Annotated in this window: 33 protein-coding genes and 1 pseudogene; 18 read left to right on the top strand and 16 right to left on the bottom strand. The window is 73.4% G+C overall.

All coding sequences use genetic code 11. The features are described from left to right. Positions 1-238 precede the first annotated feature (238 nt). Positions 239-1,525 carry an MFS transporter gene (locus ACRWND_RS18810; RefSeq protein WP_431950795.1) on the bottom strand — a complete coding sequence of 429 codons (1,287 nt, stop codon included), beginning with the start codon at positions 1,523-1,525 and terminating at the stop codon, positions 239-241. Positions 1,526-1,713: 188 nt separating this feature from the next. On the opposite strand from ACRWND_RS18810, the gene ACRWND_RS18805 reads away from it, so the two are divergent. Then, positions 1,714-2,472 (top strand): hypothetical protein, encoded by a 759-nt coding sequence (locus ACRWND_RS18805; protein ID WP_431950793.1) that lies wholly within the window; start codon positions 1,714-1,716, stop codon positions 2,470-2,472. 150 nt (positions 2,473-2,622) lie between these two features. On the opposite strand, the gene ACRWND_RS18800 is transcribed toward ACRWND_RS18805, so the two are convergent. Further along, a complete protein-coding gene (locus ACRWND_RS18800; protein ID WP_431950791.1) occupies positions 2,623-3,456 on the bottom strand; it encodes a class II fructose-bisphosphate aldolase in 834 nt (277 codons plus the stop codon). Positions 3,457-3,896: 440 nt separating this feature from the next. Here ACRWND_RS18800 and ACRWND_RS18795 point away from each other — a divergent pair, with 440 nt between their 5' ends. Then, positions 3,897-4,838, top strand: coding sequence for an SIS domain-containing protein (locus tag ACRWND_RS18795; protein WP_431950789.1), 942 nt, complete (start codon positions 3,897-3,899; stop codon positions 4,836-4,838). Positions 4,839-4,921: 83 nt separating this feature from the next. Here the strand turns inward: ACRWND_RS18795 and ACRWND_RS18790 are convergent, their stop codons facing one another. Then, on the bottom strand, positions 4,922-5,995 hold the full coding sequence (locus ACRWND_RS18790) for a ricin-type beta-trefoil lectin domain protein (RefSeq protein WP_431950787.1): 1,074 nt from the start codon (positions 5,993-5,995) through the stop codon (positions 4,922-4,924). 170 nt (positions 5,996-6,165) lie between these two features. Between ACRWND_RS18790 and ACRWND_RS18785 the strand changes: the two genes are divergently transcribed. The 3 genes from ACRWND_RS18785 to ACRWND_RS18775 are packed head-to-tail and all read left to right on the top strand — an operon-like array spanning position 6,166 to position 12,408. After that, entirely contained in the window at positions 6,166-6,759 is a 594-nt protein-coding gene (locus ACRWND_RS18785; RefSeq protein WP_431950785.1) for a sigma-70 family RNA polymerase sigma factor, read from the top strand. Further along, complete coding sequence (locus ACRWND_RS18780; protein ID WP_431950783.1) at positions 6,756-7,892, top strand: hypothetical protein; 1,137 nt, start codon at positions 6,756-6,758, stop codon at positions 7,890-7,892. Before ACRWND_RS18785 ends, ACRWND_RS18780 begins: the two co-directional genes overlap by 4 nt. Positions 7,893-7,911: 19 nt before the next feature. Beyond that, entirely contained in the window at positions 7,912-12,408 is a 4,497-nt protein-coding gene (locus tag ACRWND_RS18775) for an FtsK/SpoIIIE domain-containing protein (protein ID WP_431950781.1), read from the top strand. Positions 12,409-12,517: 109 nt separating this feature from the next. Here ACRWND_RS18775 and ACRWND_RS18770 read toward each other — a convergent pair whose 3' ends face one another. Then, positions 12,518-12,817, bottom strand: coding sequence for a WXG100 family type VII secretion target (locus tag ACRWND_RS18770; RefSeq protein ID WP_431950779.1), 300 nt, complete (start codon positions 12,815-12,817; stop codon positions 12,518-12,520). 48 nt (positions 12,818-12,865) lie between these two features. Further along, on the bottom strand, positions 12,866-13,738 hold the full coding sequence (locus ACRWND_RS18765; protein WP_431950777.1) for a hypothetical protein: 873 nt from the start codon (positions 13,736-13,738) through the stop codon (positions 12,866-12,868). A gap of 182 nt (positions 13,739-13,920) precedes the next feature. On the opposite strand from ACRWND_RS18765, the gene ACRWND_RS18760 reads away from it, so the two are divergent. Both ACRWND_RS18760 and ACRWND_RS18755 read left to right on the top strand, forming a co-directional pair. Then, complete coding sequence (locus tag ACRWND_RS18760) at positions 13,921-25,587, top strand: hypothetical protein (RefSeq protein WP_431950775.1); 11,667 nt, start codon at positions 13,921-13,923, stop codon at positions 25,585-25,587. Positions 25,588-25,599: 12 nt separating this feature from the next. Next, a complete protein-coding gene (locus tag ACRWND_RS18755; protein ID WP_431950773.1) occupies positions 25,600-28,131 on the top strand; it encodes a right-handed parallel beta-helix repeat-containing protein in 2,532 nt (843 codons plus the stop codon). 19 nt (positions 28,132-28,150) lie between these two features. Here the strand turns inward: ACRWND_RS18755 and ACRWND_RS18750 are convergent, their stop codons facing one another. Further along, on the bottom strand, positions 28,151-29,923 hold the full coding sequence (locus ACRWND_RS18750; RefSeq protein ID WP_431950771.1) for an MOSC domain-containing protein: 1,773 nt from the start codon (positions 29,921-29,923) through the stop codon (positions 28,151-28,153). A 205-nt stretch (positions 29,924-30,128) separates the two neighbouring features. On the opposite strand from ACRWND_RS18750, the pseudogene ACRWND_RS18745 reads away from it, so the two are divergent. Beyond that, positions 30,129-30,869, top strand: a pseudogene (locus ACRWND_RS18745) (GNAT family N-acetyltransferase); the annotation flags it as partial. A gap of 249 nt (positions 30,870-31,118) precedes the next feature. Here ACRWND_RS18745 and ACRWND_RS18740 read toward each other — a convergent pair. The 5 genes from ACRWND_RS18740 to ACRWND_RS18720 form a co-directional block, all read right to left on the bottom strand. Continuing rightward, complete coding sequence (locus ACRWND_RS18740; RefSeq protein WP_431950801.1) at positions 31,119-32,171, bottom strand: sulfite oxidase; 1,053 nt, start codon at positions 32,169-32,171, stop codon at positions 31,119-31,121. 131 nt (positions 32,172-32,302) lie between these two features. Next, positions 32,303-32,731, bottom strand: coding sequence for a hypothetical protein (locus tag ACRWND_RS18735; RefSeq protein WP_431950769.1), 429 nt, complete (start codon positions 32,729-32,731; stop codon positions 32,303-32,305). 98 nt (positions 32,732-32,829) lie between these two features. Beyond that, positions 32,830-33,327 (bottom strand): GAF domain-containing protein, encoded by a 498-nt coding sequence (locus ACRWND_RS18730; protein ID WP_431950767.1) that lies wholly within the window; start codon positions 33,325-33,327, stop codon positions 32,830-32,832. 125 nt (positions 33,328-33,452) lie between these two features. Then, positions 33,453-33,704 carry a DUF5133 domain-containing protein gene (locus ACRWND_RS18725; protein WP_431950765.1) on the bottom strand — a complete coding sequence of 84 codons (252 nt, stop codon included), beginning with the start codon at positions 33,702-33,704 and terminating at the stop codon, positions 33,453-33,455. A gap of 66 nt (positions 33,705-33,770) precedes the next feature. After that, the gene (locus tag ACRWND_RS18720) at positions 33,771-34,484 is read right to left on the bottom strand and encodes an STAS domain-containing protein (protein WP_431950763.1); all 714 of its coding nucleotides are present in this window, start codon (positions 34,482-34,484) and stop codon (positions 33,771-33,773) included. Between the two features lie 554 nt (positions 34,485-35,038). On the opposite strand from ACRWND_RS18720, the gene ACRWND_RS18715 reads away from it, so the two are divergent. Continuing rightward, entirely contained in the window at positions 35,039-35,446 is a 408-nt protein-coding gene (locus tag ACRWND_RS18715) for a hypothetical protein (protein ID WP_431950761.1), read from the top strand. A 318-nt stretch (positions 35,447-35,764) separates the two neighbouring features. Continuing rightward, positions 35,765-37,132 carry an MFS transporter gene (locus tag ACRWND_RS18710; protein ID WP_431950799.1) on the top strand — a complete coding sequence of 456 codons (1,368 nt, stop codon included), beginning with the start codon at positions 35,765-35,767 and terminating at the stop codon, positions 37,130-37,132. 46 nt (positions 37,133-37,178) lie between these two features. On the opposite strand, the gene ACRWND_RS18705 is transcribed toward ACRWND_RS18710, so the two are convergent. Continuing rightward, positions 37,179-38,180 carry a helix-turn-helix domain-containing protein gene (locus ACRWND_RS18705; protein WP_431950759.1) on the bottom strand — a complete coding sequence of 334 codons (1,002 nt, stop codon included), beginning with the start codon at positions 38,178-38,180 and terminating at the stop codon, positions 37,179-37,181. A gap of 497 nt (positions 38,181-38,677) precedes the next feature. Between ACRWND_RS18705 and alr the strand changes: the two genes are divergently transcribed. From alr to ACRWND_RS18675, 6 genes are all read left to right on the top strand, one after another. Beyond that, positions 38,678-39,856: an alanine racemase gene (gene alr / locus ACRWND_RS18700; protein WP_431950758.1), complete on the top strand. Its 1,179-nt coding sequence runs from the start codon at positions 38,678-38,680 to the stop codon at positions 39,854-39,856. After that, positions 39,853-40,866, top strand: coding sequence for a D-alanine--D-alanine ligase family protein (locus tag ACRWND_RS18695; protein ID WP_431950756.1), 1,014 nt, complete (start codon positions 39,853-39,855; stop codon positions 40,864-40,866). The genes alr and ACRWND_RS18695 overlap by 4 nt, the downstream gene beginning before the upstream one ends. Then, positions 40,863-41,138 carry a hypothetical protein gene (locus tag ACRWND_RS18690; RefSeq protein WP_431950754.1) on the top strand — a complete coding sequence of 92 codons (276 nt, stop codon included), beginning with the start codon at positions 40,863-40,865 and terminating at the stop codon, positions 41,136-41,138. The genes ACRWND_RS18695 and ACRWND_RS18690 overlap by 4 nt, the downstream gene beginning before the upstream one ends. Beyond that, on the top strand, positions 41,135-42,373 hold the full coding sequence (locus ACRWND_RS18685; RefSeq protein WP_431950752.1) for a sensor histidine kinase: 1,239 nt from the start codon (positions 41,135-41,137) through the stop codon (positions 42,371-42,373). Before ACRWND_RS18690 ends, ACRWND_RS18685 begins: the two co-directional genes overlap by 4 nt. Further along, positions 42,370-43,017: a response regulator gene (locus tag ACRWND_RS18680; protein WP_431950750.1), complete on the top strand. Its 648-nt coding sequence runs from the start codon at positions 42,370-42,372 to the stop codon at positions 43,015-43,017. Before ACRWND_RS18685 ends, ACRWND_RS18680 begins: the two co-directional genes overlap by 4 nt. A 237-nt stretch (positions 43,018-43,254) precedes the next feature. Beyond that, on the top strand, positions 43,255-43,434 hold the full coding sequence (locus ACRWND_RS18675; RefSeq protein WP_431950748.1) for a hypothetical protein: 180 nt from the start codon (positions 43,255-43,257) through the stop codon (positions 43,432-43,434). Between the two features lie 194 nt (positions 43,435-43,628). On the opposite strand, the gene ACRWND_RS18670 is transcribed toward ACRWND_RS18675, so the two are convergent. Together ACRWND_RS18670 and ACRWND_RS18665 are read right to left on the bottom strand one after the other, a co-directional pair. Further along, positions 43,629-44,915 carry an MFS transporter gene (locus ACRWND_RS18670; RefSeq protein ID WP_431950746.1) on the bottom strand — a complete coding sequence of 429 codons (1,287 nt, stop codon included), beginning with the start codon at positions 44,913-44,915 and terminating at the stop codon, positions 43,629-43,631. Next, on the bottom strand, positions 44,912-45,451 hold the full coding sequence (locus ACRWND_RS18665; protein ID WP_431950744.1) for an ArsR/SmtB family transcription factor: 540 nt from the start codon (positions 45,449-45,451) through the stop codon (positions 44,912-44,914). Before ACRWND_RS18665 ends, ACRWND_RS18670 begins: the two co-directional genes overlap by 4 nt. 777 nt (positions 45,452-46,228) lie before the next feature. Here ACRWND_RS18665 and ACRWND_RS18660 point away from each other — a divergent pair. Continuing rightward, the gene (locus tag ACRWND_RS18660) at positions 46,229-47,053 is read left to right on the top strand and encodes a serine hydrolase (RefSeq protein WP_431950742.1); all 825 of its coding nucleotides are present in this window, start codon (positions 46,229-46,231) and stop codon (positions 47,051-47,053) included. A gap of 77 nt (positions 47,054-47,130) precedes the next feature. Here the strand turns inward: ACRWND_RS18660 and ACRWND_RS18655 are convergent, their stop codons facing one another. Beyond that, complete coding sequence (locus ACRWND_RS18655; protein WP_431950740.1) at positions 47,131-48,720, bottom strand: glycerol-3-phosphate dehydrogenase/oxidase; 1,590 nt, start codon at positions 48,718-48,720, stop codon at positions 47,131-47,133. A 23-nt stretch (positions 48,721-48,743) separates the two neighbouring features. Continuing rightward, positions 48,744-49,343: a TetR/AcrR family transcriptional regulator gene (locus tag ACRWND_RS18650; protein ID WP_431950738.1), complete on the bottom strand. Its 600-nt coding sequence runs from the start codon at positions 49,341-49,343 to the stop codon at positions 48,744-48,746. A 76-nt stretch (positions 49,344-49,419) separates the two neighbouring features. Here ACRWND_RS18650 and ACRWND_RS18645 point away from each other — a divergent pair. Then, the coding region (locus tag ACRWND_RS18645) for an FAD-binding protein (protein WP_431950797.1) at positions 49,420-49,831 on the top strand (412 nt) is incomplete at its 3' end.

The raw sequence follows: 49,831 nt of genomic DNA, 5'->3' as shown, positions 1-49,831 counted from the left end.
GTCAGTCAGAGCAGTTCTGAGATGCGATTCACCCCCGGCCTGAAGGCCGGGGCACTCTCGCAAGATCAGCGGTAGACGCCCGGGAGAGGCCCGTGACGTCGTCGAGGCCGTCCGCTGCGTCGAGGTGCTGCCGTTCGCCCACCGGAGCGGTGCCGCGGTCGACGGCGGGCGGGTCGCGGGCCGATCCTGCCCGCGACCCGGGGCGGGCCCACGGCCTTGTCCGACGGCGCCGCAGGGCTCAGGAAGAGGGGGAGGTGGTGCTCGGCTCCCGGCTCCCAGCGGCGTCCGGCGCAGCCGCCGGTTCCGTCGTCCCCGGGAGCGGGAAGGCCGAGCGTACTGCGGGAAGGGTCAGGACCACGGCCACCGCCGCGAGCTGCCAGACCGCGCCGAAGCCCAGCACCCCCGCGGTGCCGACCAGGACGGCCGACGGGCCGGCCGCGGCGAGGCCCACCGGCCCCAGCGCGAAGGCCCCGAAGGTGCCGTACGCGCTGACGCGGGCGAGCGCGCCGACCGGCACCTGCGACTGCGTGACCGTCGCGTAGAGAGTGCCGCACACGGCCGAGCCGACGCCGGCCGCCAGCGCGGCGGCGCAGATCCATGGCAGCGGCAGCCCGGCGGCGAGCGCGGCCGAAGGCATGGCCCAGCCCGAGGTGGCGGCCGTGCCCAGGAGCAGTGGACGGCGGGGCCGGCGCCCCAGCATCACCGTGCCGCCCACCACGGCTCCGGCCCCGTACAGGGCCATGACCAGGCCCCACGAGGACGGCCCGCCGAGGTCCCGTTGGACGACCAACGGCCCGAGGACGAGGAACGGCGCCCATACGAGGAGGTTGAACAGGCCGACGTGGACGGAGGTGATCCACAGCCAGGTCCGGGAGCGGAACTCCGTCCAGCCCTCCCGCAGCTCCCGGACGAAGGACGAGGCGGATCCGGCGGTCCTGACGGTCCGCGGCAGCAGGAGCAGCGCGACGACGCTCACCCCGTAACTGAGGGCGTCCACGGTGAGGACGGCGGAGGCGCCCGCGGTCGCCGTGAGGACACCGGCGAGCGCGGGTCCGGCGATCGACGCCGCAGACCGGGCCATGCCGAGCAGCGCGTTGCCGTCGGCGAGCTTGTCGTCCGGCACGATGCGCGGGACGAGCGCGTCGAGAGCCGGGGTGAACAGGGCCTCGGCCGCGCCCCAGACCACGACCAGCGCTATCAGCGTCGCCATATGCGCAGCGCCGCCGATCAGGGCGAGGGCGAGGCCGGCCTGGGTGAGGCAGCGCGTGACGTCGGCGGCGAGCATCGTGCTGCGGCTGCCCCAGCGGTCGGTGAGGACGCCGCCCGCGAGCAGCACCAGCACCAGCGGCAGGATGCGGGCCGCCAGGACCAGGCCGAGTTCGGTGCCGCCGCCGCCCGTCTCCAGGACCGCGAAGGCGAGTGCCACGGACGCCATCGACGATCCGAGGAGCGAGGTGCTGTAGCCGAGGAAGAAGCGGCGGAAGTCGCGTTCGCGCAGGACCGCGGCGCGGGGAATGAGTGCCATGGGCGCAGCGTGCAAGAGGCGCGTGGCGACACGCCAGGCCGGCGGGCGAAATTATTGAGTCTGGTCGAGTCAACTTATGATGGCGAGTGCGCACAGGGAAATGACATTTACTGCGGTCGATCTCGGCGGGCCCGGTGGTGAGCCGGGTCGCCCGGCCGACGGACCGACAGGGGAGGAGCGGGCACCGTATGACCCATCCGGTGGAGTACGCCGTGGCCGTCGACCGCTTCCTCGCCGCCTCCAAGCTGGGCGAGGGATCCCGGCGGGTCTACCGGATCGCACTGGTCACCTGGGCCTGGGGCCTCGTCGACCGGCCCCCGCCCGTCGGCGGCGGCCGTCGAGGCGCCGAGCCGCCGGCGGTGCCGCTGGCCGTGCTGGACGCGCCGGGTACCGCGGGACGGCTGCGTGAGGCCTTCGCGCTGCGGTCCGCGGCGGTCGGCGCCCGTACCGCCAACCGTGAACTGTCCGTCCTCAGCAGCGCCGTGACGTGGTGGCGTGCGGAAGGCTGGCTGAACGGCGACCCCACGACGGGCCTGCGGGCCCTGCCCGTGCCGAGGGCGCGCCGTGCCGAGCCGGGACTCGGCGCCGACCAGGTGCGCCAGGTCCTGCGCCTGGCGGCGCCGCTACGGGAGCAGGCCTTCTGGCATCTGCTCCACGAGACGGGGGCGTCTATCGAACGGCTTCTCGCGCTCGACGTCGACGACCTCGATCTGCCCGGCCGCCGCACCCGCGAGCGCTCGGGGCCGCCGTTGCGCTGGGGGGACGGATCGGCCCGGCTGCTGCCGCTGCTCGTGCTCGGACGCGTCGAGGGCCCGCTGTTCCGCACCGGGCGGGGGCGTTTGTCGTACCGGCGTGCGGCAGAGGTGTTCACTGACGCGACCCGTCCGCTGGATCCTCTGGGACGTGGCTGGACGTTGCGGCGGCTCCAGGCGGCGGGTCGGCGTTGACCGGGCCGCCGCGCGGTGATCTGTGCCGACGACGGGGCGGTGGCGCCGGGCGCGGTACGGGCGTCGGCTCACCGGGGGGCGTTGGCGCACCGGCGTGCGGCGGAGGTGCTTCAGGCGGCGGGTCGGCGCTGAGGGGGTGCCGCGCGTGAGTCAGCCGAGGACGCGCAGGGCGTTCTCCACGGCCGCGGCCATCCGCGTGCGCGCGCGGGACAGATAACGGCGCGGGTCGACCGCGGTGGAGTCCGCTGCCAGGGCGTCACGAACCGCGCCCGTGAAGGCGATGTTCAGCGCGGTACCGATATTGATCTTGACCATGCCGGCGGCGACAGCCAGGCGCAGTTCGTCGTCCGGTACGCCGGTGGAACCGTGCAGCACCAGCGGGACGGGTACCGCACGGCGGAGACGGGCGATCAGGCCGTGGTCAAGCCGTGCCGTGCGGGTGGTCATGGCGTGCGAGCTGCCCACCGCCACGGCGAGAGCGTCGATCCGGGTGGCGCCCACGAAGGCGGCTGCCTCGGCGGGGTCGGTGCGGGCGCCCGGGGCGTGCACGCCGTCCTTCCCGCCTATCGCCCCGAGTTCGGCCTCCAGCCACAGACCGCGGGCGTGCGCCCAGTCCGCGGCGGCCCGGGTGGCGGAGACGTTGCGGGCGTGCGGCAGGACCGACGCGTCGTACATCACGGAGCCGAAGCCGCAGTCCGGCGCGCTGCGCAGTAGGTTCTCGTCGGTGACATGGTCGAGGTGGAGGCCCACGGGGACCGCGGCGGACTCGGCGACCGCGGCGGTCGCGCGTGCGATCGGCGCGAGTGAACCACCGTGGAAACGGACCGCGTTCTCGCTGATCTGGCAGACCACGGGCCGCCCGGCGGCCTCGGCGCCGGCGACGATCGCCTCGGCGTGCTCCAGGGAGACGACGTTGAAGGCGCCGATCCCGCGCCCGGTGGTGTGCGCCGCGCGGACGAGTTCGGCGGTGGGGACCAGCGGCATGACGCCTTGACCTCCCGAAGTCGGGGTGCGGGAAGGTGACGGCCGATGACGTCACGCACGGCGCGGCGGCCCGGCACGAGGGGGGCTCGTGTGAACCAGGCGCTCGCCGGGCGCGCCGCACGGGCCGTGGTGGTCGCCGACGTGTCCGAGCCGGGGAAGCGTGCCTTCGCGCGGACCCGCCCGGTGACGGACATCGACGTCCTGGTGATGGACGGGAGCACCCCCGGCCGTGCTGATCGAGCCCTTCACGGCGGCCGGTTCGGAGGGCGCCGACACGCGACCTGCACTCGCACGAGCCACCCCCTCGCCGTCCCAGGCCGTTCCGCGCAACAGCATGCAACGTCCTGCGGGAGAAGCGCTAGAGTCGGGCAGATCCACACATGATGCTCGACCGGGCGTGCTCGGCACGACGGGCCGCCGGACAGGGACGGAGGCCGTCGATGAGCCGGAGTGGAGCGGGGAACACGAGCCGGAGCAGGACCGAGACCGAGACGGCGACCCAGCCGGACTGCTGGCGCCGTGCTGTCGTGCTCGCGGGCGACGGCACGGCGCCCTGGCGGGCCGCGTTGCCCAGGGCCGGCGAGCGGGTGGCGGTCGTGGGGTGCGGCACCTCGTGGTTCATGGCGCACGCCTACGCGGTACTGCGAGAGAACGCCGGCCAGGGTGAGACGGACGCCTTCGCGGCCTCGGAGATTCCGGCCGGCCGGGTCTACGACAGGGTCGTCGCCCTCACCCGTTCCGGCACCACGACCGAGGTCCTCGAGGTGCTGGCCCGGTTGCGCGGCGGCACCCCCACGGTGGCCGTCACCGCCGATCCCGCCACCCCTGTCACGGAACTGGCCGACGCGGCGGTGGTGCTGGACTTCGCCGACGAGGTCTCGGTCGTGCAGACCCGCTTCGCGACGACCCAACTCGTGCTGCTGCGCGCCTTGTTGGGGGAGGAAGTCGCCCATCTGCCCGTGCAGGCGGAGGCCGCGCTGGCCGCGCCGCTGCCCGAGGGGCTGCTGGAGACGGAGCAGTTCACCTTCCTCGGCCGCGGCTGGGCCTACGGCGTGGCGCAGGAGGCGGCGCTCAAGATGCGGGAGGCGGCTGGCGCCTGGACGGAGGCGTACCCCGTCATGGAGTACCGGCACGGCCCGATCAGCGTCGCCGGTCCGGGGCGGGTGGTGTGGTGGTTCGGTGACGCGGCGGACCTCCCGGCGGGGATGGCGGGGGAGGTCGCGCGCACTGGTGGTCGCCTGGTCGCTCTGGGGCGCGACCCGCTTGCCGACCTGGTCGTCGTCCAGCGGCTGGCCGCGGCGCTCGGCGCGGCGCGGGGGCTCGACCCGGACGCGCCGCGGCACCTGACGCGTTCGGTGGTCCTCTCCGACGGCGCGGGGTGACGACGGGGAGCCGGCCGCTGTATGCGGTGACGGCACGCCGTCCCCGCCCTGCGGAGGGCGGGGACGGCCTCATGTGAGCGCGGTCAGTTCTTCGACCACTTCTGGTTCGTCGTTCCGTAGCACGTCCACAGCTGGAGCGGGGTGCCGGAGGTCGTGCCCTTGTCGACGACGTCGACGCACTTGTTCTTGACCGTGAGGTCGTGGGACGAGTTGAGCCTGAACTGCTGGGCCCACCCGCCGTTGCAGCGGGCCAGCTGGATGACCGCACCATCGGAGAAGTTCGCGCCGGCCAGGTCCATGCACATGCCGAAGGCGCGTATGGTGCCGTCGGAGCGGAAGTCCCACTTCTGCCAGGCGCCGTCGTCGCAGGTCTGGATCTGCAGCCGGGCGCCGTCGCGGCCGGGGCTGGTCCTGGCGCCGCTGACCGCGATGCACCGACCGCTCTGCGAGCTGCGGATCCGCACGCCGGGCACGGTGGTCGTCTGCTCCGACGTGGACGGTGTCGTGCCGCCGGACGAGCCGGAACCGGAGCCCGACGAGCCGCCGGAGCCCGACGAGCCGCCGGAGGTCGAGGAGTCGCCGGAGGTCGAGGAGTCGCCGGAGGTCGAGGAGTCGCCGGAGGTCGAGGAGTCGCCGGAGACCGACGAGCCGCCGGAACTCCCGGAGCCGCCGGTGGCCGAACCGCCGCTGCCGCCGCTGCCGCCGCTGCCGCCGGTCCCGTCGCCGCTGCCGGGGGCGCCGCCCACCGGCGGCAGGCCTCCGTTGGTGGAGCCGCTGCCGCGCACGGAACCGCCGGCGTCGGCCCGTCCCTGGGATCCGCCGGCCGCGGCGACCTTTCCTCCCCCGGCGGGGGAGTTCTTGGCGCCGCTGCCGGGCGACGCCGGCAGGACGCCGCTCTGCGAGGCACTGGGGGCGCCGGCCGCCACCGAGTCGCCCTTGCCGCCCCCGTCGGGCAGGACATTGATGGTCGCCATCAGGGGTACGACGAGGATCGCGCAGCCGATGACGGCCGACGTCGTCGCCAGCACGCTCCACGCCCGCCGGTCCGGCAGGAACCGCCGGTGGGGCAGGGAAGGGCGTCGGGCGAAGGTGTCCGCGAAACGGGGCCTGGCCCCGTCGAGAACGTCGGGTTCCCGTGGATCGGGATGGGGAGGCACGTGGTCTCCTGTCGGATCGGGAATCTGGCGGAACTGTGCGGCGCGCGTCCGCCCCACGGTTTCCGCATGGTGAACTTTTGATTACGCATTCGTCAGCGCACCGGCGAATGATCAGATATGCGCCGACCCCGTGGTCGGAGCATGTCGATCAGCACTCTAATCTCTACGCCATGTGTGTGAACGAGTCCGACTGCCGCAGGGACGGGGCGGAGATCCTCACCGACGACGGCACCGGCGGCGACGACGAGTACAGTGCTGTCGCCAGCCTGATCATCGCGGAGCGGGACAGCCTGCGGCGCTTCGTCACCGGCCTCATGGGCCGGGACGTGCACGCCGCGGAGGACGTGCTGCAGGAGACCCTGCTGCGCGCCCTGCAGCGGGTCGGGAGGCTGGATGTGCACGAGCGTCCGGTCCGCATGTGGCTCTTCCGGGTGGCCCGCAACCTCGTCGTCGACCACCGCCGCCGCGACCGAGCGGTTCCCGTCGGTATCAGTGCCGCGGACTTCGCGGGCACCGCGCTCGAGTACTCCGGCGACCACGCCGGCCTCGTCGCGGACCGCTCCGTGCTGCTCGCCGCGCTGGACGCCCTCCCACCCGCACACCGTGAAGCCGTGGTGCGCGTGCACGTCATGGACCAGACGGGAGCCGACGCCGCCGCCGACATGGGTGTGCCGCGGGGCACCGTCAAGTCCCGCACTCACCACGGAGTGCGGGCCCTGAGGGCAGAACTCGCCCGTCGCGGCGTGAACGGAGTGGCAGCGTGAACGTCCCCGCCGGCTGGAACCGGCTGATCGGACTCGTCGGAGTGCTGATCCTGGCCGTCGTCCTGGCGCACTGGATCGTCCGCCGTGCGGGCGGCTGGGGCGCGCTGCGCCGCCGCGTCGTGCGCGAGGTGACGACGGCCGCCCGCGCCTTCGCCACACCTGTCCGCACAGAGCTGCGGCACCGCCGCGGCCTGCGGGTGCTCGGCCGCCTGCTCCGCGACGCCGCCGGCTGGGCGGACGCCGAGACCGCACTGCGCCGCGCCGCCGCCGAACGCCCCGGCACCCGCCCCTACGCGGCACTCCTCGGCACCGACGTCGTCGGCGTCTACGTCGCCCATAGCCACGGTGAGGGAGCGCTGCCCCGGCCGTGGGCCCGCGACGCGGCTGAGCCGCGCCTGTGGTGGATCCGCCGGGCCGACCTCGACCGCGGGGCGGAGACCGGGCGAGGTAGGGCGCCTGTGCTCGTCTGCCTGGGCAGGGCCGACGCCGACGCGGTGCTCCTCGATCTGACGGCCGTTCCCCCGGCCGTCTCCTTCATCGGGGAGCGGCGCACCGCTCGCGCCGTCCTCCAGGCCGTCGCCGCCCAGCTCGACGTCCGCCTCCCCGTGGGGGACGTCGTGGTCGGCGCCGGGGTGCACCCCCGGCACGCCGGTCCCGCCGACGTCTTCGACCGGCCCGGCGCCCGCTACGCCGTCAGCGCCGAGGCGCCGGAACGCAGCCGGCCGGCCGGAGTGCGCCTGCTGTCCCTGGGTGTCGCCCACCACAGCACCCTGATTCTGGAGGCGGACCGCGACGGCAACCTGCGCCTGCACGGCGGCCCGCCCGCCCTCACGATCGACGCGCTGCCCCTGGCCCGCGTCGTCGCCCGGCTGCTGCGCTCCCTGCCGCCAGTCCCCGGTGACGACGACGGCCCCGGTCCCGACCGACCGTCGTTCCACTCCGCCCTCGACGACGACCTCGTCGAGGAGGGGTTCTCGTCGGCCTCCATGGCCCTGTCCGCCACCGCCCGCCGTCCCGACCCCGGCTCGGCCCCCGCCGCCGCGGAACACGCCGCCGACGACGACCTCGCCGAGCCGACCGCCCTCGGACCGGCGGGCGTCTCCGCCGCCACCGCACGCTCCTCGTCCTCGTGACGCCCGAACTGGGAAGACCGTGAACCTCACCATCACCACCGTCGACGGCGCGGACGGTGCGCGCCGCGACCACCTCGTAGGGCTGCCGGCGCGCTCCACCGTCGCAGACCTCTCGCAAGCCGTGGACGGCGCGCTGACCCGCGACGTCTATCTGGACGGCCGCCGGCTCGAACCCGACCTGCCCGTCGCCGAGGCCGGACTGCGCGAAGGCGGCATCCTCAGCCTGGGCGCCCCCGGTACGGATCCCGACCGGGTTCGTGTCGGCGACGCGACCGACGCGGGACCGGTGCTCGCCGAAGTCCACATCGTCTCCGGACGGCAGGCCGGACGCACCTGGCGACTCGGGTTCGGCAGCCACGAGATCGGCTCCGGACCGCTCTGCGCGATCCGCCTCGAGGGCGACAGCGTCCCCGAGGGGGGCCTGTGGGTGACCGTCGGCGCCGACGGCTCCGCCCACTGGCATCGCACCCGCACCGGGCCCGGCGACGACGTGCGCGGCCGGGTCGCCGCGCCCCCGCCGGACGACGCCGTCACCGCGCTGCGCCGTACCCGCCCGGAGCAGGTCGCCACCGAGCGCATCGCCGCCGCGGGACGGCCGGTGCCGTGGCCGCCCGGCGAGGACCTGACCGTGGGCTCCGTCCTGCTGCGGATGAGCACGCCGGTCGAGGCGGACGCCGCCGTGACGGAGTCCGCGGACGGCTTCGGCATCGACTACAACCGCCCGCCGCGGATCGCCCCGCACCTGGACGGCGAGCGGGTCCGGCTGCCCTCCCCGCCCAGGCCCCCGGGCAAGCGGCCGTTCCCCGCCGCCATGATGATCGCCCCGGTGATCATGGGCTTCCTCATGGTCGCCATCTTCAAGTCGTACTACTTCATCGCCTTCATCGCGCTCGGCCCGATGATGATGCTCTCCAACTGGGTCACCGGCCGCCGCACCGCCCGCAAGGAGTACGAGGAGGCGGAGCGGCAGTACCAGCGGACCCGCGCCGCGGTCGAGGACGGCGTCCGCGAGGCCGTCGCCCGGGAGCGCCAGATACGCCACGTCACCGGGCCGGACCCCGCCGCCGTCGCCCTGATGGCCACCGGCCCGGGCAGCCGGCTGTGGGAACGGCGCCGCCACGACCCCGACCACCTCGTCCTGCGGCTCGGCACCGCCGACCAGCCCTCGCTGCGTGAACTCGAGGACCCCGCGCGCGATGAGAACCACCGCACCATCCGCTGGAACATCCCCGACGCACCGATCGGCGTGGACCTCAGCGGGCACGGCGTGGTGGGTGTGGCCGGCCCCGCGGCCGAAGTGCAGCCGCTGGCCCGCTGGATGACCGTGCAGGCGGCCGTGCTGCACAGCCCCCGCGACCTGCGGATCGTGCTCCTCACCGACGCCGAGCGCGCCGACGACTGGGGATGGGTCCGCTGGCTGCCGCACGTGCGGCCCACCGCGCCCGGCGGCCCGCTCGTCCTGATCGGCAACGACCCGGAGTCGACCACGGCCCGCGTGTCGGAACTGGTCGCCCGGATCCAGTCGCGCAAGCGGAGCACCAAGAACGACCGCAGCGCCGCCGTCGTCGGCCCCGACATCCTGGTGATCGCCGACGGCGCGCGCCGGCTGCGCGACGTGCCCGGCATGGTGCAGGTCCTCACCGAGGGTCCGGCCGTCCGGGTCTTCAGCGTCTGCCTCGACGAACAGGAGCGGCTGCTGCCCGAGGAGAGCACCGGAGTGGTGCTCGCCGAGTCCGGCCGGCTGACCGTCAAGCGCCCCGGCACGCCCGACATCCCGGGCGTCCGTGCCGACCAGGTCACGCCCGAGTGGTGCGAGCAGGTCGCCCGCGCCGTGGCGCCGGTCCGCGACGTCAGCCCCGAGCACGACGCCGGACTGCCGCAGCGCGTGAAGCTGCTGGACCTGCTGAACCAGGAACCGCCCAACGCCGACGAAATCCTGGAGGGCTGGCGCTCGCGGCCCGCCGCCACCTCCTTCGTGCTCGGCAGCGGCTTCGAGGGCCCGTTCTCCCTCGACCTCGTCCAGGACGGACCGCACGGACTGGTCGCCGGCACCACCGGCTCCGGCAAGTCCGAGCTGCTGCAGACCTTCGTGGCCTCCCTCGCCGCCGCGAACCGGCCCGACGAACTGACCTTCGTCCTCGTCGACTACAAGGGCGGCAGCGCGTTCAAGGAGTGCGCGAATCTGCCGCACACCCTCGGCATGGTCACCGACCTCGACGCCCACCTGGTCGAACGCGCCCTGGAGTCGCTCGGCGCCGAGCTGATGCGCCGTGAGCACGTCCTCGCCGCCGCAGGCGCCAAGGACCTCCCCGACTACCAGGCCAAACGCGCCGCCGACCCCACGCTCGCGCCGCTTCCCCGGCTCCTGCTGGTCATCGACGAGTTCGCCACCCTGGTGCGCGAGGTTCCGGACTTCGTGCCCGGACTCATCAGCATCGCCCAGCGCGGACGGTCCCTCGGCATCCACCTCGTCCTCGCCACCCAGCGCCCCGCCGGTGTGGTGACCGCCGACATCCGCGCCAACACCAACCTGCGGATCGCGCTGCGGGTCACCGACCCGTCCGAGAGCCAGGACGTCATCGACGTCAACGACGCCGCGGAGATCTCGCCGGCCACCCCCGGCCGCGCCCTCGTGCGGCGCGGCCCCAAGTCGGCCGAGCCCTTCCAGACCGCGTGGGTGGGCGCCGAGCGGCCGCGCCCGAAGACCGCCGAGGACACGGAGCCGGACAGCGGACCCCGCAAGCCCGTCGCGGCGTCGGCACTGTCCTGGGACGCCCTCGGGCGGCCAGCGGCACTGTCCCCCGCCGAGGCCGTCGTCACCCAGGCCCCCCAGGCGCCCGCCCCCACCGACCTGCAGGTCCTGGTGGAGGAGATCCGCACGGCCGTGGACCGGCTGGAGGACCACACCCCGCAGCCCAGCCCCTGGCTGCCCGCGCTGGAGCGGCACGTGCTGCTCGACGACCTCGACGCGATGAACCCCGTCCGCGAGGGACGCCTGCTCATCCCGTACGCCCTGGAGGACGTGCCGCAGCTGCAGCGGCGCCACGTTGCCGCGGCCGACCTGAGCAACTTCGGCCACCTCTACGTCATCGGCGCGCCCCGGTCCGGCCGCACCCAGGTGCTGCGCACCCTGGCCGGCTCCGCCGCCCGCTACCTGAGCACCGCCGACGTGCACGTCTACGGCATCGACGCGGCCGGCGGCGGCCTCGCCGCGCTCACCACGCTCCCGCACTGCGGCGCCGTCGTCGCCCGGCACGACACCGAGCGGCTGGAGCGGCTGCTGCGCCGCCTCAACCAGGAACTCGTCAACCGCCAGGAGCTGGCGCAGCAGCACAACGCCACCGGCATCGGAGAGCTGCGCAAGGTGCTGCCGAAGGCGGAACGCCCGGCGCACATCCTGCTGCTGGTCGACGGCTGGGACGCCCTGTCGTCGATGCTCGACGAGCACGAGTACAGCCATCTCTACCAGGACATGGTCCGCCTGGTGCGCGAAGGAGCCGCCGCCGGCATCCACTTCGTCGGCACCTCTGAGCGCGCCCTGCTGGGCGGCCGTATGGCGGCCCACAACGACCACCGGCTGATCCTGCGGCCCGGTGACCGCTCCGACGTGCAGGCCGTCGGCATGAAGCCGAGCAAGCTGCCGGCGGACATCCCGCCCGGCCGGGGCTGGCACATCCTGACCGGTACCGAGACCCAGGTCGCCCTGCTCGCCTCGGGCGGCGGCACCGAACAGGTCGAAGCGCTCCGGAAGATCGGCGCCGCCGCGCTCAAGCGCGACGCGAGGGTGCCCCAGGCGCGGCGCCCGTTCACGGTGGCCTCGCTCCCGCGCTCGGCGGAGTTCGCCGCGGTCTACGACAAGGTGCCCGACGAGCGGAAGCGGCCCCTGTGGGCCCTGCTGGGCGTCGGCGGCGACGCGGGCGAGCCGGTCGGCGTGGACCTCGCGGGCGCGTCCTCGGTGTTCGGCGTCATCGGCCCCACCGGCTCCGGCCGTAGCAACGCGCTCGCCTCGCTGGCGGTCTCGCTGCTCGCCGGCGGCACCTCACTGGTCGTCCTTACCCCGCGTGAGTCCCCGTTGCGGGCGCTCAGCCGGCACGGCACGGTCCGGGTCGTCACCGACACCGAGCCGACCGAGGAGACGCTGCGCTCCGCGCTCGCCGCGCTGCCCGGACCGCGGGTGGTGATGGTCGACGACGCCGACCTGCTGGGGATGTCCGGCGCCGACATAGTCCTCAAGGAGATCACGGTCTCCGGCCGCGACCAGGGACTCGGTCTCGTCTACGCCGCGACCGCCGACGGCGTCCAGGGCGGCATGGGCGGCTGGATGGCCGGTGCCCGCAAGGCCAGGCGCGGCCTGCTGCTGGGGCCGAAGAGCATCAACGAGGGCGAGTTGATCGGCGTACGGCTGCCGCACGCCATCACCCGGGTGGCACCCCATGTGGGCCGCGGCTGGACCGCGGGACCGGGCAACGAGGTGATGGCGCTGCAGGTGCCGCTGACCTCGCTCCGCACGGAGTGACCCCTGAGCCCGTGGCCCGCACCGCCGAGTGCGGGCGACGGGCGTACCGGGCACGACGAAGGGGCCGGGCGGGAGAGGACTCCCGCCCGGCCCCTTCGTCCGCTGCGGACTACTTCTTGTTGAAGTTGGCCGCGATCTGGGAGTCGAAGTCCTCGGCGCCCTTGGCGATCGAGGTGAACGCCTCACCGAAGTTCTCCAGGCCGTGGATGGCCTGGGTGAGGCTGGTGGTGAACTGCTGGTAGGCGTCGCGGATGGCGGGGCTGGCCTGAGGCAGCACCAGCTCGTCGTTGAGCATGTTCTCGACCTCGTTCTTCAGGCCCGTGAGCCGGGTCATCCACTCGGAGCAGGTGTTGGCGTGAGACTGGGCCCGCTGCCGGACCTCTTCGGGAACGATGTGGATCGCAGGCATTGCGTCGCCTTTCTGTTCTGCTGACTGGCCTGGGGGTGGTGTCCCCGATCAGGCGATCTTCGGGTTGGTGCCGCCGTGGGTACCCGGGTTCTGCGGATGGGTGTCCGGGTCGTACGGGGTGTGGTTCGGGTTCTTGGGGCCGTCGCCCGGCTTGTCGCCGTCGGAGTACTGCCAATCCGGCGCCTTGCCGTCGGCGCCCTTGGGCCCACGGGTGTACTCGGTGTGGCTGCCGTCGCTGCCGGTGACGGTCATGGTGCCGCTGCCGTCGCTGTTGATGTTCGCCACGGTGTGCGCCGTGCTGCCGTCGGGATACGTGGTGTCCGTCGTGTAGCTCGGGCCGTTGTACGTGGTGGTGGAGGTGTAGGTGTTGCCGTCGTACTTGACGGTGGTCACCTCCTTGGTGACGTTGCCGTCCTTGTCGACCTCCACGTGCGAGTCGATCGAACCGCCGTTGGGCGTGTCGACGTGGAAGTCGGGCGGCGTGTCACCGGGGTTGGTGGCCTTGCAGAAGTCCGGCAGCTCGCCCGGCCCCTCGCAGTCCTTCAGGTGACTCTGCTTGTAGTCCCACAGGTCCTTCTGCTGCCGCCAGTTCTGCACGTGCAGATTGGCGCTCATCACACCGATCTCGGCGCCCAGCTCGGAGTCGAACTCGCGGAAGGCCTCGCCCACCCCGCCGAAGGCGGCGGCCAGCTCCTTGAGGCCCTTGTCCGCGCGTTTCATGGTGCCGCTGGCGTTGGAGTGGAAGCGCGACATCGCGCCGGCGATGCCCTCGTGGCCGAGGATCGCCTCCGCCTCACCGCTGCCCGAGCCGAGGCGGCCGAAGACGCCCTTGCTGACGAGCGGGTCGATCTCGCCCGCCAGAGCCTCCAGGTCGCGTTTGGCGGCGTTGAGGACGTCGTAGTCGATTTTGATCTCGGGCACAGGGGACCTCCGTACGGCCCGTGGAGAATCCGGTCAGCACGACCACGCACCACGCCCCCCGGTGGTTCACCGCCGCGCGCGAGTTTGACCCACGTCACATGAACCGCGCGCGCCCCCCGCGCGTGGTCCACGCGGAGAGCTCCGCCGTGCTCCTCCGCTCCGAGCTGGGAGGGATCCCTGACATGCCTCGCCCGAGTGACTGGAACGTTCTCGGTCTCCACGGGGACCCGACCCCCGGAGACCCGGTCCAGATCCGTCAGCTGGTCGACGACCTGGTCAAGATCGGTTCGCAGGCGAAGGCGATCGCGCAGGCCATCGACAAGGTGATGGACACGGCGGACAGCAGCGTCTTCGCCGGAAAGACCGCGGACGCGCTCCGGGGCAAGGTCGACGACCGGCTGCGCAACCACATCAACGACGTGGCGAACTCCTTCTGGGAGGTGTCCCAGAACCTCGGCGGCTGGGCGAACCACATCGAGGAGGCCCAGCGGAAGGCGGACGGCGCTCTGTCGGCCGGACGCGGCCTGGCCAAGGACGACCCGCAGCTGGAGGCCCTCCGGCAGACAGCCGAGAGCGCGGGGGCGGAACTCGACGCGGTGGGCAGCACCATCGCGAACGCGATCCACAGCGCCTCGGACATCCGGCTGCCGATCTCGGACTGCCAGGTCTTCTGGGAGATGTTCCAGATCCTGGCGATCATCCTCATCGTCCCGGCGCTGATCTTCGGCGGTCCGGTGGCCCTGCTCGCCCTCGGCGTCAACATGACGTTGTTCATCAAGGCGGCCATCGACTTCGCCCACGGCGACATCGGCTTCCTCGACCTGTTCCTCGCCGGGCTCGGCATCATCGCCCCCACCACCAAGGCGCTGCCGATCTTCGCCATCGGCGGCCTCCTCAAGAACGGCTTCAAGGCCGTCCTCCAGTTCGGGCGCAACAGCCTGATCTCCTTGAAGGACATCGCCAGCGGGTTCCGGTTCGCCACCGTCCTGACCGGCCTGCGGGACGTCGCGCGGATGAGCATGACCTGGGTGCGCCAGGGCGGACTGTGGGTCATGCAGAACTTCCACACCGTGCCCGCGCTCGGCGGCACGGTGTTCGTCAAGGGCGGGCTCGTCGTCGTGCAGGGCATCCGCTCCATCCCCGTGGTGGTGCGCGGCTGGGGATCGGCCATACGGGCCGGGACCCCCGTGGCGTGGAGGAACTTCCAGGTCTTCACCCGGGAGACCTGGAGCAGCCAGATGGGCGGCGCCAAGTGGACGCGCCTGCTCCTCCCCGTGACGCACACCGACATCGCGGAGTTCGGGCTGAAGGGCGCCCTGCGCATGGGCTTCTGGGACCGCGGCGTCTTGGGCCGCGGTGTCTGGGACATACCGGTGGGCGGCACGGTCGCGCACACCGTGAGTGCCGTGCCGATGGGCCCGCACGGGGCGACCTCGCACCTCGACCTCGGGCACGCCAACATCAACATGGCGCGGATGGACCTGGAGAACGTGCGCTTCGGCAACTTCTCCGACACCCGCACCTCCATCCGCCCGTCCTCCTTCTCCGTGGAGCCGGTCAGCACCGTCGACCTGGCGGGGCTGCGCGTCGGCACGGTCAACCCGGTCGCGGTGCACGGGGCGAGCTCCGTGATGGACAACTCGATGGCCGGTTTCCGCGCGGTGCGGCACATGGACGACGTGGTCGACATCGCCGGCACCCAGATGAACCGGATGAAGATCGACGCCTTCGACGCGGCGCCCGGCCAGATGGGTGGAGGACTCGGGGTGAGCGCGGCGGCCCCGGACGGCCTCGCGACGCACTCCTCCGGCCTGTATGTGCCCGGCTCCGCCAGCGCCCCGGCGGTACACGAGGGCGTGGACGTCTCCGCGCTCGTCGCCAAGGGCTACGGGGGCAACCTGCTGGCCCAGGGCCCGGCCGGCCTGCTGACAGCACCGCCCGGCGGAACCGGGGCGCTGCACACCGCTCTGACCGGGGTGCCCGCGCCGACGCCCGGCAGCACGGCGATCCATGACGTGCTGACCGCTCCCGGCACCCCTGGCGCGGGTGCCGCGCACACCACCCTGACCGGCGTCCAGGCCCCGCCGAACGGTGCGGCGGTCCACGACCTGCTGGCGTCCCCGGGCGGAACGGCCGGCACCCATGGACCGCTGAGCGGCGTCCCCGGGCACCAGAGCGGCGCCGGAGCCGGCGGATCGGCGTTCGACCTGCTGACCGGCGGCTCCAAGGTGGCGCCGAACAACCCGGTGCCCACGCACATCGGGTCATCCCTCAGCGACAACACCGCCGGCGCGGCCCGCGCCAACCAGGCCCACCTGGCCCTCGACGACATCGTGGGCCCCGCCGGCAGCGGCCGCCCCGGCTCCGTGGTCACCGACGCCGTGCACGGTTCCCCCAATCCCGGCGCTCCCGGCACCGGCCTGCCGAAGGGCGGGGTGCACGGGACGCCTCCCCGGAACCCGGCCCGTTCCGCGCTCGACCTCCTCGACGACGGCCGCGGCGCCCGTCCCGTCGACCAGCCCGCCTTCGCCGGCGCGCCCGGAAGCGGGAAGGCGGTGGATGCCGACGCGGGCCACGCGTTCGCCGGCGCGCCCGCCAAGAGCACCGACGACCTGGTCGTCACCCCGGGTACGCACGACAAGGTGGCCGTCACGGGTGAAGGAAACGTCGCGGTGCCCCTGCGTCAGGAGCCCGTACCCACCCCGACCGCGGCGTCGGGCGGCGGCCACGTGCTGTCGCGTGAGGCGGACCTGCTCCACGAGGTCAACCTGAAACTGGGCAAGATGGGGGCCGGCGCCGTGACGGTGGAGACCGTCACCGCCGCCCGACAGGCGCTGGAGGACCTCCGCGGCGCCGCCTTCACCAAGGTCGATGTTCGCGCGCAGGCCGACCAGTTGGCCGTGCACCTCGCCGGTGAGGGGCGCGTGAAGCTCCCTGGCGGCGTCCGGGACACGCACATCGCCGACGACGCGCCGCTCACGGCAGGACCGGGCGGGCACCATGCACCGCCGGTCCCGCCGAGGCCGGAGAGCGGCCTGCTCGACGGGCTCGACGACCTGGTCCTGGACGACGCCGGCCTACCGGCGCGTGCGCACCTCGGCGCGGACGATCTGGATGTGCCTGTGCCGTCGCATGTCGGCGCGGACGCCCTCGACGCGCCCCTGCCCTCACGTTTTGACATGGACGACGACTCCATACCGGGGTCCCCCGTCGGCGCGCACGGAACCGAGGACCTGGACGGCTTCGCTCAGTTCGTCGACCTGTTCCGTCCGCTGCGGCGGCATGTGGAGCAGGCCATCGACAACCCCGTGGCGGACATCGAGGTGGCCCTCGTGGCGAACCCCGGCGGCCGCACGTGGCGCGAGTTCGCCGACGGGGAAGTGGGCCACGCCATGGTGTCCGTGATGCTGCCGGGTGAGCGGAAGGCGCTCACGATCGGCTTCTATCCCGGGGACGAGGGGAAGCTCTTCGGCCGGCCCGGTGCCCTCGTCAACGACTCCGACTACCTCCTCTCCGGGCACGTCCGCGTGCTGTCCACCTACCGGATCACCGCGGAGCAGCTGTTCGATGGCTACCGGTACGCCATGGCGAACTCCGGTGCCGTCTACGACTTGTTCCGCTACAACTGCGTGCGTTTCGCCGAGGGCTTCGTCTCCGCCGCGCTCGGCAAGTCGGTGGCGGACCTGTGGGTGGCGGCCCCTTACCGTCTCGCCGACGCGATGCTGAGCCCCCACGGCGCCTGGCACTGGGCGGACGGCACGGGACCGGTGGCCAAGCTGACCGCGGACGACACGATCCGGTACGAGGACGCCTTCTCCGAGCTGAGCGACTGGAGGCGGGTAGCACCCGGCGAGGCCGCGGACGCCACCGACCAGGCGCGGCACTTCGTGTACTTCGACCATCAGCGTCCGCTGATCGACGGTGTTCTCCCGACGGTCCCGCAAAAGGAACGTCTCGGGCTGCTGGGTCAGTTCGAGACGATGGTCACCCACACCATCCTCACCTCGGGTGAGGACGCGGGACGCCTGCTGTCGCGTCAACTCGGCGAGGCCTACGGCACGCTCCGCCCTGGGCTGACCGACCTGCCGGCGCCCTCGGTGCCCGCGTCGGTCGTCGACGACACCCTCCTGGGGACGGGCAAGGGTCCGCTGGGCGGCGTGCCGGACCCGGTGCACCGTCCCGGAGAGTCGGCGGTGGGGCACTCGTTCACGGATGTGCCCGAGTCCCCGCTGTCAGGCAAGGGGCGGCTGGGCAGGGTCCCGGAGCCGTTGCAGCTTCACTGGTCGGCGGTCGGGGATTCGTTCACGGACGTGCCGGGGTCCTCGGTGTTCGGCAGGAGCCCGCTGGGCGGCGTGCCGCATCAGGGGCGTACTCCCGGTTGGTCGGCAGGGCGCACTCCCGGTTGGTCGGCCGTGGGGCACTCGTTCCCGGACGTGCCGCTGTCGCCGGCGCGTCTGGAGATGGAGCAGTTGCTCAACAGCATCGACGACATGCTCTTCGAGATGGGTGTGTTCCGGGCGCTGGACGATGTGCCGTCCTTCCCCCCGACGCCCGCGCATCCCGGGGTCGGCGGGGCCGATGTCCACATGGCGGGTGCCGGTGGGCCGGAGGTCCACGTGGCGAGGGCCGACAAGGCCGATGTGCACGTTACGGGCACCGGTGGGCCGGAGGTCCGCGTGACAGGGGCCGACGGGTCCGATGTCCATGTCTCGGGGACCGCTGAGGAGTCCCCTGTTCCGAAGGTGGACAAGGGCAAGGGCAAGGCGCCGGTCGACACCTCGGTCTCCACCGGGGCCGGGCGGGACCTCGATGGTGTGCGGGGCGGCTTCGGAGACGACCTGGCGGAGATCGACGCTGCGGCGGCCATCAGCGACGCCCGCCGGGAAGTGCTCGAAGCCCGGAGACTCCGCGACGACCTGCAGACGCGCTACGCGAACGGCGTCGGCACCTCGGCCGAGGTGGACGGCGTCCGATACCTCGAGTCGTGGGAGCAGGTCAGGCAGGCCGACGCCGCGCTGGCACGGGCGGAGGCCCACTGGACGGAGTTGACCGGCGGTGCGCCGCTCCCCGAGGTGCAGGCCTTCGACGGCCACGGTCTCGGCGGCGGTGCGCCGCGGCTGCCCCAGGGGCTGCGTTCGCTGCTCCACCTCGGTGGCCGCGCCGACGATCTTCCGCCGGCTCCCCAGGGGATCGTGCAGAGTGTGGACCACGTCCCGTCGGCGACCCACGTCGTCACCCCGCTCGAGGGCGGGGGCCTCAGCCACGCCCTGGTGCCCAGCGGGCAGGACCTGACAGTGGCCCACTGGCTGAGCGAGCCGCAGTCGGCCCACGGATGGCCCAAGGGCAACGGCAAGGAGGCTTACGAGGGCGACCTCAAGGCCTACCAGGACGTGCTGTCCAAGGGACTGGCCGGCGCCGGGGACGACGACGCGCTGAAGACGGTGCTGGTGCAGCAGCAGAAGTCGTTCCAGGAGAACGTGGACCTGTTCCGTGCTCTCGAGGGACGCACGGAACTGCGGAACCTGCGCATGCCCCAACTCGCTGCGATCGTGATGGCCGAGCGGCGGGCACTGCGCACGCTCTCCGCGGACACGGACCTTCTGGCCGGCAAGCTGCGCAGCGGCGACTGGAAGTGGGCGGAGGCCTACCCGATCGAGGGCGCACAGGCCCACGAGCTGATCGCGAAGGTCCACAAGCACCTGCAGGAAGACCTCTCCCTCACGGTGAACCTCAAGATCGGCGACACGCTGCCGGGTGGGGGGACGCTGCTGGACGCGATGACCGGGAACCAGCAGTTGCTCCGCAACGCCTGGGAGACCAATACGGCCGGCGCGGGCTACTTCGTCACGCGCGGCAACGTGGAGGAGACACTCGGTCTGCCGGCGTCCGTCAAGCGCACGACGGAGGCGTCCGGGATCTACCCGGGCCCGGCTGGGGCGCGCTTCGCGCCGACCGCCGGCGACCTCGTGGACCTGCCGAACTATGCGGCCCTCACATCGAAGTACCGCCCGAGCGGTGTGAAGATGTACGGGCAGGCGGTCTTCCACCTGAAGAGCGACGTGATGCAGCGCGCCACGTTCACGCCGGCGGATAGCTTCAGCGACGGCCTTCAGGGCGCCCGGAGCGTCACCGGCAGTGGCAACATGCTGCCGCTGCTCAACCACGGCCATGAGCCGCTGGTGCGGTTGGCCTTCGCCGAGGCGACCGATTTCCAGTACGACAGCGCGTTCCGTGGTTTCCGGGACGCCGGGACGCTGGAGCGCAGGCTCGCCAGGTACTTCGAGGCCCAGATCCACGGCGGTGTGAAGTGGGACGACCTCGACCGCGTCGTCCTCGTGAACGACGGCTTCAACCCGGCGGCGCTACAGGCGCAGAAGCTGCAGCTGGAGCAGTTCGCCCAGGCCAGGGGGCTGTCCTTCACGGTCGAGGTGCACGACGCGCGACTGGGCGTGGCTCCTGCCCCCGGCGTGCACCCGGCGCCCCCCTCCGCCGGCGGATCAGGCGGCGCCCACTCGGGCGGTGCGGGTGACATCGCGCCCTCGTCCGGACGCGGGCCCGTCCCGAGCAGCGGCCACCCGGGCGGCGGCCCCGACGCACCGCCGGCGGCCGGCGGCACGTCCGGCGCCGTGGTCGACGGGATCCACGAGAGCTACGGCGACCTCCACTTCACCGCCTCGCTCCTCGACGAGCACGGCGTGCCGAGAGACGACCTCTTCGGAGGCACAGCCGCGCGAGTCGAACAGTCCGGTGACGCCTCGTTCGTCTCCCCGTCCGCGCCGTCGGGGCGGTCGGTTTCGTCGGTCCCCGTCGCGAAGCTGACCGGGGACGGAATTCTTGACGTGATCGTCGGGAAGGGTGGCGGCAGGTCCGGGGATCTGCGTCGCACGCTTGGTGGTTTCGAGTTCGGGGCGAAGCCCCGCAATAACGGGGGTAACAACCTCATCTCGCGGCCGATCGTGGTCACGGTCAAGGATGGTGGGACGGAAGCGAAGGTGGCTGTCCATCTGAATGTGGTCCTGACCTCGAGCCATGAGACGCGTGTGGGGGGTCACTCGTCGATCACGATCAAGGGAAGCGATTTCCATCTGACGGCGCGGTCGAAGGCGTCTCAGGATTTGATCGACAGGTATGGCCCGTCCAGTTTGACCGCGGACAATTCGATTCATGTGGGGCCGAGTAACGCGGATTCGGGTTGGAAGACCAGGCCGGACCAGTTCGGGAACCTCGCGCGGGAGTTGGGTGTTTCGGAGCAGAAGCTCATCGAGGCTTTGGAGAGGCGTTTTCCGCCGGGTGAGTTGGTGGACACGGTTTACCGGTTCCAGGATGACGTGAAGCGCGCGGTGGTTCATGGTTCGGGTGCGGAGGATGTGCGGGTTCGCTTCGAGGGGGACAGGTCGTTCCCGGTTCGGGGTGAGGGGGGTGGTGTGTCGGCGCGGGCGGTGCCGCCGGTGCATGGTGTGGGTGGTGTGCTGGATGACGTGCTCGCGGGTGCGGGTGCGGGGCGGGTGGATCTGAGGCTGGTTCCGGGGTGGGATGCGGCGCGTGGTGCGGCGGTTCCGAGGTCGGTGCAGCAGTCGTGGGTGGATCCGGTGTCGATGCCGCGGGGTGGTGGTGCGCATGCGCCGCGGTATGAGGTGCGTAGTGGTTTTGATGTGCGTACATTCTCGGTGGGTGATCGTTCTGTCACTGATCTGACGGTGCGGGTGCGTTTGGAGGGTGGGGGGCTTTCGCCGGCTGAGTTGGATGGGTTGTGGGAGCGTGCGCTGGGGGGTGTGGAGAGGGTCTTCAACCGTCCTGGTGAGGTGTTGCCGGACGGGAGTGTGCTGCATGTGACGTTGGAGCGCGTCAGTGGTGGCGCTTCTGATGCTCATCTGAGTGTGCGGGTGGGTGGTTCGGATGGCGTGATGAACCAGCACCAGTGGCGGGTTGATGCGACCGAGCAGGATTTGGCGCACGAGTTGGGTCATCAGTTGGGTCTGCGGGACGAGTACCGCGACACGACGGCGGGGCATCGTCCTGAGGTCGACGGTTCGCTGATGGGCAATTACCACAATGCGGCTCCGGATGGTTTGTCGCAGGGTGGGTTGCGGTCCCGTTATCTGGAATTGATTCACGCGCAGGTCCGTAACCACGATCACGTGCCCACGCCCCATGTCACCTCGGCCGCGGACGACGCGGTCTCACCCTCCTCGCCGACCGGGAACCAGACGCGGGCCGATGCCGACGCGCTGACAGAGACGGACGCCGCCGAGGCCGTACAGGAAGCCGTACGGAACCTGGCGCAGGCGAACCAGCGTCTTCACGAGCTTGAGGCGCTCGACCTGCTGGGTACGGGATCCTCGAGCAGGACCGCGCTGGACGCGGCCCGCGAGCAGGTCCGCGCTGCGGAGATACGGCTGCGCGAGGCGTCGGCGGCCGAGGTGCGCCTGAACGCCGCGGAGGACGTCCTGACCGCACACGTGCCGCCCGTGCCACCGGTGTCGCAGCTGGATGACGCCGGTTCCACTACGGGGACGTTCCACTCGGCGCTGGACTCGGATGCGGTCTCCGAGGTGGGGACGTTCCACTCGGCGCTGGATACGGATTCGGTCTCCGAGGCGGCGACGTTCCACTCGGTCGGCGAGTACTTCTCCGAAGTGACGGAGCCGGGCCTGCGCCAGGTCGACGGGGCCGGTGGGACCTTCACCCGGTACGACGAGCACGGCAACCTCGTTGCCACCGGCCGGCCGCTCCCGGAGTTGCCGGGCGTGCCGGACGGCCTGCACCTGGTCACCCCGCCGCAGGGCGCCGCCTGGCTGGAGGACGCGAGCGGTACGCGCATCGTCCACGTCGGCGACCAGGAGGTCACCGCCACCGACCACGGGCTGCGGATGACGTACGTCGGCACGGGCGGGCCCCGGGACGGGGAGTTCATGGAACTCGGCGCCGACGGCTCCCTGGTCAAGCAGGGCTTCAACGTCCTGGACCGGGGCCGTTCCACGTCCTACCAGTACGTCCTTGACCACAGCAGCGGCCTGTGGCAGCGCACCGGCCGCGACGGCGTCGGAACGGGTGTCTTCCACCACGGCACGGCGGATCTGAAGGGCGCTGCGAACGGCAGGGTGGTGCTGCTCAGCGCGACCGGCGCACCGGTGCCGGTCTTCGAACGCCGTCCGCTGCCGGGCGGCGGGCTTCTGGACTCCTTCCGCCGTACCGACACCATCGACTTCGGCCGTACCAACCCCCGTACCCACTGGGCGCGCTGGGGCGAGGACGGTGTCCTCTCCGGGACGGGCATCCGCGAGTACGACACGGCGGGCACCGGCTGGCGCGACCTCGACGGGCGCGGCAACGTCGTCCACGAGTACCAGGCCGGTCTGCAGAAGCACGGCAACGGCACGGGCCACACGCTGGCGCTGGCGAACGCGGACGGCGAGTTGCGCTGGCACCGCTACGACGGCGCCTCCAGGGAGCTCGCCGAGGGACCGCGGACCCCGGACCGGCACGATTCCGGCTGGACCGACTACCTCGCCGGCGACGGGCGGACCGTCGCCCAGCGCAAGTGGGGCATGGGCCACCTGCCGGAACGCGCCGGGCAGTACGAGGAGCACACGCTCGTTCAGGACCCCGGTACCCCCGGCGGGTGGAAGACCGACGGGACGTGGCAGCGCCAGTCGCCCCACGGCAAGAAGGTCGGCAAGGCCGAGCGGGTGGACGGCGCACTCCTGGTCACCGAGCGGTGGAGTGAGCAGCGCCCGCCGGTCTGGGTCCGCAAGGCCTGGCTGCCGGGTGCACGGGACGCGGACAACGCCTACGCCCATGTGCTCGGCGACAACGCCTACCAACTGTTCACCTGGAAGAAGGGGTCGATCGGAACCGGTGAGGGGAGCTGGGGTGTGCGGTACGTCGGCTTCGACGGCGGCACCCTCGACCTGACGGCGAAGGGCGACTTCGCGCGCCTGACCACCAAGCTGCACGACGGCACGACGCTCAAGGTCGGCGACCACGCGAAGCGTCCCGCGTACGCCCCCGCGGCCGCGGGTCACCAGCCGTGGGAGGCGGGAAAGCTGACCGGCTACCGGGTGCCCAAGGATCCGGCGAGGGACGGGATGCATTGGCAGGACGTCTTCCGGGGCGCGGACGGGCAGATTCGTGTCGCCCGCGAAGGGCTGCCCGGTGGGCAGGTGCTCGAGTACAGGGACCCCCCGCTGGTGGGAACGCCGACCGGTCTCGGGGCTTGGGTCACCCGTGACGCGCACGGCAACGTGACGGGATTGCGTCAGGCCAATCCCAACGGCCTCGGGGACAGCTTCATCGAGGGCACGGGGAAACCGGGCTCCGCGAAGTGGACGTGGCGGGAGCAGGACGCCAAGGGCAGCGCCCTCGGTCCGTCCGGCACCAGGAAGTTCTTCCGCGGCTCCAACGACTGGAAGCTGTCGTGGGACGACTCCTTCCGGGACTTCGACGCGCAGGGCAATCTCGTCCGCGAGCGCCGCATGCTCGACAACGGCGCCTATGTGGACGCGTGGCGCGACGACAACGGCCGCTGGCTGGCGCGGAAGTTCGGCAAGGACGGAGGGCCGGTCGACCCTGAGCCGCAGGTCCGCAGCTGGTGGAACGGCACGGCGTGGCAGGATCAGTGGTCGCACGGGGCCCAGCGCTTCCGTGACGAACAGCGGCCGCTGCCCGGGGGTACGGGTGCCACCGTCCGGCTCCGCGAGGTGCCCGCCGGGCACGGCGGCCCGCTGCGGGTGCGCGAGTACGACACCGCGGCCGCGACCCCGCACTCGGTCTGGAAGGAGTTCGACCACGGCTCCGTGGTCCGGGAGCGCAGGGCCGAGAAGGCCGCCGACGGCACCGTCACCTACCTGGAGACCGACGCCTGGCGCGGTCAGTGGAACCGCTACGACGCCAGGGGCAGGCTCCTCGCCCAGCGCACCGACAGCGGCCTGGTCTGGGAGCGCAACCCCCTCGGTCAGATGAGGCTGGTCGGCAACGAGTACGACTACCGCGGGCCGCTGAGCGAGATCCGCGGCTGGGGGCGCCGGGTCCGCGAGGCCCAGCGCATGCCGTGGTCGGGCACGGTGCTCCCCGACGGCCTCGAAGCGCTCCGCGAGGCCCGCTACCGGCCGTACTGGCAGGTGGTGGGGGGCAAGGCGCTGGTGGAGTTCGGCCAGGAGTTCGTCCTGGAGTTCGCCGCCAACCTGGCGGTGAACGCCATCGTCGACGCGGCCCAGAACAAGCAGTTCAACGGGGCCGACGTACTGAAGGCGTTCGCCAACGCCGCCGTGTCCTCGGGCGTCAAGACCGGTGTCGGCATCGCGGTGCACGAGAACCGGGCGCCCGGGTTGCGGGAGCTCGGCAACCTCAAGACGACCCTGGCCAACGTCGACAGCGGCAAGCACCCGCAGCGCAGGCCGTTCAACCACGAGAAGACCTGGTCGAACGAGTGGGGCGGGAACGAGACCCCCACCCGCTGGCGGGGCGGCATCTACGACTTCACCTTCTGCGCGGGCACCAGTGTGCTCTCCGGGTGGGTCAACGGCGCCATGAACGCCGCCGTGTGGGGCGTCAGCGACGCCAACGGGAACACCGTCAAGCTCAGCGGCGCGGACGCCTTCCTGGACGGCGGCATCAACGCCACGGCGGCCCTCACGACGTCGGTCTCCACGGCGCTGGTGAAGAACCTGGTGGTCATGGGCGGCGGAAGCCGGCTCTTCCACCGGCAGGGCTTCGCGGACTTCTGGGTCCAGCTGCCGTTCAAGATCTTCGAGAAGTCGATCCAGACGCTTTATCTGACCAGCAACTTCCGTGCCGGCATGAACCCGTCGTGGTACCAGGTACCGCCGGCCGGCACCCAGCAGCAGTAGAGGATCCGGAACATGACCCGTCACACCGTGGCCCCGAAAGGACAAGGCGGCCGGGGGGCCTTCCACCGGATCGCCGACGCGGTGCGCGCCGCCGCACCCGGCGATGTCGTGGTGATCGCCCCTGGCACCTGGACCGAGGCCGTGGTGCTGGACCGCGCCGTCGTGCTCACGGCCGAGCACGGCCGGGGGAGTGTGGTGCTGGCCGCGCCGCCGGGGCACCTCCCCGCCCTGACCGTCGACGGCACGGACTGCGCCCTGCACGGCGTCACGGTGTGGGGCGCCGACGATGCGGCCGCCGCGATCGCCGTCTCGCCCGGCGCCGGACTGGTGATGGAGGACTGCGCCGTCGAGGGCGGGCGCGTCCAGGCCCGCGGCCCGGAGGACGACGAGAGCGGCACGACCGCCCTGATCCTGCGGCGCTGCCGCCTGGAGCGCGCCCGGCTGGCCGGCCTGCACCTGGCCGGGGCGGTGCGCGCCCGGGCCGAGGACATCAGCGTCACCGGCGTGGACGGCACGGGGGTCGTGCTCTCGGGCACGGCCCGGCTGGACGCGGCCCGCCTGCGGCTGGACCGAACGACGGGCTCGGGCGTACGGCTGCGCGGCAGCGCCCGCCTGCGGCTCGCCGACTCCACGCTGACCGGCACCGGCCGGGCCGGCCTGCTGCTGGAGGAGGCCGCCGAGGCCACGGCCGGCGAGCTGCGGATCGAGTCTCCGGGAGCGGCCGGTGTGCACGTCACCGGCACGGCGCGCGCCGAGCTCTCCGACTGCCGGATCCGCGGGGCGTCGGCCAGCGGGGTCGTGGTCCAGGACAACGGGGTGCTCAAGGCCAGCGGCTGCGCCGTCGCCGATGCCGGGGCGAACGGGCTGCTCGTCACGGGTGCCGCTCAGGCGCGGCTCGCGGACTGCCGCATCGATCGCAGCGCCTTCAGCGCTGTCCACCTGTCCGGCACCGCCACCGGGCGGCTGACCGACTGCCTCGTGCGAGACGGCGCCGAGCACGGCGTCCACGCGGCGGGCGAGGCCCGCCTGGAACTCGCGGACTGCGGGATCAGGAACGTCGCCATGACCGGTGTCGCGGTGGCCGAGCAGGCCGTGGCGACGGTCACCGGCTGCCGCATCGACGAGGTGGCCAAGGGCATCGACGTCGCCTCCACCGCCGCGAGCCGGGTCGAGCACACCACGGTCACCGCCACCAAGGAGACCGGGGTGCAGGTCGCGACCGGCGGCACCGCGGTCCTGACCGGTCTGCGGGTCACCGGAGCCGGGGCCGCCGGAATCGTCGTCGACAAGGGCGCCGAAGCCACCCTCAACGGCGGCTTGGTCGAGGACTGCGCCGGCTCCGGCGTCGTCGTGTGGACCGGGGCCCGCTCCACCGTCGTGGACCTGCGCATCGACCGGCCCGCCAAGAACGGCGTCTTCCTCGCCGAGGGCGCCGCCGGCACCTTCACCTCGCTCGAGGTGTCCGGCTCCGGCTTCCCCGCGCTCCATGTCGGCACGGGGGCGGACCCGGTCTTCCGGCACTGCCGGATCCGCGATTGCGCGAACACGCTCGGAACGGACGAGGGCGCCGCCCCCGAACTCCACGACTGCACCGCCGACGGCGCCCCGCTGACCTTCGGCGGGCCCTCGGCCGCCCCGGCGGCACCCGCCACCCCGGGCGGGCCCACCGCACCACCGGACGGAACGCGCCCCGCGGCCGCCGACGACGACCAGGACGAGCCCGAGGAGAGCCTGGAGGACCTGCTCGGCGAGCTGAACGCCCTCGTCGGCCTCGACCGGGTCAAGCACGACGTCGGCTCGCTGGTGAAACTGATGCAGACCGTCCGCCGCCGAGAGGAGGCCGGACTCCCGGCCCCGCCGCTCAGCCGGCACCTGATCTTCGCGGGGAACCCCGGCACCGGCAAGACCACCGTGGCCCGCCTCTACGGCAGGCTCCTGAAGGCCCTCGGACTGCTGCGCAAGGGCCATCTGGTGGAGGTCGACCGCACGGCCCTGGTCGGCGAGTACGTCGGCCACACCGGCCCCAAGACCACCGCCGCGTTCAACCGGGCCCTGGGCGGCGTGCTCTTCATCGACGAGGCCTACACCCTGGCCCCGGTCGGCGCCGGCAACGACTTCGGCACGGAGGCCATCGGAACCCTGGTCAAGCTGATGGAGGACCACCGCGACGACGTCGTCGTGATCGCCGCCGGCTACCCCGGCGACATGGACCGCTTCGTCGGCTCCAACGTGGGCCTGTCCTCCCGCTTCGGCCGCACGCTGTTGTTCGAGGACTACGGGGCGGACGAACTGGTCTCGATCGTCGAGTACCAGGCCGCGGAGCACCGGTACGAACTCACCTCCACCGCCCGCGCCGAACTCACCCGGCTCTTCGAGCTCCTCCCGCGCGGCGAGGGCTTCGGCAACGGCCGGTCCGCCCGCCAGATGTTCCAGGAGATGACGGAACGGCAGGCACAGCGCGTCGCCGAACTGGACGACCCCACCGCGGACGAGCTCATGGCCCTGGAGGCCCAGGACCTCCCGCAACCCGCCGCCCACGGCTGACCGCCCGCTCCGGCACCCCCTACAGGTCGAGCACCACGTCCTCGCGCGGCCTTGAGCAGCAGACGAGGGCGCTGCCGGCGGCGGGTTCGTCGACGGGCTCGGGGGCGTACGCCACGCCACCGGCCAGGACCGGGGTCTCGCAGGTGTGGCAGACCCCGGTGCGGCACGACCAGCGGGTCGGCACGTCGCAGGCCTCGGCGAGTCCGAGCAGCGTGCCGTACGCCGGGTGCCACGGCACGCTGAGGCCGCTGCGGGCGAAGGACACCGACGGCCCGGTCGGCTCGCCGGGCGCGGCCGCGGGCGGGTGCGGGGCGCGTGCCGTCGCACCGACCACGCCGGGGTTGATCGAGGACAGCGCGCCGAAGGTCTCCCTGTGGATGTGGTCCCCGGTCAGGCCTCCCGCGGTCAGCGCCTTGACCATGTCGTCCATGAAGCCCTGCGGCCCGCAGACGTAGGCGTCCGCGTCCGGCGGCAGCGCCAGCGCGGCGATCCGCTCCGCGTCGAGCCGGCCCGCCCCGGTGTAGTCGGCGCCCACGCGGTCGCCCTCCTGCGGCCTGCTGTACGCGATGTAGGCGTGTGCGCCCGCCAGCCGCCCCACCAGCGCCCGGGACTCCGCGGCGAACGGATGGTTCTCGCCGTCGCGCGCCACGTGCAGCCACCACACCTCGCGCCGGGCGGAGCCGTCGGCCAGCGCGTACAGCATCGCCATCACCGGCGTGGCGCCCACTCCCGCGGACAGGAGGACCACAGGCGTGTCGCCCTCCCCGAGGACGAAGGTGCCGCGCGGCGCGGCGACGTCCAGGAGATCGCCCTCCCGCACGTGCCGCCGCAGGTAGCCGCTGCCGGCGCCGTGCGGCTCCAGCTTGACGCTGATCCGGTACTCCGCCGCGCCGGGCCGCCCCGACAGGGAGTAGGTGCGGATCAGCGGCGGCCCCTCGGGGTCCGGCCGCATCCGGACGGTGAGGAACTGGCCCGGCATCCCGGCCGGCAGGGGGCCGCCGTCCTGCGCGGCCAGGGTCAGCGAGAAGATGCTGCTGCTTTCCTCCCGGACCCCGGCCACCCGCAGCGCGCGGAAGCCCGGCCAAGCCGGGGGAGGGGCCGCCGCCCCCGTCAGCCCCGGGTTGCCCGCGGCGCCGTCGCCGTCCTCCGCCGGGGTGTCGAGCAGCGCCCGCATCGACGCCTGCCACCCCGGACTGAGCGCGGGGATGCGCAGGGCACGCTCGACCTGGTCCCGGGGATGCCCCGGCAGGTAGAGCAGCGCGTCGATGTCGGCGACGGTCATCGCCTCCGGCCCGGTCCCGATCTTGACGATCTCGTCGCCCGCGGTGACCTCGCCCTCCTCCAGCACCCGGAAGTAGAAGCCCGGGCGCCGGTGGGCCACCAGCAGCGCGGCCATCCGGGGCTCCGCCATGCGCATCCCGACCCGATAGCAGGTCACCCGCGGCTGCGTGACCTCGAAGACCGCCCCGCCGATGCGGTACCGGTCCCCGATGCACACCTCGTCGTCGGGTAGCCCGTCCACGGTGAAGTTCTCGCCGAACTGGCCGAAGGTGAAGTCGTCCCTGCCGAGCTCCGTCTGCCAGTGGCGGTACGAGTCCAGCTGGTACACCAGCACGGCCCGCTGCTCGCCGCCGTGCCCGCCGAGGTCCCCCTGCCCGTCGCCGTCGACGTTGAGCCGCCGGACCATGCGCGGGCCCGAGACCGGCTCCTTCCACACGCCTGTGAACGTCGTCCGGCCCTGCCACGGAACGTTCTTCGGCATACCGACGCTGACGGCGAGCAGTGTGGCCATTGCGCCATCTCCCTCGTAGCGCGAGCCCCCACCTCCCGGCCACGCTATTACGCGGCGCGCGCCGCGCAACCCGGCCGGTGCCCCGCCCGGCCGGGCGCCCGGCGGCCACGGCGGGGGATGGCGCAAGGGCGCGGCGGTGTTGACCGACCCGAGAACGCCGGAGCCAGACGGACCGGAACCTCGATGGACGGAGAACCGCACCACTATGTCCACCACCGTCGACCACGCCCACCCCGCCGAGCCCGGGGGCGAGCACGCCACGACCGGCGCCGCCTCCGCCCCGCACAACCCCGTGTGGGCCGCACTCACCGGTCCGCACGCCCGCTTCGCCGAGGTCCGCGGGCGCGCCGCCCGGTACCGCGCGGACGTCTCCGTCTTCGCGGGTCTCGGCGACCCGGCCGACCCAGCAGCCTGGGACGACCTCGCCGGGCTGCTCGGGCCCGGCGGCGCCGCCCTGGTCACCGGCTCACCAGTGGTCCCCGATCACTGGGAGGTCGTGGAGGGCGGCGAGGGCGTGCAGATGGTCGGCACCGCACTCCGCGCCGAGCACGCCCAGGAGGCCGTGCGGCTCATCCCCGGCGACGCCGACGACGTCATGGACCTGGTCGCCCGGACCCGTCCCGGCCCCTTCCTGCCGCGGACCCTCGAACTCGGCACCTACCTCGGCATCCGGGAGAACGGGCGTCTGATCGCGATGGCCGGGGAGCGCCTGCGGCCGCCCGGCTGGACGGAGATCAGCGCCGTCTGCACCGACCCAGGCCATCGCGGCCGGGGCCTGGCGACCCGCCTGGTGAGCGCCGTCGCCGCAGGTATCCAGGAGCGCGGGGACACCCCGATGCTGCACGCTGCCGCGAGCAACACCAACGCGCTGCGGCTGTACGAGTCGATGGGCTTCTCCCCAGGCCGCCGACCGCTGTTCCTGCTGGTTCGCGCGCCGCAGGCGCGATCCCAGAAAGCGTCGGCCGCCCGGGCGGCCTCCTCAGGGTGCCCGCGACCGAGCCGCCGACCCGTGGTGGCCGGCTCCGGGGCCGCCTGCGGCCCACGAGCGCCGCGTCCGAAGACCGTCTTGCCCCGCCGCCGGCCCACGGCGGCTGGGCCAAGGGAACAGCCTCGCGGGGACGGGCCGGGCACCTGCCCGCCCCGGGCATGTGGCGGTACGCGGCCCGCCGCCCGGCCGGCTCGCGCCGAGCGGCCCTCAGGCGCCGGCCGCCAGGCACACCACCGGGACCCGCTGGACGAGGTTGTTGGCGAAGCCGCCGCGGTTCCAGAGCTGTTCCAGCGGCTGGGTGTGGCCCTCCGCGTCGGTGGCGCGGACGCTGAGCACGTGCCGGCCCGGCGTCGCCTCCCACGTGGAGTGCCAGCGCCGCCAGGCCCAGCGGTGGTCCTGGTCGCCGAGTTCGGCGGCATGCCAGGTGCGGCCGCCGTCCGCGCTCGTCTCGACGCCGACGATCGGCGCGCGGCCCGACCACGCCCGGCCCTCCAGGAGCTGCGGGCCCGGCCGGACGACGCGCGTGCGCGTCATGAAGTCGGGGAAGCCGGGCGGCACCATGAGCGCGCGCGGTGCGATGCGGGTCACCGGCTCGCCGGGTTCGTCGGGCTCCTGCCGCAGGCGGTACGCCTCGGACTGCTGGAAACCGGTGAACGGCGTATCGGTGAGCCTGATGTCGCGCAGCCACTTCACGTGCGCCATGCCGTACCAGCCGGGAACCACCAGGCGGACGGGGTGACCGTGCTGGGGCGGGAGGGGCGCGCCGTTCATGGCGTACGCGACCAGCACCTCGGGGTCCTCGGCGGTCGCGGCGGCGACGGTGAGCGAGCGCTGGTAGTCCTGCTCGACCCCGCGCTCCACGCCGTGGTCGGCGCCGGTGAAGACCGCCTCGACGGCGTCCGGCTCGACGCCTGCCTCCCGCAGCAGGGTGCGCAGCGGCACGCCCGTCCAGTCGGCCGTGCCCACCGCCTCGGTCAGCCAGGGCTGGCTGACCGGGCGCGGAGTCAGCCCCACGCGTCCGTTGCCGGCGCACTCCATGGTGACCCGATGGGTGACGGCCGGGTACCGGCGCAGGTCGTCCACGGACAGTTCCAGCGGGGTGCGGACCTTGCCGCCGATGGTGAGCCGCCACGTCTGTGCGTCGGCGGGCGGGATGTCGAAGTGGACCAGCACGTAGTGCAGGCCGGGGGGTGTGACGTCGTAGCGCAGGGCCTCCAGGGGCAGCGCGTGGTTGCGGGCCGCCAGGCCCAGTTCGTCCATGCCGATGCCCTCGGCCGGGTCGGCCAGCCGGGACGCGGCGCTCACATGCGCGATGCTCGGATCATCCACCCCACCAGTGTGCCCCGGCAGGGCCCGGCAGTTCCCGCCAGGTCACGGCAGTCCCCGCCAGATCACAGCCGGGCCCGGTCGAGCAGCGCCCGCAGCACGGGACGCCGGGGCGACTCGGGGGGCAGCGCGCGCAGCGCCGCCTGCAGAAGGTCGACGTCGTGGTGATTGCCGGGCCGGTCCAGCCAGTCGAGCAGCAGCCTGGCGTCGCCGCGGTCGCGCAGGGCGCGGCGCAGCGCCCAGTGGAGCTCCTCGCGCGCATCGACGATGGCCGGGGCGTCCGAGCCGGGCAGCAGCGCCCCCGGGTAGCGGGCCAGGGCCCGGCGGTGGGCCCCGCGCGCGAGGAGCGCGCGGACCTCGTCCGCGTCCGTGGTGGCCGGCAGCAGCAGCCGGTACGGGCGTGAGCCCAGCACCTGCGGGCCGAGCAGTCGGCGCAGCCGCGACATCTCGGCCCGCAGGGTGACCCGCGCCGACTCGTGCTCGTGCAGCCGCACGGTGAGCGCGTCGGCGCCCAGCCCCCGCGGATGCCGGGCCAGCAGGAAGACGATCTCCGAGTGCCGAGGGCTCAGTTCGACCGTCCCGTACGGCGAGGTCAGCAGTGCCCGGTCGCGTGCCAGTACCTCCAGCCGCGCCCCCGCGGCCTTCGCCCCCGGCGCGGGGTCGCGGGGAGCACGCCGCGCAGCCGCAGCAGCCGCAGTTCGGCCTCCGCCGCCGCCACGGTGGCCCGCACCAGGGCCAGGGCGTGCGGCGCCGCGATATGGTCGCCGCCGGTCAGGTCGATCACGCCGATGACCGCACCGGTGTCCGGGTCGCGCACCGGGGCCGCCGAGCAGCTCCACGGGTGCACCGGACGGATGAAGTGCTCGCCCGCGTAGATCTGCAGGGGCCGTCCCAGCGCGACCGCGGTGCCGGGCGCGTTGGTGCCGACCGCGTCCTCCGCCCACTCCGCGCCCTCGACGAAGCCGATCCGCTCGGCCCGCGCCGCCAGTCCCGCGGTCCCGCCCGCCCCGCGGGCGGCGTGCCGCGGTGAGGCTCGGGCCGCGGCGAGTGCCTGGAGGCCGCCCGGGAGGGCGCCGGCGCCGGGGAACATGGTGAGACGTCCTGATGCGGCGTCAGCGAGCCGTCACGGGCGTCGCCGCCGGCGTGCCGGTCCTCGGGTGCGGGGCGCGGCCCCGCACCGGGGCCGACGCCGGCGCGGGACGCGGGAGCACCCCGTCAGGCGGGCACCGAGTCGCCCTCCGGGCGCGCCTCGGGCAGACGCAGCCGCGCCGCGGCCAGCGCCGCGTCGACGTCCCGCATGCCGGTGGCCACGCACAGCGTGTACGAGACGTCCGCCATCCGGCGCCGTACCTCGGGGTCCGCGGGGTCCAGCAGCCTGAGCGTCTCGTAGCGGTCGACCAGATCGCTCAGCACGGCGGGGTGGGCCAGCAGCACGTCGTCCTCCTGTGGGGCGGGGCATCGGATCACGGCACGGTGTACCTGGCTGCCGCCTACCCGGACTTCGTCCGGGCACGCAGCCGTGCGCGACGGGAATCAGCGGCGGGTCCGCTCCGGCAGGGCGGTGACGATGATCTCGCGGGTGGCCGTGCTGTCCTCGACACCGCGGAAGCCGGCGAGGGCCAAGGCGTCCAGCACCGGCTTGTGGAGGGGACGGCGGTGCGCCCCGGCCGTCGGAGGCGCCGCCGCCGCGCCGGTGCCGAGCAGGGTGTCCCAGCGCACGACCACACCGCGGGGCCCCGCCTCCACGGCGGGGCGGTCCTCGTCGCCGTGCCGGGTGAGCGGGAGCCCCGCGTCCAGCAGGGCCTGGCACACAGCGGTGTGCAGGCGCCGGACGTCCGCGCCGAGCCGCCGGGCCGACGGGCGGGACGGGGTGAGCGCCCCGCGGTTGCCGGTGAGGTCGAGCAACCGCACGACGGTGTCGCTGGTGGCGGTCACGGTCAGCGTCCGGTGCGCGGCCATGGCACGGTTGCGCAGCTCCAGCAGGGCGTTCAGCCCCGCGCCGTCGCAGCCGGTGACGTCGCGCAGGTCCAGGTCGAGGCCGTCTCCCCCCTCCAGCGCGGCGAACAGGGCGCGGCGCAATTCCGGCGCGCTCCGGGCGTCGAGCTCCCCGATCAGGACGGCTTCGGTGCGCGCGGTGCCGCGGGGACTGAGCAGGATGGTCAGGCGTGCGGGGGACTCGTGCCGCCTGCTGGGTCCGGCGTCCGCCGGGACGGAGTGCACCCGCAGATCGGGAAGGTTGTCCGACATGCCGTACCTCCTGCACTTTCGCTGCTCGCCGGTGCGTGCACCACCTCGGTGTGGAGTGGTGGGAAGACATGAACGACGCCCGGCGGCCACAGGGACATCACAGGGCAAAAGGGTGACATCGGCATGATATGCGCAGACGGGTGGGTTGGCGTCCGGTGCGCCGGGGAGCCCTCTCCCGCGCGTCGCGAGGCGCCGGAGTGCCGCGCGCCGGCGGTCGGTACCGCGGGTCGGCCAGGGGCGTCCCCGAGCGGGCGTGCGACCGGGACGGCGGTGCCTGGACCTCTCCCGAGCGACGACCCCTCACCGCGGGAATGTACGGGGGCGTCACCTGACCGGTCGTCACCCCGGTCGTCTCAGGCGGCGCCGTCGTCGGCCCACTCGCAAGGCCGTGGTTCGGTGGCAACGGCACGGCGGTGCGCAACGCTGGGCGGAACCGCCAGCGGAGTGATCAGGGGCCCGCCCGGCGTGCCGCGCCGCGGACCGAGGCGGGTAAAGGGGTTTCGATGAGCGCGGGCCGCCGACCGGTGGCCGCCGCAACTGTGATGGAGGCCGTCATGCGTGTCAGCCCTGCCGCTGTGTCCGTCCTGTCCGCGGCGATGCTGGTGGCCGCGGCGCCCACCGCGCGGGCCGCGGACGGCTGGCACACGCAACGCGACGGAGGCCGCAGCGTCCGGCTCGCCGTGCACGACTCGGGGCGTGTCGGCCAGGCCGTGATCACCGTCCACCGGGCCGGGCGCGGCTGGATCGTCGACGCCCTCGTCACCAAGGAGGTGGACGACCCGGGGTGCGTCTTCCTCGCCACCGACGACGGCCGGCGCGACGGCCGGGGCAGGGAGATCGGCGCCCAGTGCGGCTCCGCGGGCAATACGACGCGCATGATCACCCACACGGAGTTCCGGCGGCTCGTCCTCGGCTGGGCCGACGGCTACGGCGCCCACACGGAGCGGAGCGTCAGGATCTGACCGCCCGCCCGGCGTCCGCACCCCCACTCCCACCGCCGTCGCCGCAGTCGATGCCGCAGCCGCAGCGGACGAGCGCGGGATCACCGTGGGGCCCGCCCGCACCCCGTCCCGCGGCAGTGCGCCGGCCCCGACCCGGAGGCCGGGCGACGGCGTCAACCGTTCCGCGGTAGTGCCGTAACCCCGCATCCCGGCGGGACGTTGGATCTCGGGCGCCGCGCCCTGTCCGGGCGAGGCGCGGGCCCATCAGCCCCTGGGTCCTTCGCCCGCCCCCCACCAGGGACTTTCCCACGGGAGCCGCCGATGCCGCCCGCCTCCGCCATGCCCGCACCCCCCGCCGCCGGGGAACGCGGCAAGCGCCGCCTCGCCCTCGTGGGAGGATCACTCGGCAATCTCGTCGAGTGGTACGACTGGTTCGTCTACGCCAGCTTCGCCCTCTACTTCGCCGACGCCTTCTTCCCCGGCGGCAATCCGACCACGCAGTTGATGAACACCGCGGGCATCTTCGCGGTCGGCTTCCTCATGCGCCCCGTCGGCGGATGGGTGCTGGGCCGGGCGGCCGACCGCCACGGCCGCAAGAGCGCGCTGACCCTCACCGTCACCATGATGTCGGCGGCAGCCCTCCTGATCGCGGTCGCCCCGACGTACGCCCAGGCCGGGTACGCCGGCGCGCTCGTCCTGCTCTTCGCCCGGCTGCTGCAGGGCATGAGTATCGGCGGCGAGTACGCGGCCAGCGCGACCTACCTGACCGAGGCGTCCGACCGCACTCGGCGCGGTCTCGGCTCGTCCTTCCAGTACGTGTCGATGACGGTCGGCCAACTGCTGGGGCTCGTCATCCTGATCAGCCTTCAGCATCTGCTCACCGTGGACCAGTTGCACGACTGGGGGTGGCGCGTCCCCTTCCTGCTGGGCGCGGTCTTCGCGGTGGTGGTCTTCTGGATCCGGCGCCGGCTCGAGGAGACCGACGCCTTCGCGGAGGAGGCCGGCGCGCCGGACAGCGCCCGCGGTTCGCTCCGCCTGCTGTGGCGGCACCGGCGCCAGGCTCTGCTGGTCATGGCGCTCACCTTGGGTGGCACGGTGGCGTACTACACGTACACCACGTACCTCACCAAGTACCTCGTCGGCACTGCGGGCATGGCCAGGAACACCGCCACCCTGGTCAGCTTCACCGCGCTGCTCGTCTTCGCGCTGCTCCAGCCGCCCGCCGGGGCGCTGTCCGACCGGATCGGCCGCCGGCCGCTGCTCATCACCTTCGCCGCGGGGTGCACGCTCGGCACCTACCCGATCATGACGGCGCTCGGCACGGCCGGCTCGTACTGGTCCGCGCTGGGGCTCTCGCTTCTGGCGCTGGTCATCGTCACGGGCTACACCTCGATCAACGCCGCCGTGAAGGCCGAGCTCTTCCCGACCCGTGTACGGGCGCTGGGCGTGGCGCTGCCGTACGCGATCGCCAACGCACTGTTCGGCGGGACGGCGGAGTACGTGGCCCTGTGGTTCAAGGAGGCGGGACACGAGAGGGCCTTTTTCTGGTACGTGTCGGCGTGCGCCCTGGTCTCCCTCGTCACCTATGTCCTCATGCCCGACACCAGGAACGCCGCACTCACCCGCGCCGAAGCGACGGCCGACGCCGACGTGCGGCGGTCCGCGCGTTCGCCGGCCGATGGCGTGGTGCGCCAGGACCGCTCGTGACGTGACCGGTGCCCGCCGACAGGTGGAGTGCCGTCGCGGCCCACGGTCATGCGTGCCGTCGCGGCCCGCTGCCACGGCGCTCGGCAGGCCGGGCACCGGCAGTGCGGCGCCACTCGCCGGGGGGCACGCCGTAGGCGGCACGGAAGCTCCGGTTGAAGTGTGCGGGGCTGGCGAAGCCCCATCTCAGCGCGATCGCCTCCACCGTCACCCCGGCCATGTCGGGACGCGCCAGATCCTTCCGGCAGGCTTCCAGCCGCTCGCGGTTGATCCACCGGCTGACGGTCGTCTCCTCGTCCTGGAACAGCTTGTGCAGGGAGCGCACGGACATCCGGTGAGCGGCGGCGATCATGGCCGGGCTGAGGTCCGGCCGCTGCAGGTGCGCTGTGATGTAGTCCCGGACGAGCAGCCTCCGGGTTTCCGCGGCAGTCGGCGTGACGTCCGTGTGCAGCCGCCCCTCGTGCGCGGCCAGCGCGGTGAGCACGTCGATGATGCCCCGCTGCAGGTGCTGTTCCGTGCCCGGCAGGCAGTCGCCGGACTCCGCCGCCGCGGCGAGCCGGCTCACGAAGGAGGCGAGGATTCCCCCGACATGGTGCGTGGGGGGATACACCCGGCCGATGATCTTGGCCAGACACGAGCCGGGGACGTCCAGCATCTCGAAGGGGACGGCAGCGATGCTCTGGCGGTAGTGACCGGGGAAGTCCCGCAGGAAGGGCCGTCGCGCGTCGAACATGGCCAGGCACCCCGAAGTGAGAAGGGTCTCCCGTCCGCCTTGGTCGACGACGCTGCTGCCCGCCTCCTGGAGGCTGAGAAGCAGGGGGGCCTCGGCCTCGTTGGCGATGATCGTCCGGGTCCGGGCCATGCGCTGGGGGCCTGCTTCGACACGGCCGATGTGGATGTCCCCGACCGATGCCGCCCAGGCGGAACCGTAGATGGCGGCGTCGTCGCGGGGCCGGACTTCGAGCCGGGTGGCGGCATGGCGGACCGCCTCGGCCCAGTACTCCTCTCGCTCGCCGGGTGGGTGGGCGTCGGTGCGGAATGTCTTGATCACGATGCCTCCGTGTCAGTGAGAATCATCACGAAGACGTCCCGGAGCATCGCTGTAGCGACCCCCAGGTGGCCGGGAACCGGCATCTGCACCGTAGTCCCCTTTCCGTCGCAGGCGGCCCGCACGGCGAAACACTGCGGTTCATCCGCAGAAAACCGCACCACAGCGGCTTCGCCCTGCCGATGTGGGCGCGAGCGTCGGACGGCCGAGGAGCGCCCGGCCCCTCGCGTGGACGGGGTCGCTGAACGTCGGCCGAAAGTCGTAGGGTGACGCGATGGGTTCCGACTTCCGCCCGAAGCGGGCGGCATTCCGTGCTTCGTAACGTGCTTGTCATGAGCTCCACGTGGCACACCGGACCCGCCCGCACCGCTCCGGCCGTCGGCCCGGGCTGTCGGCGCGGATTGCGGCGTGGGGTCGCGTTCCACCCCCACCTCCGTGACGCCTCGTGTCGGCCGCGCCTCCACGGCGGCGGATCGACCGCGTCACCCGAAGGACTTCTCATGCCCTGCGCACCACTGGCGGCCTCCGTCGTCCGCACCGTCGACCCGCCCCCGCCGCCCGGGGGCACGGCGGGACCGGAACTGACGGTCGACCTGGCAGCGATCGCCGGGAACACCCGCCTGCTCGCCGCCCGTGCGGCCCGCCTGATGGCGGTGGTGAAAGCCGACGGCTTTGGACACGGCGCGGCCGACGCGGCCAGGGCGGCACTGGGCGCGGGCGCGACATCCCTCGGTGTCACCTCCGTCGAGGAGGCGATGTCCCTCAGGACCGAGGGCTTCCGTGTGCCGATCCTGAGCTGGCTCAACCCGGTGGATGCCGCCTTCGAGGAGGCCCTGCGGGCCGATGTCTCCGTGGCCGTCCCCGGCCAGGAGCACCTGGCCGCGGTGGCGAGCGCCGCGAGCCGGGCAGGACGCACGGCACGGGTGCATCTGCACCTGGACACGGGCATGGCGCGGGACGGTGCGGCCCCCGGGCAGTGGGCCGAGCTGTGCCAGCAGGCCCGCGAGGCGGAGCGCGCCGGCCTGGTCCGGGTGATCGGCGTGATGGGCCACCTCGGCTGCGCGGACACCCCGGGGGACCCGTGCACCGACCGCGCCCTCGCGCTCTTCCGGGAAGCGTCGAACGCCGCGGCACGGGCCGGACTGCGACCGGCCGTCCGCCATCTCGCCGCCACCTCGGCGACCCTCACCGACCCGCGGACCCGCTTCGACCTCTGCCGCGTCGGCGCCGGCCTCTACGGAATCGACCCGACGCGCACGACCCGGCTCCGCCCGGCACTGACGCTCCGCGCGCCCGTGGTGTCGGTGCGCACGGTGCCGGCCGGCGCCGGGGCCGGTTACGGGCACGCGTGGACCGCCCCGCGGCGCACCAACCTGGCCCTGCTCCCCGTCGGATACGCGGACGGCCTTCCCCGTGCGGCATCCGGCCGCGCCGAGGTGCTTCTCGGCGGTCGCCGCTGCCCCGTGGTGGGCCAGGTCTCCATGGACCAGGTGATCGTGGACTGCGGCGAGCACGCGGCCGCGCTCGGCGACGTCGCCACCGTCTTCGGCACGGGCGACGGAGGCGAGCCCACCGTCCGGGACTGGGCCGGGTGGTCCGGGACGCTGGAACACGAGATCGTGACCGGCCTGGGCACCCGCCTGCGCCGCACTGTGCACCACGCGGAGGAGACCGCATGACCGCCTTCGGAAACACCCCCCGCGTCCGCGTCGCCGTGCTCGGCGGCGGCCGAAGCGCCGAGCACGAGGTCTCGCTGGCGTCCGCGGTGTCCGTCCGCTCGGCGCTCGATCCGGCCGTCTACGACGTCGTGGCGCTCACCATAGGACGCGACGGGCTGTGGCGGGACGCCGCCGGGCAACCGCTCGCGGACTCCGCCGCGGCGAGCCTGTCCGCGGCACTCGTGGTGCTGGGCGGCTGCGACGTCGTCTTCCCGGCGCTGCACGGCCCGCTCGGCGAGGACGGCACGCTGGCGGCGCTGCTGGACCTGGCGGAGATTCCCTATGTCGGTTCCGGGGTCCGGGCCGGCGCCCTCGCCATGGACAAGTGGGCGACGAAACTGGTGGCGGAGGCGGTGGGCATCTCCGTCGCCCCGGGCTTCCTGGTCACCGCCGACAACGCGCACGAGGTGCGTTTCGACCACCCGGTCGTCGTCAAACCCGTGGCCGCCGGCTCCAGCCACGGTGTGTCCCTCGTCACCGACGAGGCGGACCTCGCCCCGGCGGTGGCCGCCGCGCTCCGGATCGACGACAGGGTCCTGATCGAGGATCTGGTCGCCGGCCGGGAGGTGGACCTCGCCGTACTGCGGCGCGCGGACGGCAGTCTGGTGGTGGGGCCCCCGCTGGAGATCCTTCTGGAGGACGGACGCCTCTTCGACACCGAGCAGAAGTACGACGGCGGAGCGCGCTTCGTGATCCCCGCCCCGCTGTCCGCCGAGGAGCACGACGCGCTGGTCGACGCCTCCCTCGCCCTCTTCGCGGCGCTGGGCTGCCGCGGGGTGGCGCGCTGCGACTTCTTCCTCACCGCGCGGGGCCCCGTCCTCAACGAGGTCAACACCATGCCCGGCATGACCGCGCAGTCCCAGGTCCCCAAGATGTTCGCGCACCAGGGGCTGGCGTACCCCGCGCTGCTCGACGAACTCGTCCGCGGCGCCCTCGCCCCGGATGCGGCAGCCGAGCAGGGACGACGGTGAGCGGTCAGCACAGCGGCGGCGACCACGAAGCCGCCTCTTCCCCGGCCGGCCACGGCGGCGCCTCCGAGGGCCACGCGGTGCAGCGCGCGTTGCGGATCGCCCAGGTCTACGCCCAGGCCGTCCTCGACGTGGTGGTGCTGGGCGCGGAAACCGACCGCACGGACCCCACGGACCGCACGGCGGCGGAACCGCCGACCGCCGCGCGCCCCGGCGCCGCCGGTCCGGCCGGGGACGCGGGGAGGGGACGCCGAGACTCCGAGGCGGATCGGTGACACCGGACAGGGCGCCCGCAGCGGCCGCCGCCCGGGCGGCGAGCGGAAGCGGAGAGGACGGGAACGCGCGGAACCGGGCGGTCGGCCTCCTCGGGCGGCTGGTGCGGGGTGTCGGGTGGCTGGCGGCCCTCACCGCGCTGGTGGTGCTGGGAACCCTGGACGTGACGATGGAAGTTGACCGGCTGCCCGTCGTGGTGGTGGCGCTGGCCGTGGCCGTGATCATGCCGAAGATGGAGGCCCAGGCGCTGGGCGCCTTCGCCGCGGTCCTGGGGGCGGGCCTGGTGCTCTTGGTGCTCGTCGCGCCGCCGGACGCCTACAACCTCCTGCCCTTCGGCTTCACTCCCACCGCCGTGGGCACCGTCCTGGTCGGACTGGTCGCGTGGCGGGCGGAGCCCGTGCGCGCCGCCCTGGCGGTCCCGCTCCTGTCGGCGGGCCTGCTGCTGCAGCCCGCCCGGCTGGACTACCGGAAAGAGGCGCTGGTCCTCGCGCTGGTAGTGGCGCTGGGCTGCGTCATCGCCGCTGCCTCGGGTCTGTCCCTGCGCTTGTTCCAGACCGACCGCCAGCGGCAGGTGCTCGCGGCCCAGCAGGCGCAGCGGACGGCCATCGCGTCCGATCTGCACGACTACGTCGCCCACCACGTCACGGGCATGGTCGTGCTGGCCCAGGCGGCCCGGGCCGTGGCGGCGAGCAAGCCGCAGGCCGTGCTCCCGGCCCTCGAGCGCATCGAGGCGGCCGGCGAGGAGGCCATGACCGCCATCCGCCGCATGGTCACCCTGCTGCGGGAACCCGACGCCCACGTCCGGTTCGCGCCGACGGGCACGATCGCGGACATCGCCTCCCTTGCCGGTCACTTCACCTCCGACAGCGGTCTGGAGGTGAGGCTGAGCATCGAGGGGGAGGTCGACACGGTCCCCATCGACGTGCAGTCGGCCGTGCACCGGGTGGTCATGGAGGCGCTGACCAATGTGCGCAAGCACGCCGGCGACGCCCGGTCGCTGGACATCCTGGTCCGCCGCGAGGACAGGCCCGACGTCGTGACGGTCGAAGTCTCCGACGACGGTCCCCGCCGGGACGGCCGCGACCGTGGAAGGGAAGGCCGCGCGCCGGACGGCGGCTACGGCCTCAAGGGTCTGCGGGAGCGGGCGGCGGCGCTCGGCGGCTCCTTCAGCGCTGGCCCGAACAGCCCGAAGGGCTGGACCGTACGGGCACACATACCGACCGGAGGAGCCCGGTGACCATTCGCGTCCTGCTGGCCGACGACCAGGCCATGGTCCGCACCGGCTTCTCGCTGATCCTCGGCGCTGAGGACGACATCGAGGTGGTCGGGGAGGCCGACGACGGCGTCCGGGCCCTGGAGATGTCCCGCGCGCTCGCACCCGACGTCGTCCTCATGGACATCCGCATGCCGCGGATGGACGGGCTGCAGGCGCTGCGCGAACTCAACCGGCCCGGCTCCACGACCTCTCCGAAGGTCGTCGTCGTCACCACCTTCGACGACGACGAGTATGTGTACGAGGCCCTGAACAGCGGCGCCTGCGGATTCCTCCTCAAGGACTCCGGCCCGGCCCTGCTCACCGAGGCGGTGCGCGCGGCGTACTCCGGGGAGGCCCTGGTCAGCCCGGCGATCACGATCCGCCTGCTGAAGGGCCTGCGGCCGCCGCGCACCCTCGTCCCGTCGGGAGCGGGTCTGTCCGCACGGGAGACCGAGGTCGTCCGTCTCGTCGCCGAGGGCCTGACCAACGCGGAGATAGGGGCCGCGCTCTTCGTGTCCCTGGGAACGGTCAAGACGCACCTCGGAAACGTCCAGAACAAGCTCTCCGCCCGCAACCGCGTCGAGATCGCCCTGTGGGCGTGGCGCTCCGGGCTCGTGGAACGGTAGCCGCCCGGCAGGTCCCGAGGTGGAGATCCGGCACTCGACCGAAAGTCGGAGTGACCCTGGATCAGGGTCGTACTTCCGCCCGAAGCGTCGGCACGGGGAAGCGCCGTAGCGTGGCTGTCATGAGATCGCCGCACGGTCCGACCCCGCGACGGTCCGCACCCGAGCCGGCTCAGCGGCCCGCCCGCACCGGGCCGCGGGGGTCAGCCTTCCACCTTCCACCCGCCCAGGAGGCTTGCGATGTCCTCTCTCATGCACCGGCTCATCCGCTCGGCCCGGGTCTACGCGCAGACCGCCCTCGAGGTCGCCGTCCTCGGCGCGGGCGACGACCTGATGAGGCGCGAGCCGGCCGTCCCCCAGCCCGCCGCCACCGCCGTCCGCCATGCGTCAGAGACGGACCCGTCGGCGAAGGCGGCATGAGGGACGACCGGCTCAGGGGGCACGGGAGGTGACGCGCCGGCACCCGGACGCCGGGCGCCCGTCCCGCAGTTGCGTCCCGCCGTCGACGACGTCGCTGCTCCGGCGCAGGGCACGGTGGATCGGGATGCGCTCATGGTGTGCGTGCCGGAGCGGCCGCACGACATCGGGCGTCAGGGCGACGACCTCGCGGAGCCCTAGCCGACACGCTCCTTGAGGGGACCGCGGGATTCCGGGTGACCGGGATCATCGGCCGGGGCGGCGGCCCGCAGCGCCGCCTCGATGCGGCGGTTGCCGGTCATGGTCGCCGTGACGGTGGTCATGGTCAGGAGGAGGCCGGAGGCGGCGAAGAGCGGGGTGCGCACGTCGTGCACGGTGGCCAGCCAGCCGCCGAGGAAGGCGCCGAACGGGGCGGCGCACATGGCGAGCATGCGGGAGGTGGAGGCGACCCGGCCCATCAGGTGCGCGGGCACGATCGCTTGGCGGAGGGAGGGGCCTAGCACCATCGTGGCGCCCATACCCGCTCCGCAGACGGCGAGCGCGAGGCCCGCGACGTACGGGTCGGGGGCGGCGGCAAGGCCCAGGACCGCGAGTCCCTCGACTGCCGCCGTGCAGGTCAGCGCGGCGCCGGTGCCGAGTCGCCGGCCTACGGAGGAGGCGATGCCCGCGCCGAGCAGACCGCCGGTGGCCTCGGCCGTGAGGAGCAGACCGAAGCCGAGGGCGCCGATTCCGAGACGGTCGTGCGCGAACAGGGCGAGTACGGTCTCCACGGCGAGGAAGGCGATGTTCCCGACCGCCGGACGCAGCGCGAGCCCGAGCAGCAACGGGTCCCGGAACACGTACGAGGCACCGGCCCGTGCCTGCCGCAGCAGCGACTCACGGGCCTGCGGTACGGGCCGGGGTGCGGCAGGCAGCGAGCGGATGAGGAGCGCGGAGAGGGCGAACGAGACGGCGTCGGCGAGCAGCGGAACCGCCCGCCCGAGCGCGAGCAGGGCACTGCCCGCGGGCGGCCCGGCGAAGCCGGACGCGGCGGTCTGGGCGCCGCGCAGGCGGGAGTTGGCGCGCTCCAGGAGTGCGGGGACGCGACCGAGCAGATCCGGCAGATAGGCCGTGGCGGCCGTGTCGAAGAAGAGCCCGCCGAGGCCGAGGAGGAAGGCGACTGCTGCGAGCAGCGGGATGCTCAGCAGGTCGAGCGCCGCGGCTGCCGCCGGTATCACGAGGAGCACCGCACGTGCGGCGTCCGTGACCCACATCGTGCGCCTGCGGTCCCAGCGGTCCACCAGCGCACCGCCGAGCACCCCGAAGAGCAGCCACGGCAGTGTTCCGGCCGCCGTGACGACGGCGAGGGCGATGGGATCCCGCGTCAAGGCCAACGCGAGCAGCGGCAGCGCGGCATGCGACACCCCGTCCCCGAGCGAGGACACCGTCTGCGCGGTCCACAGCCGCCCGAATTCGGTCGGCAGCTTGAGCTCGTCCGAGGTCATGTGGCGTCACCTCCGGCCTGCGTGCGCGACGCCGGGTGGAACAGGGCGAAGACGAGTGACGCGTCCGGCAGCGACGGATCGGACAGCTCCCGGTACTCGTCGGCCAATGCCTCGAGCCGCGCCCCCAACTGCGCGAACTGCTCATCGGTGAGCCGCAGATGCGCCATCCGCACGTGCCGTTCGCCGTCCACCGGCGCTGCTTCCAGATCCGCCACCGCGTTCCGCATCAGCACATCGGGGCCTCCCTCGCCCGGATCCGGCAGCACGATCGACCGCGCGGCCATGGCGTAGTACCGCTCGGTGACCCCCCGGACCTTCCGGGTCCGGACCACCTTGACCAGGCCGGCCCGCTCGAGCAGCCGTACGTGGTAGCTGGAACTGCCCTTGGCTAGGCCCACGCGCTCGGCGATCTGCGTGATCGTCGCGGGCTCGAAGCGGAGCACAGCCATGATCCGGTGACGGGTGAGATTGGAGACGGCGCGCAACTGCTCGTCCGTGGTGACGTGGAACGCCTCGGGAAGATCGTCGGTTGGCATGGAGCAATGGTCAACGAATCTTGACCATTTGCCAAGCGCATTTCGCGCGGACTGCCGGAACGCCCTGGAATGCCGGTGCGGCGGGTAGGGGGCGTCGGCCCCGGCCCGCCCGCATACCCTCATGTGCGCACGGAACGGCGGCCGTCCTGCCTGCCGCTTGCGGCAACCGGCCCCGGGCAGCCGGCCGGCGCGGCACGACGGCCTTGCCCAATGCGGTCGTGCGGCCGCGGGGAGGGAGCGACCGAGGGCCATCGGTCTGCGGGGGCGCTGCGGCAGGGCCGCCGACCCGGAGGCGGCGGGGCGGGTGCGATCTTCCTCACATCCCGGGCATATCGCCACGGTTCGGACGAGCCTGCCGGCCTGCGCGCGGGACCCGTCCCCAGGTCGCCGGCGAACCGGGCGACACTCACGCTCTCCGGCTGCGGCGGCGACCCGTGGCCGCGGCCCCGGCGGCGTCGACCGACCGTCAGCACCACGGAACACGCTGGGGATCGGGGGCTTCGCCCGCCGTGACAGCACCGCGGAACACCGGTACGCCGCCCCGCGGCCGCGGCCGCGAGTCGTGCCCCGGCGCACCGCCGGGCCGCCCGGGCGCCTGACCGCGCCGGGGCCCACAGGAGCCCGCACCGCCCCGGCCGGACGTAGCCGACGTCACATTCCGTCCCGTCCAACCGCCCGCCCACACTGGGCAGTCAGCACGACCGGCGACAACCCGATGAACGGAGTGACATGGGTCGACCACGTGGCATGGGTCATACGCGCATATCCCGGCGGGGCATGGCGGCCGCGGTCCTCGCGGCTGTGGCGGTCCCGGTGGCCGCGGGAGCCGCCACAGCGGAGGCCGCCCCCGTAGCGCCCCAGGTGAGCTGCCGCTCGGCGGCGCCCGGGCTGGCCTCGGAACTGCAGCGGGACATCACGAAGGCGCTGGAGGGCGGCACCGCCCGTACCGCCGTCTCCCTGCACGACCGCACGACCGGCACGTCGTGCACGCTGCGCGCGGACCAGCACTTCGACTCCGCCAGCACGGTCAAGGTCACCGTACTCGCGACGCTCCTGCGGGACGCCCAGCAGCACCACCGCGACCTCACCCCCGACGAGACCCGGCTCGCGACGGCCATGATCACGCGGTCGGACAACGACGCCACCACCGCGCTGTGGAAGCAGCTCGGCGTCGCCAAGATCAGCTCTTTCCTGGCCGCCGCCGGGATGAACCACACCGTGCCGGGCTCCGGCGGGACCTGGGGCCTCACCCAGATCACCGCCGGGGACGAGCAGAAGCTCCTGGACCTGCTCACGGCTCCGAACGCCGTGCTCGGCGACACATCGCGCGCCTACGCCCTCCAGTTGATGAACGAGGTCGTCCCCTCCCAGCGCTGGGGCACCCCCGCGGGCGCCCCGGGCACCGCGGTCGTCCACGTCAAGAACGGCTGGCTCTCCCGCGCCACCCACGGCTGGCGGGTGCACAGCCTGGGCGTCTTCACCGGCGGCGGGCACGACTACAGCATCGCCGTCCTCACCGACGACGACCCGACGATGGCCTCCGGCATCGCCACCGTCGAGAACGTCTCGCGCGTGATCCACCGGGACGTCGACGCGGCCTGAGGGCCCCCGCGCCGCCTGGTCGCCGGACAGGCGGCGACCCCGGCAGCGCCGCGGCACGTGACGCGGGAACGACGGGTTCACGCCCGGGAGAGTGCCTCCTCGGCGGCCCGCGACGCCGCCTCGCGGTCGGCGGGGACGAGTCCGATGCGGGTGCGCCGGTCGAGGAGGTCACCGGTGTCGAGCGCGCCCTCGTGGCGCACGGCCCACACCAGTTCGGCGTGCGTGACGGGATGGCCGGGGACGACCGGTCTGCGCAGGGCGGGGTCGGCGTCTCCGAGGGCGTGCACGGCGGGCGCCTCGGTGCTGTAGCGCCGCACCAGACGGCGCGGGGCCTTGAGCCCGGTGAGCAGCCGCGGCGCGGCGGCTCCCACGAGCGGGAGCGACGCGGTGCGGCAGGGTCCGGCGCGGAGCCCGCGGGCCGAGACGACCGCGTCGACGGCGTCCTCGGCCATGCGGCGGTACGTCGTGAGTTTGCCGCCGACGACGGTCACCACTCCCTCACCGGAGGTGAGCACCGCGTGCTTGCGCGAGATGTCGGCGGTGCGGCCCGTCCCGTCGGCGGAGGGGTCGAGCAGTGGCCGCAGCCCCGCGAACGCCCCCACCACGTCGGACCTGCGGACGGAGACCTCGAGTGCTGTGCCGAGCACGTCGAGCAGGAAACCGATGTCCGTCTCGGGTGCTTCGGGTACATCGGGGAGGGCGCCGTCGACCGGCTCGTCGGTCAGCCCGATGTACACCCGTCCGTCCCCCTGCGGCAGGACGAGTGCGAAGCGGTGGGACTCGCCGGGGATCGGGATGTGCAGACCCGCGGGCAGGCCGCCGAGGCCGCCGGAACCACCGAGGCTGTCGGGGCGCAGCACCAGGTGCGTGCCGCGGGACGGCCGCAGCCGTAGGCCGTCGACGAGACCGCCCGCCCACACGCCGGAGGCGTTGACCACCGCGCGGGCCCGGATCGTGTGTTCCTCGCCGGTCAGCTCGTCGCGGACGACGGCGCCCGAGCCGCTGAGCGAGAGCGCGCGCACACGCGTCAGGATCCGCGCCCCGTGCGCCGCCGCGGTCCGGGCGATGGCGGTCACGAGCCGGGCGTCGTCTGCGAGTCTCCCGTCCCAGGACAGCAGGCCGCCGCGGAGTCCGGCGGTACGCAGCGCCGGCGCGAGGTGCCGGGTCTCCGCCGCGGACAGCCGGCGCGGTCCGGGGAGTGTGGCCCGCGCCGTCCGCGCCGACAGGCGCAGCGCGTCTCCGGCCCATAAGCCGGACCACGCCTGCGCGGCCTGGCGGTGCGAGACGAGCGGGGTCAGCGGCAGTACGAAGGGTTGCGGGCGGACGAGGTGCGGGGCGGTGCGCCGCATCAGCACGCCGCGCTCCACCGCGCTCTCGTACGCGACGTCCAGCCGGCCCGCGGCGAGGTAGCGCAGGCCGCCGTGGATCAGCTTGGAGCTCCACCGGGAGGTGCCGAAGGCCAGGTCGTGGGCGTCGATCGCGGCGACCGACAGCCCGCGGGACGCCGCGTCGAGGGCCGTCCCCGCGCCGGTGGCCCCGAGGCCGACGACGAGGACGTCCACCGGCACGCCGGCGGTGAGTTCCGCGAGCTCGCGGGCGCGCCGCACGGAGGTGAGCGAGGACGCGGGGGAGGGGGCCGGGCTGCTCGTGGGGCTCGTAGGGCTCATGGGGCTCATGGGGCTCATGGGGCTCATGGGGCGAGGGTCCTCTCCAGGATGTCCCGCAGCTCCCCGAGGAAGGCCTCGGAGGTCAGGCCGGGCTCGTCCTCCTCGGTCATGGTGCGCAGCGAGAGCGTGAACGACTGGACGATCAGCAGCACGGAACGGGCCTGCCGCACGAGGTGCCCGGGGCGGACCGAGCCGTCGGTGTGGCCCTCCTCGAGGACACCGGCGACGAGCTCCAGCAGCGCGTCCTGGCTGGCGCCCCGGCGGTCCAGCACATAGGGCAGGAGCAGATCGGGGTCGACGTCGAGGATCTTGACGAACAACGGGTGGGCGCGGAAGGCGCGCACCCCCGTCACCAGCCCCTCCACCAGATGCGCCCGGGCGCTGCCGCCCTCGCGCCGTTCGGGCATCGCCGCCAGGGCCACCGACACCCACTCGCGGGTCATCAGGTCGCCGACGAGCGTGCGGACGTCGGGCCAGCGCCGGTAGAGCGTCATCCGGGAGACGCCGGCCCTGCGGGCCACGTCGGTCAGGGTGGTGCGGCGGACGCCGACGGCCAGGACGCAGTCGCGGACCGTGTCGAGCACCGGATCCGCCGTCCAAGTGTTGTGACGAAGAGGCGTCATCTGTCACAGTGTAATGCCCGTGCTGCCGCACGAGACGGAAACCCCGGAACCGACCGGTGAGGACGAGCCCGTGGACATGATGTGGAGCGGCTGGGGCGATCCGGCCGAGGCGGCCCCGCTGCCCGACGCCGTCGTCGGCCTGCTGCGGGACCTGCTGGGGGTGCGGCCCCGTGACGCCGGGCCGGTGGCGCTGGCGGACATCACCGTTCCCCCGTCCCCGCTCACCGCGAAGGCCCTTCGGGACCTCGTCGGCTGCGTGGGCGACCCGGCCCACGTGCGCGTGGACGCCGAGAGCCGGATCCGCCACACGCGCGGCAAGTCCACCCCCGACCTGCTGCGCAGCCGTGCCGGGGACGTCGGCGGCACCCCGGCGGCCGTCGTGCTGCCCGCCGGCCACGACGAGGTCCTCGCCGTCCTCGCGGTCTGCGCGGACCACGGCCTCGCCGTCGTCCCCTTCGGCGGCGGCACCAGTGTCGTCGGCGGCCTAG

Source organism: Actinacidiphila sp. bgisy167, from assembly GCF_965342175.1.
Classification (GTDB): domain Bacteria; phylum Actinomycetota; class Actinomycetes; order Streptomycetales; family Streptomycetaceae; genus Actinacidiphila.
Note: the sequence above shows the minus strand (reverse complement) of the source record. Positions and strands in the feature narration are given on the sequence as shown.

Excerpts from the sequence above, each read along its gene's own strand:
- ACRWND_RS18810 (WP_431950795.1), bottom strand. The coding sequence starts at position 1,525 with ATGGCACTCATTCCCCGCGCCGCGGTCCTGCGCGAACGCGACTTCCGC.
- ACRWND_RS18805 (WP_431950793.1), top strand. The coding sequence starts at position 1,714 with ATGACCCATCCGGTGGAGTACGCCGTGGCCGTCGACCGCTTCCTCGCC.
- ACRWND_RS18800 (WP_431950791.1), bottom strand. The coding sequence starts at position 3,456 with ATGCCGCTGGTCCCCACCGCCGAACTCGTCCGCGCGGCGCACACCACC.
- ACRWND_RS18795 (WP_431950789.1), top strand. The coding sequence starts at position 3,897 with ATGAGCCGGAGTGGAGCGGGGAACACGAGCCGGAGCAGGACCGAGACC.
- ACRWND_RS18785 (WP_431950785.1), top strand. The coding sequence starts at position 6,166 with ATGTGTGTGAACGAGTCCGACTGCCGCAGGGACGGGGCGGAGATCCTC.
- ACRWND_RS18770 (WP_431950779.1), bottom strand. The coding sequence starts at position 12,817 with ATGCCTGCGATCCACATCGTTCCCGAAGAGGTCCGGCAGCGGGCCCAG.
- ACRWND_RS18760 (WP_431950775.1), top strand. The coding sequence starts at position 13,921 with ATGCCTCGCCCGAGTGACTGGAACGTTCTCGGTCTCCACGGGGACCCG.
- ACRWND_RS18755 (WP_431950773.1), top strand. The coding sequence starts at position 25,600 with ATGACCCGTCACACCGTGGCCCCGAAAGGACAAGGCGGCCGGGGGGCC.
- ACRWND_RS18750 (WP_431950771.1), bottom strand. The coding sequence starts at position 29,923 with ATGGCCACACTGCTCGCCGTCAGCGTCGGTATGCCGAAGAACGTTCCG.
- ACRWND_RS18740 (WP_431950801.1), bottom strand. The coding sequence starts at position 32,171 with ATGGACGAACTGGGCCTGGCGGCCCGCAACCACGCGCTGCCCCTGGAG.
- ACRWND_RS18730 (WP_431950767.1), bottom strand. The coding sequence starts at position 33,327 with ATGTTCCCCGGCGCCGGCGCCCTCCCGGGCGGCCTCCAGGCACTCGCC.
- ACRWND_RS18720 (WP_431950763.1), bottom strand. The coding sequence starts at position 34,484 with ATGTCGGACAACCTTCCCGATCTGCGGGTGCACTCCGTCCCGGCGGAC.
- ACRWND_RS18715 (WP_431950761.1), top strand. The coding sequence starts at position 35,039 with ATGCGTGTCAGCCCTGCCGCTGTGTCCGTCCTGTCCGCGGCGATGCTG.
- ACRWND_RS18710 (WP_431950799.1), top strand. The coding sequence starts at position 35,765 with ATGCCCGCACCCCCCGCCGCCGGGGAACGCGGCAAGCGCCGCCTCGCC.
- alr (WP_431950758.1), top strand. The coding sequence starts at position 38,678 with ATGCCCTGCGCACCACTGGCGGCCTCCGTCGTCCGCACCGTCGACCCG.
- ACRWND_RS18695 (WP_431950756.1), top strand. The coding sequence starts at position 39,853 with ATGACCGCCTTCGGAAACACCCCCCGCGTCCGCGTCGCCGTGCTCGGC.
- ACRWND_RS18675 (WP_431950748.1), top strand. The coding sequence starts at position 43,255 with ATGTCCTCTCTCATGCACCGGCTCATCCGCTCGGCCCGGGTCTACGCG.
- ACRWND_RS18670 (WP_431950746.1), bottom strand. The coding sequence starts at position 44,915 with ATGACCTCGGACGAGCTCAAGCTGCCGACCGAATTCGGGCGGCTGTGG.
- ACRWND_RS18665 (WP_431950744.1), bottom strand. The coding sequence starts at position 45,451 with ATGCCAACCGACGATCTTCCCGAGGCGTTCCACGTCACCACGGACGAG.
- ACRWND_RS18660 (WP_431950742.1), top strand. The coding sequence starts at position 46,229 with ATGGCGGCCGCGGTCCTCGCGGCTGTGGCGGTCCCGGTGGCCGCGGGA.
- ACRWND_RS18655 (WP_431950740.1), bottom strand. The coding sequence starts at position 48,720 with ATGAGCCCTACGAGCCCCACGAGCAGCCCGGCCCCCTCCCCCGCGTCC.
- ACRWND_RS18650 (WP_431950738.1), bottom strand. The coding sequence starts at position 49,343 with ATGACGCCTCTTCGTCACAACACTTGGACGGCGGATCCGGTGCTCGAC.